The sequence below is a fragment of the Streptomyces sp. NBC_00385 genome, from assembly GCF_035917155.1.
GTDB classification, from domain to species: domain Bacteria; phylum Actinomycetota; class Actinomycetes; order Streptomycetales; family Streptomycetaceae; genus Streptomyces; species Streptomyces poriferorum.
This window is the reverse complement of the sequence record NZ_CP107951.1, coordinates 5343840-5401510: the sequence shown is the minus strand read 5'-3', so window position 1 is coordinate 5401510 and position 57671 is coordinate 5343840. Positions and strand designations below refer to the sequence as shown.

Here is a 57671-nt window from a genome sequence, read left to right as displayed (position 1 = left end):
GTGCTCGGCCTTCACGGCCTGTTCGGCCTTCTCCAGGGCGGCGGGCAGCGCCGCCGCCCACTCCTCGACGTGCTCGACCGGGTCGAGTCCGCGCTGACGCAGATCCGCCTCGGCCAGGTCGTCGGGGTTGCCGCCCAGCTTGATGTCCGTACCGCGGCCCGCCATGTTCGTCGCGACCGTGACGGCGCCCTTGCGACCGGCCTGCGCGATGATCGGCGCTTCCCGGTCGTGCTGCTTGGCGTTGAGGACCTCGTGCTGGACACCGCGCTTGGAGAGCTGCTGCGAGAGGTACTCGGACTTCTCGACCGAGGTGGTGCCGACCAGGATCGGCTGGCCCTTCTCGTGCTTCTCGGCGATGTCGTCGACGACGGCGGCGAACTTCGCGACCTCGGTGCGGTAGATCAGGTCCGACTGGTCGGCCCGGACCATCGGCCGGTTGGTCGGGATCGGCACCACGCCGAGCTTGTAGATCTGGTGGAACTCGGCGGCCTCGGTCATCGCCGTACCGGTCATGCCCGAGAGCTTGCCGTAGAGGCGGAAGAAGTTCTGCAGGGTGATCGTGGCGAGGGTCTGGTTCTCGTCCTTGATGTCCACCCCTTCCTTCGCCTCGATCGCCTGGTGCATGCCCTCGTTGTAGCGGCGGCCGGCGAGGATACGGCCGGTGTGCTCGTCGACGATCATGACTTCGCCGTCGATGACGACGTAGTCCTTGTCCTTCTTGAAGAGTTCCTTGGCCTTGATCGCGTTGTTGAGGTACCCGACGAGGGGGGTGTTCACCGACTCGTAGAGGTTCTCGATGCCGAGCCAGTCCTCGACCTTCGCGACACCGGGCTCGTGGATCGCGACGGTCCGCTTCTTCTCGTCGACCTCGTAGTCGCCGGTCTCCTCGATGCCCTTGAGCGGGTTGCCCGCTTCGCCCTTGGTCAGACGCGTGACCAGCTTGGCGAAGTCGCCGTACCACTTGGTGGCCTGGTCGGCGGGGCCGGAGATGATCAGCGGCGTACGGGCCTCGTCGACCAGGATCGAGTCGACCTCGTCGACGATCGCGAAGTTGTGACCGCGCTGGACGAGCTCGTCCTGCGCCCAGGCCATGTTGTCGCGGAGGTAGTCGAAACCGAACTCGTTGTTCGTTCCGTACGTGATGTCGCAGCCGTACTGCTCGCGGCGCTGGGCCGGAGTCATGTTGGCGATGATGCAGCCGACGCTCAGTCCGAGGAACTTGTGGACCCGGCCCATCATCTCCGAGTCACGCTCGGCCAGATAGTCGTTGACCGTGATCAGGTGCACGCCCTTGCCCGAGAGTGCGTTGAGATACGCGGGCAGGGTGCCGACGAGGGTCTTGCCCTCGCCGGTCTTCATCTCGGCCACGTAACCGAGGTGCAGGGCTGCGCCGCCCATCATCTGGACGTCGTAGTGGCGCTGTCCGAGGACCCGCTTGGCGGCCTCACGGACGGTCGCGAATGCCTCGGGGAGCAGGTCGTCCAGGCTCTCGCCGTCCGCGTACCGTTCCTTGTACTCGTCGGTGAGCGCCCGCAGCTCGGCGTCGGAGAGGTTGACGAAGTCCTCTTCGATGGAGCTGACCTGGTCCGCGATGCGGTGCAGTTTGCGCAGGATCTTGCCTTCGCCTGCACGCATGAGCTTGTTGAAGACGGACACTGAGGCTGGTCTCCTTGCCGGTCGGGCCTGGCACTGGGTCGTGTTATGGACTCTGGCGCGGGCACGGCAGGTGGGCCCCACCGCAACGGCCATCGTAAGCGAGGACCCCGCCGCGCCGGGAGGGCTGCCACCGCGTTGACCCCGCAGTGCCCTTCCGAATCAACGGCCGAAGGGTGCCGAAGGTGCCGGGAAGACCGAAAAGTACTCGCCACACGACGGTTCCCTCACCAGAATCCGTACATGGAGCCGATCACTCTCACCACCGACCGCCTGCTGCTGCGCCCCTTCGTGCCGGGCGACGCGGACGCGCTGCACACGGCCTGCCAGGACCCCGACATCCAGCGCTGGACGGTCGTCCCCTCGCCGTACGGCCGCGCGGACGCGGAGCTCTTCGCCCGGCAGCTCTCACCGGGCGGCTGGCAGGACGACTCCATGTACAACTTCGCCGTGGTGGTGCGCGACGGCGGCGCCCTGGCCGGTGCGCTCGGCATCAACCGGCGTACCGGGCCGGGGACGTACGAGGTCGGCTTCTGGACCGCCAGGGAGCACCGCGGCCTCGGTTACACGACGGAGGCGGTCCTCTGCGCCGCCCGCTGGACCTTCACCGCGCTCGGCGGGGACCGGCTGGAGTGGCGGGCCGAGACCGGCAACCTTCCCTCGCGAGCGGTCGCGCTGCGTGCCGGCTTCCACATGGAGGGCGGCCAGCGCTCCGGGCTGATCAACAAGGGCGTGCGCCGCGACACGTGGGTCGGCGCCCTGCTCCCGTCCGACCTCGGGCTGCCCGGCACCGACGCGTATCTGCCGGCCGACGCCGTCGGACGGGCATGAGGGGCGCCGGCCCCGTCCGGGATGTCAGTGCCGCCCTCTAGGGTGCGTGGCATGACGTCTGTGCAGCCTCCCGCAGCCGAACTCTCCGCCGACCAGGCCCGCCGGATCGCGCTGCGCGCCCAGGGCTTCCTCGGCGCCCCGGACCGAGGGGCCGGGGTGCCCGGGGTCCTGCGCCACCTGGGCGCCGTACAGCTCGACACGATCTCGGTGCTCGCGCGTTCGCACGAGCTGATTCCGTACGCGCGCCTGGGCATGATCGGCCGCCAGTCGGTCGAGGAGGCGTACTGGTCGGGCGGTCGCGCCTTCGAGTACTGGTCGCACGCGGCCTGCATCCTGCCGGTCGAGGAGTGGCCGCATTTCGCCTTCCGCCGCCGCGCCTACCGTTCCCGCCCGCAGTGGCATCACGATCTGCCCGACGGCGCCTACGAGACCGTCATCAAGCAGCTGCGCACCGAGGGTCCGCTGACCGCGACGGAACTGGGCGGCGCGAAGAACGGCGGGGAGTGGTGGGACTGGTCCGCCTCAAAGGTGGCCGTCGAGCGGGCTCTCATGTACGGCGAGGTCGTGTGCACCCAGCGGCGCGGCTGGAAGCGGGTCTACGACCTCGCGGAGCGCGCCCTTCCCGCCGCCGTGCTGCACGACGATCTGGACGACGCGGAGTGCCTGCGCCGGCTGGTGGCGCTCGCGGGGCGGTCACTGGGTGTCGGCACCCGCATGGACATCGCCGACTACCACCGGATCAAGGGCGAGCAGTTCGATGCCGTGGTGGCGGACTCCGGGCTGGTGCCGGTGACGGTCCAGGGCTGGGCGAAACCGGCCTGGGCGGATCCGGAGGCCCTGGCGGCCGAGCCGCGCGGGCGCCACCGCACGACGCTGCTTTCGCCGTTCGACTCACTGGTCTGGGAGCGCGCGCGGACCGAGCGGATCTTCGGCTTCACCCACCGCCTGGAGGCGTACGTACCCAAGCCCAAGCGGATCCACGGCTACTTCGCGATGCCGCTCCTGGCGGGCGGCAGGCTGCAGGGCCGGGTAGACCCGGCTCGCGAGGGCACGACGCTGGTGGCCCGGCAGGTGTCCCTGGCGGGCGCCAAGGCCGTGGCGCCGATGGCTCAGGCGCTGGTGGAAGCCGCCTCCTGGGTCGGGTGCACGGAAGTCCGGCTGGAACGGGTGGACGCACCGGAGCTGCGCGCGCCGCTCACCAGGGAAATCGCCCGCGCCCTGGCGTGAGCGCCCGCATTTCCGAGGCTTTACCCCCGCCCGGTCACCTGATCTCCAGGATCTTCTCCCTCATGGCGTAGACCACGGCTTCCATCCGGGAGTGCAGCTGGAGCTTCTCCAGAATGTTGCGGACGTGGTTCTTCACCGTGTTCTCGGAAATGAAGAGTTCCTTCGCGATATCGCGATTGTTCATGCCCGTAGCAACCAGTTTGAGAACTTCGAGCTCACGCTCGGTGAGCCTGGGCGCCGGAACCAGCCGGCGCTCGTCGGTCCGCTGGATCATCGACTTGAACTCGGTGAGCAGTTTGGACGCCATGGACGGGCTGATCTGTGACTGTCCGTCGGCGACGGCGCGAATCGCGGTGGCGACCTCGTCCGTGGAGATCTCCTTGAGGAGATAGCCGGTGGCACCCGCCTTGATCGCGTCGTAGAGGTCCGCTTCCTCGTCGCTGATCGTCAGCATGATGATCTTCGCACTGGGGGCCACCTCCTTGATGGAGGTGCAGGCCTCGATGCCGCCCCGCTTGGGCATGCGGACGTCCATCAGGACGATGTCGGGCAGCAGGTCGGCCGCCTTGTCGACCGCCTCCGCCCCGTCTCCCGCCTCGCCGACGACCTGGATGTCCTCCTCCTGGGCGAGGACGATCTCCAGGCCTCTGCGGAACAGGGCATGGTCGTCGACCACAAGGACTCGGATCGGCTCCTTGCGGGAACCGCTGTCGTCGTCCGTACCGGCACGGTCACCGCCGGCATCATCGGCATCATTCGCATCGCGCACGGGCCCGAAGGTGTCCGCCATCGTTCCTCCCCCTGAAGGCCACGGCCTGAAGTTCGCAAACTGTCCGCCAACGGCAGTTCACAGAGCACCGATTGGCTTGGGCCGCCATGATTTCATGCCTGGACGTCGGAGCGGTGATCCCGTGGTCGCACGAGGGTGCCCCTGGGGGCGCACAGGCGCTCCAGGGGCACCACAAAGTGGTGGCGTCAGCCGCCGAGCGCGCCGCCCGCGCCGCCCGCCTCGTCGGCGGCCAGCGGGTCGGTCCTCAAGTGGATGACACCGTAGTCGTAGGCATGCCGCCGGTAGACGACACTGGGTTCCTTCGTCTCGGAGTCGACGAACAGATAGAAGTCGTGACCGACCAGTTCCATCTCGTAGAGCGCCTGGTCGAGCGACATGGGTGCCGCGACGTGCGTCTTCTCGCGCATCACCAGCGGTCCTTCGCCCTGTACCTCGAGCGAGCCGATCCTGGTGGTGGGTACGGGCTGTGCCGTCTCGTCGGCGACCAGTTCGCCGTCGCCGTTGAACGACGCCGCGTCCGGCACCATTTCACCGACCTCAGCAGCGGGGATGCGACCCGTGCCGCGGCGGCTGTAGCGCTTGTCGTGCTGCTTGCGCAGCCGCGCCTCCAGCTTGCCTGTGGCCAGGTCCAGCGCTGCGTACGGGTCGCCTGCGGCCGCTTCTGCCCGGATGACCGGCCCACGCGAGCGGAGCGTGATCTCCACCCGGTCGGAGCGGTCTGCCTGACGAGGATTCGGCTCCTTGGACACCTCCACGTCGAGGCTGATCACCTTGCCGTCGAACTTCTGGATCTTGTCCAGCTTCAGCTTCTCGGCCACGTGCTTGCGGAACCGCTCGGGCACCTCGGTCTTGCGGCCCTTGACGACGATGTCCACGCAGAACTCCGTTCCCGGATCGCTCCGCTCAGTGGCGGAGCATCTCCCTTTTGCACCAGGCCCCGGTGATGACCGGAGCCGCGGACTCGGTGACTTCCACCTCCTCCTCCCCCGTCGGCAAGGTCTCCACCCCACCGAATTCCCGGTTTCCGAACGCCGGTGGGTCGCCTGCCCGAAACCTGGTGGTGCATTCGTCGAGGCCTGGCATTCACCATTCCTCACAACCGAACATAGCCTGCCAGGACGGATGTCGGCACCCGCTACTCGCACGTACCTCCGTTCAGGTCTTTTTACCCACTCACTACCTGCAACGATGCAAGTTCAGTTCCAGTTCCGGTTTATTTCGAAGGCGGACGGAGAAGCTGCGACAACCGCCGCGTGACGCACTCCGGAACCGGCGCTCCCCCACCCGCCGGCCTCGTCGATCGCCCGGGCCGCTTCGGCCAGGGAGGCACCTGTCGTCAACAGGTCGTCCACCAGCACCACCCGTCCGGCGGCAAGCAGCCGCCCACCGCCGGCCACGACAGCCAGCGCGCCCGCCAGGTTCTCCCGGCGCTCACGCGCGCCGAGCCCGGACTGATCGGCCACCGGACGCCGCTGCCGCAGCACACCGGCCACCCGGGCCGACGTGCCCGCACGGCGCAGTTCCGCGGCGGCCGCCAGAGCGATCCGACGGGCCGGATCGTGCCCACGCGCGGCGACGGCCCGGCGCGCCGACGGTACGGGCACCAGCAGCAGGGGGCTCCCGTCGGACGACGACCCCGCCCCGGCCCTCACGGCACCCGCCAGCGCCCTTCCGGCGGCTCCGGCGAGGCCGAGTGCGCCCCGCTCCTTGTGGGCCAGCAGCACCGCGCGTACCGCGTTCCCGTAACCGGCGGCCGCGTGTACGAGGGGCAGACCGAGGGGCTCCGGATCAGGTCTCACCCGGCGGGGCGCCCCGCCGTACAGCTGCGCGGCACACTCCTCGCACAGCTCCGTCCGTGGACTGCCGCAGCCGCCGCAGTCCACCGGCAGGACCAGTCCCGCGATCTCACGCCACCACCCGCGCATGGCTCCACTGTGCCCGCGCCGAGGCGGCCCGACCACCCCTGTGGACAACGGCCGGGCACCGCGGAACACCCGGCTGCGGAGGTCAGCCCGGGTAGACCAGCGCCGAACCTTCCTTCAGCACCGTCTGCCAGTTGTCGCCGGGCAGCAGTTTCACTATTCCGTCGCCGACCGTGTCCGCCATCAGCGGAAGCTGTTCGTCGTCCGCCGCCGCGATGGCCCGCACCTGGTTGACACCGGGCAGCACGCCCGAGGAGGGCGTCGAACCGTCCGCCTGCACGTAGCGGACCTGCTGCACCCCTCCCTCCTCCTTGCCGACCACCACGAGGCGGCTGCCGCCCGACCACGACATCGCGGTCACGTCGGCCAGCTGCGGTGCTGCGTGCCTCAGGTCCACCACGGATACCTGCTCCTTGCCCTGCGGGCCCTGCCGCTCGATCCGGCCGATCTGCAGCGTCGTCCGGTCGCCCAGGGTCATCATCAGTGCGATGCGTACCCCGTCCGAGGACAGGCGCAGTGCCGTGATCCGGCTGCCGTCCAGGATCGGCACGGTGACCTCCTCCGGCTTGCCCGTGCCGTCGGCCAGGCGCAGCAGCCGGGGGTTGTCCGGGTCGCGGTCGGCGACCCAGAGGTCGCCCCGGCTGTCCCAGCTGGGCGCGGTGAGCCGGTCCCCGGCCTTCGTGGCCCTGCTGGTCACCACCGGTGCCCCGAGTTCCCCGCCCGTGGCGAGGGGGGCCACGTAGAGCGCGTCCTTGTTCGGCGAGAGCGCAGCCGCCGACTGCTCGTCCCGGGCCACTCCGACCGCGCTCACCCGCAGGGAACCGCTGCCGAACGGACCGGCCACCGGCTCCGGCTCGCCACTGCCCCGGGTGCTTCCCGGGATGCGCTCCACATGCCCCTTGGCATCGACGAAGTACTGGCTGTCGGAACCGCCCGACGAACCGTCGGGGGCGTACTCCTCGGCCTGGTCCGCTCCCAGCACGCACAGCGCCGACCCGTCGGACCGCTGCAGCTCGACCTGCTCGACCCGTGCGGATGTCAGGTCCCGGAGAGTGAAGAGCACCTGCGAGGCCATCATCCGGCAGGAGCGCTGCCCGACTCCGTCCGCCTTCTTGTTGAGGGGGACCTTCAGCACGTTGCGGTCGTCGGGGGTCAGCGACGTGACGCCCTTGCGCAGTCCGGTACCCGCGGGGAAGCGGGACGCGACCACCGGCCGCAGCCAGTCGGTCGGCCCTCTGAGGAGGCTGCGAACGGCCTGCGTCACCGTGTCCATACCGGTGGCGGGATCGGTCCGGTTACGGATGTAGACGGGGTCGGCGACCAGCGTGGACTGTGCCTCGGTCCGCCCGGTGGCGAAGTAGAACTTGTTGACGGAACGGTAGAGGCGCTTGAAGTCGGACTGCCCGAGAACCAGGCCGTCCGGCACTCTGTCGATGCGCCATTCGCTGCCGTCCGCCCCCTTCTGCCGCACCAGGTTGAGCGTCTGGGAGTAGTCGGTCGGCGCGACCGGCTGGTAGGCGTTCTGGCCGTCGACCGTCGCCACCTCCTCACCGGTCAGGGTGTAGGTGACCTCGTCGGTACTGCGGTCGCTGTCGTGGACCGGCCGGTCGCTCCGGTTCGGCGCGTTGGCCAGCACCGTGGTGAGCGCGCCCGGCTTCCAGTCGCTCGACGCCTTCTTCGTGAGGTACTGGCGGGTCGTCCTGAAATCGGAGTCGTCACTGGTCATCGACTCCAGGAAGCCGTCGACCACCTCGTTCGGAGTGGCTCCGTCACGCGGCGCGACCGCGTACACCTGCACCTGGGAGTCACCGGGCTGCGAGGCGTCCACCGCCTTGACGTCCCCGGTGACGGGCATCGAGCCGCACGCGGACAACAGCACGGCGCCGCATCCGAGCAGCACGGTCGCCCCCACCGCACGTCCACGGCCGCCCTGACGACGGTCAGTGCCCACGAGTCGTGTCCTCCCGCCCCGGATCCTGCCCCGGAGAGTCGTTGTGACGGTCCGGCCGTTCCCCGGCGGGACGCGGCACCACACGTGCGCCGTTGCCCGGGAGGGCCGCCGGATGCACCGAGGCCGGTGTGGTCCGGGCAGGCATGGGCGCCCGGGCCGGTACGGGCAGCGCTGCCCGGTCCGTGCCGACGGGCTGCGAAGGCACCGCCACCAGCCGGTGCTCGCTGCTCCCGGCAGGAGCGGACGCGGCCCGCTCCCGGTTCTCACGGTTGCGCCGCGAGTCCTCGGGCTCCAGCGGTATCGGCGATCCGCGCAGCGGTTCGTCCGCCGTACGCGGCAGCGTCAGCCGGAACTGCGAGCCGCCGCCCGGCTCGCCCCAGGCCTGCAGCCAGCCGCCGTGCAGCCGTGCGTCCTCGACGGCGATGGACAGCCCGAGGCCGGTGCCACCGGTCGTCCTGGCACGGGCCGGGTCGGCCCGCCAGAAACGGTTGAACACCCGGGTCGCCTCTCCGGGCTTCAGCCCCACGCCGTAGTCCCGGACGGCCACGGCGACCGCTCCGCCGGCCACACCCATCCGCACCACGACATCGCGGCCTTCGCCGTGCTCGACGGCGTTGACCACCAGATTGCGCAGGACCCTCTCGACCCGACGCGCATCGGCCTCGGCGATCACGGGCTGCTCGTCGCCGACCACCCGGATCCGGCTGCCCTTGCGCTCGGCCAGCGGTTCGGCCCCACCGATCACCCGCCGCACGACCTGCCGCAGATCTATCGGCTCGGCCTCCAGCGCCGCCGCACCGGCGTCGAAACGGCTGATCTCCAGCAGATCGGAGAGCAGCGACTCGAACCGGTCGAGCTGGTCCCCGAGGAGCTCCGCGGAACGCGCGGTGACCGGGTCGAAGTCGACCCGTGCCTCGTGAATGACGTCCGCGGCCATGCGCACGGTCGTCAGCGGCGTCCGAAGCTCGTGCGAGACGTCGGAGACGAAGCGCCGCTGCATCCGGGAGAGCTCCTCCAACTGCTGGATCTTCAGCTGGAGATTCTGCGCCATCTTGTTGAAGGCTTCACCGAGCCGGGCGATGTCGTCCTCGCCGGTGACCTTCATCCGCTCCTGGAGCCGGCCGGCCGAGAGCCGTTCGGCGATCCCCGCGGCCATGCGTACGGGGGTGACGACCTGGCGCACCACGAACCACGCGATGGCCCCGAGCAACACGACCACGAACAGGCCCGCGGTCGCCAGTGTGCCCTTGATCAGGGTCAGGGACTTCTCCTCCTGCGTCAGCGGGAAGACGTAGTACAGCTGGTACGGATTGCGGTCGATGTCATAGAGCCGCTTGCCCACGATGAGACCGGGCTGCGGATCCTGCCCGTTCGAGTACTTGATCTGGGCGTACGTCTGGAAGGCTCCGGGTCCCTTGTTCACGGACTCGCGCAGTTTCTGCGGAATGCTCTCGGCCTCGACGCTGCCCGAGCCGCGCGGCGCGCGGGACCCCTCGTCGGCGCTGAGCGCCACCACGTTGAAGGCGTACTTCCCACCACTGGCGAGCTGGTCGACGAGCTCGGTCCGCCAGGAGTTGTTGGCCGTCGTGCCGTCTGCGGTGTCACCGCCCTGAGAGGGGGGGACCGGTGCGTTCGCCTTCTCCTGGGCGGCGACGAACCCTCCGGCGGCCTGTGTCTGGGCTGCTTTGCCCTTCGCGTCCAGCAGGCCGTTGCGCACCTGGCCGATCACGACGAGACCGAGCAGCAGCACCACACCGAGCGACATCAGCAGCGTGCCGGCGACGACCCGCAACTGGAGGTTGCGCCGCCACAGCCGTACGGCAGGCAGCAGCGGACGCCTCACCCAGCGCATCAGCAGCCGCGGCACCGGCCCGCCGGGCGCCCGGTCCTGGAACAACCGGCCGCCCTGCAGGAAGCGCCCCACCGGAGATGACATGTGCCCTGAACCGGCAGCCCGCTCCGCACGGACTCCCGGCTCCCCGGGCTTCGGAGCAGTGCTACCCAGGGACATATCAGCTCGGTCCGGCCTTGTAACCGACGCCTCGGACGGTCACGACGATCTCCGGCCGCTCCGGGTCCTTCTCGACCTTGGAGCGAAGTCGCTGCACGTGGACATTCACCAGACGGGTGTCAGCGGCGTGACGGTATCCCCAGACCTGCTCGAGGAGTACCTCACGGGTGAAGACCTGCCACGGCTTGCGGGCGAGCGCGACCAGCAGGTCGAACTCCAGCGGGGTCAGGGCGATGGACTGCCCCTCCCGCTTCACCGAATGCCCGGCCACATCTATGACCAGGTCCCCGATGGTCAGCTGTTCCGGTGCCGGTTCCTCGGACCTCCGCAAACGTGCCCTGATCCGGGCAACCAACTCCTTAGGTTTGAACGGCTTGACGATGTAGTCGTCGGCCCCGGACTCCAGGCCCACCACCACGTCAACCGTGTCGCTCTTGGCAGTGAGCATGACGATCGGCACACCGGACTCGGCCCTGATCAACCTGCAGACCTCGATGCCGTCCCTACCGGGCAGCATGAGATCCAGCAGAACCAGGTCCGGCTTTGCCTCACGAAATGCAGCAAGTGCCTTGTCGCCGTCCGCTACGAACGACGGCTCGAACCCCTCACCACGCAGCACAATCCCGAGCATCTCGGCCAGTGCGGTGTCGTCGTCGACGACAAGGACGCGTCCCTTCATAAACGACATCATCCCATTAGCTAATCGTTACCTGCGATGATCTGGCACACAGCTCTGCCAGTTCGACCCCTGTGACCGGGGAGATTACGCCCTCCTCCGTGACGATCGCCGTGACCAGCTCCGGCGGCGTGATGTCGAAGGCGGGGTTGTACGCCGGGGTTCCCACCGGGGCCACGGGCACTCCGCCCGCACCCCTCCCGTCACCCCCCAGCCGCGATGGTGTGACCTCGGTCACTTCCCGGGCCGGTCGCTGCTCCACGGTGATGGCCGCACCGTCCGCGGTGTGCAGATCCACGGTCGTGGTCGGTGCCACCACGATGAACGGTACGTGGTGATACTTCGCGAGAACCGCCAGCGGATAGCTCCCGACCTTGTTGGCCACCGACCCGTCGGCAGCGATGCGGTCCGCCCCGATGAGCACGGCATCCACTTCGCCCGCGGCAAACAACGACCCCGCGGCGTTGTCCGTGAGCAGGGTGTACGGCATACCGTTGCGTGCGGCCTCGTACGCGGTGAGCCGGGCGCCCTGCAGCAGCGGACGGGTCTCGTCCACCCACAGCCGCCTGAGCCGCCCCGCCCGGTGCGCACCTAGCGCCACCGCGAAGGCCGTTCCCTCGCCCCCGGAGACAAGCGCCCCGGTGTTGCAGTGGGTCAGCAGCCGATGGCCGCCGCCGGGCAGCAGCTCGTTCAGCAGGGCGAGCCCGAACCGGGCCATGTGCCCGCTGGCCACGGCGTCCTCCCGGTGCAGCGCCCGGGCCTCGTCCAGCGCCACCGCCGCCGCCCGCTCCGGACCGGCCCCCTTGTCGACGGCCGCCCAGTACGCCCCGGAGGCACGCCGTACCCCGTACCCGAGGTTCACCGCGGTGGGCCGCGCCTGCTCCAGCAGACCCGCGGCCTCCGCCACGTCATAGCCCCGCGCGGCGGCGAGAGCCACCCCGTAGGCCCCTGCGATGCCCAGCAGAGGGGCCCCGCGTACCGCCAGCGTCCGGATCGCCTCCACCAGCGCGGGGACGTCGGTACAGGCAAGCTCCGCCTCCTCGGCCGGCAGCCTCGTCTGGTCGAGAAGCACCAGGACAGGGCCTTCCGGAGGCTCGTCCCAGCGAAGTACGGGAAGCGCGGCGGGCTCGCTGCCCACCGGCGATTGCGCGTCCTGATCAGCCATCCGTCCAGTCTGCCCCGTGGGACGCCCGCGCAGGAAGGAACGAAGGAGATCCAGCGCCAGGCCCGGACGGGTGCCACGCGTGGCACGATGGCTGCCAACCTGACGCCCCGATGCGCGGACAGGACCGTGAAGGAGCGAGAATGAACGACACTCCGGGCTGGGCCTCGCCCGGATCTGCCCCCTCCGACGACCAGGAGGCAGGCGTCCCCCGGCCTTCCGAGCCCGTCGACGGCAGCGGACCTGCGGGGAACTGGTCTTCCACGCAGCCGCCCGCAGGGCAGTGGTCCGCGCCGGGCAGTCCCACCACCGGCCCCGGCACACCGCCCCCCTACCCGGGCTGGGGCGTTCCCCCGCAGGGACACGGCTGGGGGCGGCAGCCCGCTGCTGCCAAACCCGGCGTCATCCCCCTGCGGCCCCTGGGCGTCGGTGAGATCCTGGACGGTGCCGTCTCCACCATGCGCGCGCACTGGCGCACGGTCCTCGGCATCACGCTCACCGTCTCCGTGATCGCCCAGGCCGGCATCCTGCTGGTGCAGCGGTACCTTCTGCCGGAACCCCCGTCGATCGACCGGAACGCCACCGGATCGGAGGCCCTGCGCCAGGCCACCGACTCGCTCCGCTCCAGCCTGCTCAACACCGCCCCGCCTCTGCTCATCTCGATGCTCGCCACGATCTTCACCACCGCAGTGCTGACCGTGGTGATCAGCCGCTCGGTGCTGGGCCGCCCCGTCACGCTCTCCGACGCCTGGACCGAGGCCCGGCCCCGGCTGCTCCCGCTCCTGGGCCTGACCCTCCTGCTGGCCCTCATGGCCGCGGTCATCATGACCGCGGGAATCCTCCCGGGTTTCCTGATCGGCGACACGGCAGGGGTCGGCCTCGCCTTCATCGGACTGCTCGCGGCCGGCGGTGTGTTCCTCTGGCTCATGGTCCGCTTCTGCCTCGCCTCCCCGGCGCTGATGCTGGAACGGCAGTCGATCACCGCATCGCTGCGTCGCTCCGCCAAACTGGTCCGCGGCGCCTGGTGGCGGACCTTCGGCATCCTCGCGCTCACCTGGCTGCTGACGCTCATCGTGACGCTCGTGATCGGCATGCCGTTCGGCCTCATCGCGATGGCGGTGGACGACGGCGGTCTGAGCTCCTTCCTCACCGACGGAGCCACCAGTTTCGGCTGGCCGTTCCTGATCGTCTCCGCGATCGGCGACGTGGTCATCGCGACGATCACCTATCCTCTGTCCGCCGGTGTCATGGCCCTTCTCTACGTGGACCAGCGCATCCGGCGAGAAGCGCTCGACCTCGACCTCGCCAGGGCAGCCGGCCTGCCCGGCTACGACAACAGGAGCTGACACCGTGTCGGGGGCGGGTGGCACAGCGGCAGCAGAGCTACTGATCCGCGCGAGCGGCGACATACCCGTGGACACTCCACGGGTGCCCGCCCGCGAAGCCGCGCGGCACGAACTGTCCAAGCCGATGTACCACGAGAACGATCCGAACCCGCTCCAGCGTGCTCTGGAACATCTCTGGGACTGGATCGGTGACCTCCTTTCGACCGCCTCGGGCGCTGCCCCGGGCGGACCTGTGGGGCTGGTCGTACTCGTACTGATCGTGATCGCCCTGATCGCCGGGCTCCTATGGCGTCTGGGCGCGCCGCAGCGCACCTCGCGTGGGGCAGCGGACGCCCTCTTCGAGAGCGGCCTCCGCGGCGCACCGGAACACCGCGCCGCCGCCGAGGCCCACGCCGCTGCCGGCCACTGGAGCCAGGCGGTCCAGGAGCGGATGCGCGCCATCGTCCGCTCGCTGGAGGAACGCGCTCTGCTCGACGCCCGCCCCGGACGCACCGCCGACGAGGCCGCCGCGGAGGCGGGCCGCGCACTTCCCGCACACGCCACACGGCTCCGGGCGGCAGCCCGGACCTTCGACGACGTGACATACGGCGGGCGATCGGCCGACCAGCAGACGTACCTGACCGTGCTCACCCTCGATCTCGACATCGAGTCCGCGACACCGCACCTCTCCGGCACCCTCCTGGAGGCTGCCGAATGACCGCGACGGCCGCTCCCTCCACCTCCGCCTCCCTCACGCCGCGTCAGGTCTGGATCCGCGCTCGCGGGCTCCTGCTTGCCCTTCTCGTGCTCGTCGCCGCAGGTATCGCCCTGGCAGCCACCCGCTCCGGAGACCAGCACGGCCGGCTCGACCCCCGCTCCGCAGACGGATACGGCAGCAGGGCCGTCGCCGAACTCCTCAAAGACCGAGGCATATCCGTCCGCGTCGTCACCACGCTTCGGGACGCCACGGCCGCAGCCGGCTCCGACACCACTCTGCTGGTCGCCGCCCCCAATCTGCTGACGCCGTCTCAGCAGGACGCGCTCCGTGCGGAAACCGCCGATACGGGCGGCCGGACCGTCCTCCTCGCTGCCGGTCCGCCCTCCGTGGGCGCACTGGCACCCGGTGTCCGCGCGCGGTCCACCGTGCCGGTTTCCACACGTGCCCCACAGTGCTCGCTGGCCGCCGCACGCCATGCCGGCGAGGCCGAGACAGGGGGATTCCGCTACACGTCGAGCGGTGTCGGCGCCCGCGCCTGCTACCCGGCCGCCGGCCTTCCCTCCCTGCTGATCCTGGAACAGCCCGCCTCGGGCGACACCGTCCTGCTCGGATCCCCCGACCTCCTCTACAACGACCGTCTGGACAACGAGGGCAATGCCTCGCTGGCCCTTCAACTCCTCGGCTCGCGCCCCCATCTGGTCTGGTACCTCCCCTCGCTCGGTGATCCCTCGGCCGCGGGCAGCAACGGAGACAACGACAGCGGCACGGACGGCGACGGCGCGGAGGACGAAAGCAGCTTCATCGACCTGATGCCGTCAGGCTGGCTCTGGGGAACCCTCCAACTCGCCCTCGCAGCCGTACTCGCCGCGATCTGGCGGGCACGGCGCCTGGGCCCCGTGGTCGCCGAGCGGCTGCCCGTGGCCATCCGCGCCTCCGAGTCCACCGAGGGCCGTGCCCGCCTCCAGCGCAAGGCCAAGGCCCGCGACCGGGCTGCCGCCGCCCTGCGCCACGCCGCCCGTACCCGCCTCGCCCCCCTGGTCGGCGTCTCCCCGCGCGACGCACACGCCCCCGCGACGCTCCTCCCCGCCGTGTCCGTACGCCGCGGTGCCGATGGCACCCGCCTCCACGAACTGCTCTTCGGCTCGGTCCCTTCGGACGACGCCGCTCTCGTCCTTCTGGCAGAACAACTCGACACCCTCGAAAGGGAGGTCCGTACCTCATGAGCGCCCCGCCCCCCATTCCCGCCGGGACAACCGGGACCGTCAGCGGCGACGCCGCGGCCCGCGCCTCCCTGGAAGCGCTGCGCTCCGAGATCGCGAAGGCCGTGGTCGGCCAGGACCCGGCGGTCACCGGTCTCGTGGTCGCGCTGCTGTGCCGCGGCCATGTCCTGCTGGAAGGTGTCCCCGGCGTGGCCAAGACCCTCCTGGTCCGGGCCCTCGCAGCGTCGCTCCAACTCGACACCAAACGCGTCCAGTTCACCCCCGACCTGATGCCGAGTGACGTCACGGGCTCACTCGTCTACGACGCCCGCACCGCCGAGTTCTCCTTCCAGCCGGGACCGGTGTTCACGAACCTTCTGCTCGCCGACGAGATCAACCGGACGCCTCCCAAGACCCAGTCCTCCCTTTTGGAAGCGATGGAGGAACGCCAGGTCACCGTCGACGGCACTCCTCGCCCCCTGCCGGACCCGTTCCTCGTGGCGGCAACGCAGAACCCCGTGGAGTACGAGGGCACCTATCCCCTCCCCGAAGCCCAGTTGGACCGGTTTCTCCTCAAGCTGACGGTCCCACTGCCGTCCCGCGACGACGAGATCAACGTCCTGACCCGCCATGCCGACGGCTTCAACCCCCGCGACCTGCACGCAGCCGGCATACGACCGGTCGCCGGGCCCGCCGACCTGGAGGCCGCACGCATCGCTGTCGCCAGGACCACCGTCTCCCCCGAAATCGCCGGCTATGTCGTGGATATCTGTCGTGCCACGCGTGAATCCCCCTCGCTCTCCCTGGGTGTCTCACCCCGGGGCGCCACCGCTCTGCTCTCCACTGCCCGTGCCTGGGCCTGGCTGACCGGCCGCGACTACGTCACCCCCGACGACGTGAAAGCCCTCGCACTCCCCACGCTCCGGCACCGCATTCAGTTGCGGCCCGAGGCGGAGATGGAGGGAGTCACCCCGGACTCCGTCATCACCGCGGTTCTCGCCCATGTCCCCGTACCCCGTTGAGGCGGTGAATGGTGGCCCTTACCGGACGCACCTCTCTGCTCGCCGCCCTTGGGTCACTCCCTGTAGGCATACTGGCCCCGAGCTGGACGGGTATGCTCGCGGTCAACGCCCCGCTTCTTCTAGCAATTCTGTGCGACTACGCCCTGGCAGCACCAGTCCGCCAGCTCCATTTCACTCGATCCGGTGATACAACCGTTCGACTCGGTGACAGCGCCGAAGTGCTACTCACCGTAGTCAATCCTTCCCGTCGTCGCCTGCGGGCACACCTCCGCGACGCATGGCCTCCCAGCAGTTGGTTCCCGGGCACGGACCAGGCAGCGTCTCGCCACAGACTGGATGTCCCGCCCGGTGAACGCCGCCGTGTCACCACGGTGCTGCGCCCCACCCGTCGCGGTGACCGCCGGGCGGAACAGATCACCGTCCGCTCCTACGGCCCGCTGGGACTCGCGGCCCGCCAGGGCAGCCATCACGCCCCGTGGAAGGTACGCGTCCTGCCACCCTTCACGAGCCGCAAGCACCTGCCGTCCCGCCTGGCCAGGCTGCGCGAGCTGGACGGCCGTACAAGTGTCCTCACCCGGGGCGAGGGCACGGAGTTCGACAGTCTGCGCGCCTACGTCCCCGGTGACGACACCCGCTCGATCGACTGGCGGGCCACCGCGCGCCAGTCGGCGGTCGCCGTACGGACCTGGCGCCCCGAGCGCGACCGTCACATCCTCATCGTCCTCGACACCGGCCGTACGTCGGCGGGCCGGGTCGGTGATGTGCCCCGCCTCGACGCGTCGATGGACGCGGCTCTCCTTCTCACCGCCCTGGCGACCCGAGCCGGCGATCGCGTGGACCTTCTCGCCCACGACCGCCGTGTGCGCGCCCAGGTCCGGGGCCGGGGCGCCGGCGACGTCCTGTCGGCCATGGTCGACGCCCTGGCCCCGCTGGAGCCGGAACTCGTGGAAACCGACGCCCGGGGTCTGAGCGCCGCCGCGCTGACGCATGCCCCTCGGCGCTCCCTCATCGTGCTGCTGACCAGCCTTGACGCAGCCCCTGTCGAGGAAGGGCTGCTGCCCGTGCTGCCCCGTCTTACTCAGCGCCATACCGTGCTGCTGGCAGCCGTGCGGGACCCTCACATCGAGGAGATGGCGGCAGCGAGGGGAACAGTGGACGCGATCTACGACGCTGCCGCGGGAGCCCAGGCGCAGGCAGAACGGCGTCGGACTGCGGACCGGCTCCAGCGTCACGGCGTGGTCGTCGTGGACGCCACCCCGGACAGCCTCGCGCCGTCCCTCGCGGACGCCTACCTGGCCCTCAAGGCCGCCGGCCGGCTGTAAGGCCCGTCCCCTCCCCCCGCCCCGGGCCCCGAGCGGGGGCAGGGGCAGGGGACGAATTGCGAGGAGAGTCAGCCTCGGATCCCTGCCGTATCCGGCTCGTGGTGTGACTCGCGGTCGGACCAGGGAAGCAGGAACGGCGTGAACAGCATGAGAAGACCGGCGATGGCGATCGCGGCGCGAGGACCGGTGACGGCGGCCAGCAGACCCCATAGCCCGGTCATGGCCGCGACCGTCAGCTTGCTGGTGACCGACCACGCCGACAGGGTGCGGACGATCCGGTCCGTCGCCGTCTGCTCGAGCCGATAGGTGGCGAACACCGGGTTGAACACACCCATACAGGTGATCAGCCCGAACTCGACCACGATGACGAGCACGAGTCCGCCCGCACCGGGCCGGACGAAGGCCAGCCCGAGCGACCAGCACGCGCGCAGCGCCCCGGCGGCGAGCAGGGCCCTCTGGCGTCCGACCCGTGCGACGAGCCCGCGGGCCAGCCGTGAGCCGATGATCCCGCCGACACAGGGCAGGCCGAACGCAAGGCCGTACTGCCAGGGGGCGAACCCGAGGTCCCCGAGCATGAGGACGGCGAGCAGCGGCGAGGTTGCCATGATCAGACCGCTGACCAGGACCGTGTTGAAGAACAGAGGACGCAGGGCCGGGTGGCTCAGGATGTGCCGCCACCCTTCGAGCAGGTCGCGGGGCCGGAGCCGCGACCTGGGCATACCCGTTCGCGCGGGGTACGGCTCGCTGCCACCGATGGCACGGATGCCTGCGGCTGAGAGCAGATAGCTGACCGCATCGGCCACCACCGTCGTCACCGGTCCGAAGAATCCGATCGCCGCCGTGCCGGCCGGCGGTCCGAGCACCGTGACGGTCCAAGCCGTGGACTCGAACCGTCCGTTCGCGACGAGCAGGTCCTCAGGCCGCACGAGCGTCTTCAGATACGCGCCGCTGGCCGCGGTGAACGCGATATCCGCCGCGCCGACGACAACGGACACGAGCAGAAGCTGCGCGAAGCCGAGCAGACCGAGCGCATACGCGGCAGGTACGCTCATCAGCGCTGCGAACCGGGTCAGGTCCATCGCGACCATCACCGGCCGCTTGCGCCGGAACTCCAGCCACGGCCCCAGCGGCACGGCTACGGCGGCTCCCACAGCAAGCCCTGCCGCGGCCAGTACGGACACCTGGGTCGGCCCAGCGTGGAGTGCGAGGATCGCGATCAGAGCGAACGCGTCGAACGCCAGCCGGGTGCCGAACCCACTGACGGCATACGCCGCCCACAGCCACCCGAACTGCCGCCCCAACGGTCTCCTGCCCACCATGCTCAGCCACCCTTGATGTCCTACCGAACAAACAGACATTGCCCGGGGAGAGCTAATCGAGCAGGACAACAGCAGGTCAAACAACAGAGTTGGCGCCACTGCACAACGATCCGTTGTGAATTACCGTGGATCTCCATGGATCTCGAAGCCGTACGCACCTTCGCAGCCGTCGCCGACACGGGCCAGTTCCAGGAAGCCGCCGCTGAGCTCTCGATCACCCAGCAGGCCGTCTCCAGACGCATCTCCGTGCTGGAGAAAAGCCTCGGGGTGCGGCTGTTCACCCGCACGCCACGGGGCGCCGAGCTCACCATCGACGGGCAGGCACTTCTGCCTCACGCCCGTGAGCTGTTGCGCGTCGCGGAGCGCGCGGTCGCGTCCGTGCACGCCGGCCGTCGCCCGCTGCGTGTCGACGTGCTCGCGTCGCGCGGCGCGCAGGCGGGCCTGATGCGCGGATTCCACCGCGCTCACCCCGAAATCGAGCTCGACGTGTTGATGCTGTTCGAGATCGACACGGCCGTCGCCGCTATCCGGTCCGGTGCGATCGATGCGTCGTTCCGCGCCGTCACGGCGCCCGGCCGGCCACTTCCCAAGGACATCGAATCCGCCCGAGTGCTCGATGAGCCGTTGCAACTCCTCACAGGCCCTGCCCACGCACTGGCGGGCGCCAGGTCCGTGACCCTCGCGCAGCTCGCCGGGCACCGGATCTGGATGCCCGGCATCGTCCCCGGTACCGAGTGGGGCGCTTACTACGACGACCTCGTCGCCGAATTCGGCCTCACCATCGAGGCGACCGGCCCCAACTTCGGTTCCGACGCCCTTCTGGACACCATCGCCGACACTCCGGCCCTGGCCACCTTCATGGGCGAGCACACCCGCCTGATCTGGCCCGCCGGCCATGGACTGCGGCGCATCCCGGTGACCGACCCCACTCCTGTCTACCCGCACTCACTGATCTGGCGTCGCGACAACCCACACCCCGCCCTCATCGCTCTCCGCGACTATCTCGGATCCACACGGCCTCACCAGGCCGACGGCGAGACGTGGAAGCCCGCATGGACCGAGGACTCCGACGTGCCGCGAACCTGATGCGATCATTCCTGGCCGGGAACGCAGAAAAGCCCCGTGCCACAAGGGCACGGGGCTTAACTATCAAAAGGAGTTCGGCGGCGTCCTACTCTCCCACAGGGTCCCCCCTGCAGTACCATCGGCGCTGAAAGGCTTAGCTTCCGGGTTCGGAATGTAACCGGGCGTTTCCCTAACGCAATGACCACCGAAACACTATGAAATTAACCAACACCGGAACAAAACACGGCCGTTCGTTATTTCAGAACTAACACAGTGGACGCGAGCAACTGAGGACAAGCCCTCGGCCTATTAGTACCAGTCAGCTCCACCCGTTACCGGGCTTCCACATCTGGCCTATCAACCCAGTCGTCTACTGGGAGCCTTAACCCTTCAAGAGGGTGGGAATACTCATCTCGAAGCAGGCTTCCCGCTTAGATGCTTTCAGCGGTTATCCTTTCCGAACGTAGCCAACCAGCCATGCCCTTGGCAGGACAACTGGCACACCAGAGGTTCGTCCGTCCCGGTCCTCTCGTACTAGGGACAGCCCTTCTCAATATTCCTACGCGCACAGCGGATAGGGACCGAACTGTCTCACGACGTTCTAAACCCAGCTCGCGTACCGCTTTAATGGGCGAACAGCCCAACCCTTGGGACCGACTCCAGCCCCAGGATGCGACGAGCCGACATCGAGGTGCCAAACCATCCCGTCGATATGGACTCTTGGGGAAGATCAGCCTGTTATCCCCGGGGTACCTTTTATCCGTTGAGCGACAGCGCTTCCACAAGCCACTGCCGGATCACTAGTCCCGACTTTCGTCCCTGCTCGACCCGTCGGTCTCACAGTCAAGCTCCCTTGTGCACTTACACTCAACACCTGATTGCCAACCAGGCTGAGGGAACCTTTGGGCGCCTCCGTTACTCTTTAGGAGGCAACCGCCCCAGTTAAACTACCCATCAGACACTGTCCCTGATCCGGATCACGGACCCAGGTTAGACATCCAGCACGACCAGAGTGGTATTTCAACGACGACTCCACAACCACTGGCGTGGCCGCTTCAAAGTCTCCCACCTATCCTACACAAGCCGAACCGAACACCAATATCAAACTATAGTAAAGGTCCCGGGGTCTTTCCGTCCTGCTGCGCGAAACGAGCATCTTTACTCGTAGTGCAATTTCACCGGGCCTATGGTTGAGACAGTCGAGAAGTCGTTACGCCATTCGTGCAGGTCGGAACTTACCCGACAAGGAATTTCGCTACCTTAGGATGGTTATAGTTACCACCGCCGTTTACTGGCGCTTAAGTTCTCAGCTTCGCCGACCCGAAAGTCAGCTAACCGGTCCCCTTAACGTTCCAGCACCGGGCAGGCGTCAGTCCGTATACATCGCCTTACGGCTTCGCACGGACCTGTGTTTTTAGTAAACAGTCGCTTCTCGCTGGTCTCTGCGGCCACCCCCAGCTCAGGAAGCAAGTTCCCTCACCAGTGATGGCCCCCTTCTCCCGAAGTTACGGGGGCATTTTGCCGAGTTCCTTAACCATAGTTCACCCGAACGCCTCGGTATTCTCTACCTGACCACCTGAGTCGGTTTAGGGTACGGGCCGCCATGAAACTCGCTAGAGGCTTTTCTCGACAGCATAGGATCATCCACTTCACCACAATCGGCTCGGCATCAGGTCTCAGCCTTAATGTGTGACGGATTTACCTACCACACGGCCTACACCCTTACCCCGGGACTACCACCGCCCGGGCTGGACTACCTTCCTGCGTCACCCCATCGCTTACCTAGTACAAGTCTGGTTCGTCGGCTCCACCACTACCCTCAACTCCGAAGAGATCGGGCCGGCTTCACGGACTTAGCATCGCCTGATTCAGTATTGGGCGTTTCAAAGCGGGTACCGGAATATCAACCGGTTGTCCATCGACTACGCCTGTCGGCCTCGCCTTAGGTCCCGACTTACCCTGGGCAGATCAGCTTGACCCAGGAACCCTTAGTCAATCGGCGCACACGTTTCTCACGTGTGTATCGCTACTCATGCCTGCATTCTCACTCGTGAACCGTCCACAACTCGCTTCCGCGGCTGCTTCACCCGGCACACGACGCTCCCCTACCCATCCCAGCCCCCGTTGGGGGTACATGCTGGAATGACACGACTTCGGCGGTACGCTTGAGCCCCGCTACATTGTCGGCGCGGAATCACTTGACCAGTGAGCTATTACGCACTCTTTCAAGGGTGGCTGCTTCTAAGCCAACCTCCTGGTTGTCTCTGCGACTCCACATCCTTTCCCACTTAGCGTACGCTTAGGGGCCTTAGTCGATGCTCTGGGCTGTTTCCCTCTCGACCATGGAGCTTATCCCCCACAGTCTCACTGCCGTGCTCTCACTTACCGGCATTCGGAGTTTGGCTAAGGTCAGTAACCCGGTAGGGCCCATCGCCTATCCAGTGCTCTACCTCCGGCAAGAAACACACGACGCTGCACCTAAATGCATTTCGGGGAGAACCAGCTATCACGGAGTTTGATTGGCCTTTCACCCCTAACCACAGGTCATCCCCCAGGTTTTCAACCCTGGTGGGTTCGGTCCTCCACGAAGTCTTACCTCCGCTTCAACCTGCCCATGGCTAGATCACTCCGCTTCGGGTCTTGAGCGCGCTACTAAATCGCCCTATTCGGACTCGCTTTCGCTACGGCTTCCCCACACGGGTTAACCTCGCAACACACCGCAAACTCGCAGGCTCATTCTTCAAAAGGCACGCAGTCACGACTGCATGTGCAAGCACATACAGCGACGCTCCCACGGCTTGTAGGCACACGGTTTCAGGTACTATTTCACTCCGCTCCCGCGGTACTTTTCACCATTCCCTCACGGTACTATCCGCTATCGGTCACCAGGGAATATTTAGGCTTAACGGGTGGTCCCGCCAGATTCACACGGGATTTCTCGGGCCCCGTGCTACTTGGGTGTCTCTTAAACGAGCCGTTAATGTTTCAGCTACGGGGGTCTTACCCTCTACGCCGGACCTTTCGCATGTCCTTCGCCTACATCAACGGTTTCTGACTCGTCTCACGGCCGGCAGACCATGAAAAAGAGATCCCACAACCCCGCATGCGCAACCCCTGCCGGGTATCACACGCATACGGTTTGGCCTGATCCAGTTTCGCTCGCCACTACTCCCGGAATCACGGTTGTTTTCTCTTCCTGAGGGTACTGAGATGTTTCACTTCCCCTCGTTCCCTCCACACTGCCTATGTGTTCAGCAGCGGGTGACAGCCCATGACGACTGCCGGGTTTCCCCATTCGGAAACCCCCGGATCAAAGCTTGGTTGACAGCTCCCCGGGGACTATCGTGGCCTCCCACGTCCTTCATCGGTTCCTGGTGCCAAGGCATCCACCGTGCGCCCTTAAAAACTTGGCCACAGATGCTCGCGTCCACTGTGCAGTTCTCAAACAACGACCAGCCACCCATCACCCCGCTCCGAAGAACGAGTTCACTGGGGCCGGCAACCGAAGGACAGACTCAAATGAGCCCGTACCTTCAGATACCCAACAGCGTGCCCGACCCGATCAACCCGTTCCCGTTTTCCACGCCGAAGCAGTACTAACGAAACCGTGCTCATCGTGCCGAATAGTCAACGTTCCACCCTTGAGCAACCACCGTCGAACATTTGCCGACGAAATGGTCTCTGGATTCCTTGCGGAATCTAGATGCTCCTTAGAAAGGAGGTGATCCAGCCGCACCTTCCGGTACGGCTACCTTGTTACGACTTCGTCCCAATCGCCAGTCCCACCTTCGACAGCTCCCTCCCACAAGGGGTTGGGCCACCGGCTTCGGGTGTTACCGACTTTCGTGACGTGACGGGCGGTGTGTACAAGGCCCGGGAACGTATTCACCGCAGCAATGCTGATCTGCGATTACTAGCAACTCCGACTTCATGGGGTCGAGTTGCAGACCCCAATCCGAACTGAGACCGGCTTTTTGAGATTCGCTCCGCCTCGCGGCATCGCAGCTCATTGTACCGGCCATTGTAGCACGTGTGCAGCCCAAGACATAAGGGGCATGATGACTTGACGTCGTCCCCACCTTCCTCCGAGTTGACCCCGGCAGTCTCCTGTGAGTCCCCATCACCCCGAAGGGCATGCTGGCAACACAGAACAAGGGTTGCGCTCGTTGCGGGACTTAACCCAACATCTCACGACACGAGCTGACGACAGCCATGCACCACCTGTCACCCGACCACAAGGGGGGCCGTATCTCTACGGCTTTCCGGGCGATGTCAAGCCTTGGTAAGGTTCTTCGCGTTGCGTCGAATTAAGCCACATGCTCCGCTGCTTGTGCGGGCCCCCGTCAATTCCTTTGAGTTTTAGCCTTGCGGCCGTACTCCCCAGGCGGGGAACTTAATGCGTTAGCTGCGGCACCGACGACGTGGAATGTCGCCAACACCTAGTTCCCAACGTTTACGGCGTGGACTACCAGGGTATCTAATCCTGTTCGCTCCCCACGCTTTCGCTCCTCAGCGTCAGTAATGGCCCAGAGATCCGCCTTCGCCACCGGTGTTCCTCCTGATATCTGCGCATTTCACCGCTACACCAGGAATTCCGATCTCCCCTACCACACTCTAGCCTGCCCGTATCGACTGCAGACCCGGGGTTAAGCCCCGGGCTTTCACAACCGACGCAACAAGCCGCCTACGAGCTCTTTACGCCCAATAATTCCGGACAACGCTTGCGCCCTACGTATTACCGCGGCTGCTGGCACGTAGTTAGCCGGCGCTTCTTCTGCAGGTACCGTCACTTTCGCTTCTTCCCTGCTGAAAGAGGTTTACAACCCGAAGGCCGTCATCCCTCACGCGGCGTCGCTGCATCAGGCTTTCGCCCATTGTGCAATATTCCCCACTGCTGCCTCCCGTAGGAGTCTGGGCCGTGTCTCAGTCCCAGTGTGGCCGGTCGCCCTCTCAGGCCGACTACCCGTCGTCGCCTTGGTAGGCCATTACCCCACCAACTAGCTGATAGGCCGCGGGCTCATCCTTCACCGCCGGAGCTTTTAACCTTCCCCCATGAGAGAGAAAGTATTATCCGGTATTAGACCCCGTTTCCAGGGCTTGTCCCAGAGTGAAGGGCAGATTGCCCACGTGTTACTCACCCGTTCGCCACTAATCCACCCCGAAAGGCTTCATCGTTCGACTTGCATGTGTTAAGCACGCCGCCAGCGTTCGTCCTGAGCCAGGATCAAACTCTCCGTGAATGTTTTCCCGTAATCGGGTAGACACCACGAGAGCGGAACAACCGAGTCGGAATAGGACCGGTCGTTCGCTATGTCCTCGCTGTGTGCATTGCCTACCAAGCCGGTAAAGGCCTGACAGGACTTTCAAAGGAACCTCGAACCTGCCGAAACAGGTCGGGTTATCAACATATCTGGCGTTGACTTTTGGCACGCTGTTGAGTTCTCAAGGAACGGACGCTTCCTTCGTACTCACCCTTTCGGGTTTTCCTCCGGGCGCTTCCCTTCGGTCTTGCGTTTCCGACTCTATCAGACTCTTTCGTGTCCGATTCCCGGTCGAAGCGGGTTTTACATTTTCGCTTTCCAGTTCTTCGCTTTCGCGCTTTCCCTTTCCAGCGGTTTCAACCTTACCAGAACCCGTGCGTACCGTTTCCGGTCCGAATTTGAATTCCAGTGGCCGTTGAAGTGGCCTTGCCTTTCGGCTGATTCGACTTTATCAGAAGCAATAACGCCGAACTAATCGGCTTCATGTTCTGGAGAGTGGGAATCAAATGGCTCCGCGGAAATTACATTTCCGTCGAGAGCGAGGTAAACCTAACCGTTGAGCCCGAACTTTTCCAGTTCGAGGCAACCGTTCTAATCTACCTCCCCCAATCCGCCGTGTCAACGGTTCTTTTGGGGCTTGAGGAGACTAGCAGGTCAGCGGGGCCGCTCGCACATCAGGCGGCCACCGGCAGCTCGGCGCTCCGTTCGCCTGCCGCGATGTCGCCTGCGTCGCCCGCTCGGGCCGCCCGGCCGCCCAGGATGTAGACGTAGGCGAGGAAGCCCAGCTCAGCGGCGATGCCGATGGCGATGCGTGCCCAGGTCGGAAGGCCTGAAGGAGTGACGAAGCCTTCGATGACGCCCGAGACGAAGAGGACGAGGGCAAGTCCGATCGCCATGCCGAGGGCGGCCCGGCCCTGTTGTGCCAGGGCTGTACGCCGGGTGTGCGGGCCGGGATCGATGACCGTCCAGCCCAGGCGGAGGCCGGTGCCGGCCGCGACGAAGACCGCCGTGAGTTCCAGCAGCCCGTGGGGAAGGATCAGGCCGAGGAAGGTGTCCAGCCGGCCCGCCGAGGACATCAGGCCGATACCCACCGCAAGGTTGAGCACGTTGACGAAGAGGACCCAGATCACCGGGACGCAGAGGAACGCGCCGAGCACCAGGCACATGGCGGCGGCCTGGGCGTTGTTCGTCCAGACCTGGGCGGCGAAGGAGGCCGCCGGGTGGCTGGAGTAGTACGTCTCGTACTCGCCTCCCGGACTGGTCAGGCGGCGGAGGTCCTCCGGGGCGGCGATGGCCGCCTGGACCTCCGGGTGGGTGCCGATCCACCAGCCCATCAGTGCGGCGAGGAGCGCTGAGAGGACGGCGGTGGGTATCCACCAGTGCCTGGAGCGGTAGACCGCCGCGGGAAATCCTGCCGTCAGGAAGTGGACGGCATCGCGCCAGGAGGCACGCCGGGCGCCGGTCACCGTGGAGCGGGCCCGGGCCACCAGCTGCGTCAGGCGCGCGGTGAGCAGGGGGTCGGGCGCGCTGGACTGGATCAGGGACAGATGGGTGGCCGTGCGCTGGTAGAGGTCGACGAGTTCATCGGCCTCCGCTCCCGTGAGTTTGCGCCCGCGGTGCAGGAGGTGGTCCAGGCGGTCCCACTCGATGCGGTGGCTGTGGACGAAGACGTCGAGGTCCATGGTCGGCTGCTGCTCCTGGCATGGGTGTGTACGGGTCCGTACAACTGCGGCGCGTTGCGGGTCAGCTTGGCAGACTGTGGCCCCGAGGGGCAGGGATGGTCGGCGGAAGGGTGGGCGGCAATGAGTGAGCTGGTGACCGGGGACGCGGTCGTGCTGGGGTTGCGGCCGGCGAAACTGCCGAGCCGGGCACTGGCTCTCGTCATCGATCTGGTGGCAGTGGGGACGGTGTTCGTCCTGGTGTCGATCGGGTTGGCCATCGCGACGGTCGCACTCGACGAAGCGGCGGTGGCGGCGGTGGGCGTCGCCACCTTTCTGCTTGTGCTGGTGGGGGTACCCATCGCGGTGGAGACACTCAGCCATGGCCGTTCGCTGGGGAAGCTCGCGTGCGGGCTTCGGGTGGTGCGGGACGACGGCGGGCCCATCCGGTTCCGGCATGCGCTGGTCCGCGGGGCGATGGGCGTGGTGGAGATCCTCGCGACGCTCGGTGCGGTCGCCGCCATCGCCTCGCTCGTTTCGGCGCGTGGGCGGCGGCTCGGAGACGTCTTCGCAGGAACGCTCGTCGTACGGGAGCGGGTGCCGGCGGGCAGGGCCGCAGCCGTTCCGCCGCCGCCTCCCTGGCTCGTCGGGCGGTTCGCCGGCCTGGACCTGTCGGCGGTTCCGGACGACCTGTGGCTTGCCGTGCGGCAGTATCTGACGCGGATGCACCAACTGGACGCCGCCGTGGGGCGCGCCATGTCGGAGCGGCTGGCCGGGGAGCTCGCTGCCAGGACCGGGGTACCGGCCCCGGCGGGGGTGCCTGCCGCCGCGTTCCTGGCCGCCGTGGTGAACGAACGTCAGACGCGTGATGCACGCCGGGCGTTCGCGGCAGCACCTGCCGCCGCGGCGCCTCCGCCCCACCTCGCTCCTCTGCCCCACCCTGCCGGCCTTCCTCTGCCCCACCCCGTTCCGCTGCCGCAGTACGCTCCCCCGGCTCATCCCGTTCCGGCACCCCACCCCGCTCCCGCGCAGGCCGCCCCCGTCCGGCCCGTCGGGCGGGACGGTGCGGCAGAGGATCCCGGGGCGGACGCGGTGCGGCCGTCCACGGGCGGCTTCGCTCCGCCCGCCTAAGGGCTGTCCCGCAATTCCTGGTGGATCAGCGCGCGGCGTCAGATGCGGTGCATCGCAAGGCGGAGAGGCGCCCGCATACTGGATGTATTCGGGCGTTTCGACAACGGAGGGGGTCCCCCCGTGCCCTTGAGGCTACGGGGGAGAGGTGCCGTAGCTGTCGTCGTGCGCCCGCCAGGAATTGCGGGACAGCCCTTAGGTGTATCGCCCTGTCCGGTGTCTTTGATCCGGTCGGCAGGCACTACCGGTCCGAGGGCGGGGACTCCAGCTCTTCGAGCTCGATGCCCGGGGCCGAGAGGACGACGTCACCGGCGATGTGAACGGTGTGCTGCTCACCGGTGTCCAGGGCGCTGACCTGGTACGCGTCCACAGTCAGCGGCCCGTTGTCAGTGGGGTGCGCTTCACTGTTCACCAGGGCCCAGGACTGGTCGACGGTACGGGGGGCGAGGACCGGGTCCGTGAAGGTGACGACGCGGACCCGGGTGGCAGGAGAAGTGGGGGTGAGACGCAGCAGCCGTGCGGTGGCGACGAGGAATGCGGCGGACGTGCCGCTGAAGGCGTGGGCGCGGACATTGCCTTCGGTGGCATGGGTGCCGCTCGGGTCGGTGCGCACCCAGGTGACGCCTTCGAGGGCGGCGCCGCGGACCTGCCAGCTCGCGGCGTGGAGTTCGAGACGAATGGGGCGGCCGAGCTCGTCGAGGGTGAGGTCGACGGATCCGAGGTGATCGCCGGACGGGGCGGTCGTCTGGGAGACGTAGCGCCAGCCCGAGGGGCCGGGTGCGCAGTGGAAGTGTTCTTCGCCGAGGGGGGTGTGGTCGTGGAGATCGTGGAGCGAATATCGGCCGCGTGGCATGGGGTCCTTCGGGTTCCTCGGGCTGTGCGGGTGCGGTACGGCGCAGGCCCCCGGCACGGGGGTGCGGGGGCCTGCGTTCGTAACTGCTGCTGAGTCACCGGGTCTGCGGACGCGCGCGCGTCCGCAGACGATGCGGGGTCTGCCGGTGGCCGGTCTTCACCGACCGGTGGTGAGGGGCCAGGTCACCGGCAGGCCGTCGCAGGTGGTGACGGTGTCAGTAGCGGTAGTGGTCGGACTTGTACGGACCCTCGACCTCGACGCCGATGTACGCGGCCTGCTCGGGGCGGAGCGTCGTGAGCTTCACGCCGAGCGCGGCGAGGTGGAGACGGGCGACCTTCTCGTCGAGGTGCTTGGGCAGCACGTAGACGTCGGTCGGGTACTCCTCGGGCTTGGTGAACAGCTCGATCTGGGCCAAGGTCTGGTCCGCGAACGAGTTGGACATCACGAACGACGGGTGGCCGGTCGCGTTGCCCAGGTTCAGCAGGCGGCCCTCGGACAGCACGATGAGGACCTTGCCGTCGGCGAACGTCCAGGTGTGGACCTGCGGCTTGACCTCGTCCTTGACGATGCCGTCGATCTTCGCCAGGCCGGCCATGTCGATCTCGTTGTCGAAGTGGCCGATGTTCCCGACGATGGCCTGGTGCTTCATCCGGGCCATGTCGGCGGCCATGATGATGTCCTTGTTGCCCGTCGTGGTGACGAAGATGTCGGCCTGCTCGACGACGTCGTCGAGGGTGGCGACCTGGTAGCCGTCCATCGCCGCCTGCAGCGCGCAGATCGGGTCGATCTCCGTGATGATCACTCGGGCGCCCTGGCCCCGCAGGGACTCCGCGCAGCCCTTGCCCACGTCGCCGTAGCCGCAGACGACGGCGGTCTTGCCGCCGATCAGGACGTCGGTGGCGCGGTTGATGCCGTCGATCAGCGAGTGGCGGCAGCCGTACTTGTTGTCGAACTTCGACTTGGTGACCGCGTCGTTGACGTTGATCGCCGGGAACAGGAGGGTGCCGTCACGGTGCATCTCGTACAGCCGGTGCACACCGGTCGTGGTCTCCTCCGTGACACCACGGATCTCGGAGGCCAGCTGGGTCCACTTCTGCGGCGACTCGCCCAGCGTGCGGTTCAGCAGGGTGAGGATGTACGCGTACTCCTCGCTGTCCGCGGTGGACGGGTCCGGAGCGGCGCCGGCCTTCTCGAACTCCACGCCCTTGTGGACGAGGAGCGTGGCGTCGCCACCGTCGTCGAGGATCATGTTCGGACCACCGGTGGGGGTGTTCGGCCAGGTCAGCGCCTGCTCCGTGCACCACCAGTACTCCTCCAGCGACTCGCCCTTCCAGGCGAAGACCGGGACGCCTGCGGGGGCGTCCGGGGTGCCGTTGGGGCCCACCGCGATCGCCGCGGCGGCGTGGTCCTGCGTGGAGAAGATGTTGCAGGAGGCCCAGCGGACCTCGGCGCCGAGGGCGACCAGGGTCTCGATCAGCACGGCCGTCTGCACGGTCATGTGCAGCGAACCGGTGATGCGGGCGCCGGCCAGCGGCTGCGCGGCGGCGTACTCCTTGCGGATCGACATCAGGCCGGGCATCTCGTGCTCGGCGAGGGTGATCTCCTTGCGGCCGAAGGCTGCGAGGGAGAGGTCGGCGACCTTGAAGTCCTGTCGATTGGCGACCGTCGTCATAACGGGCTGCTCCTCGTGATGGGTCGAGGGTGGGTAGGGCGGCTCTGCGGCACGCCGTGGGCACACGAATGCCCGGGCGGTTCCGCAGCGCAGTCCGTCGGAGGCCCTCTCTCCCTCGGCCGGTCCGGCGTACGGACCGATCGACCGCCATCAGCAGCGACGTCTGACACTGCCGACGAATCTACACCGAACGGCCCAGCCGCTCCCAGTCCACCGGGTCCGGAAGCGGCCTCATCGGCGTATCGAAGGCGGTCAGTGACCGGATTCAGTCGGGTCGGCCGGGGTGTCGGGGGCATCGCCGGGGTTGTCGTCGGCCGTCGGGCCGGCCGGGGTCGCGCCGGATTTCCCGCCCAGTGCCTTGGCCGGGTTGACGCCGGCCGCGGCCGCCGCCGCGTTGTAGATGTCCGGCTCCAGGTAGATGACGCGCGCGATCGGCACGGCCTCGCGGATGCGGGACTCCGCGGCGTTGATGGCGTTGGCGACCTCGGCGGCGGTGTCGTCGTGCTGAACCGCGATCTTGGCGGCGACCAGCAGTTCCTCGGGGCCGAGGTGGAGCGTACGCATGTGGATGACGCCCGTGACGGTGTGGCCGTCGACGACCGCGGCCTTGATCTTGTCGACCTGGTCGGTTCCGGCGGCCTCACCGAGCAGCAGGGACTTGGTCTCGGCCGCCAGGACGATCGCGATGACGATCAGCAGGATGCCGATGCACAGCGTGCCGATGCCGTCCCACACACCGTTGCCGGTGCCGAGGGCCAGGCCGACACCGGCGAGCGCGAGGACGAGGCCGATGAGCGCGCCGAGGTCCTCGAGCAGGACGACGGGCAGTTCCGGGGCCTTCGCGCGGCGGACGAACTGGGTCCAGGAGAGCGAGCCGCGGGTCTCGTTGGACTCCCTGATCGCCGTACGGAAGGAGAAGCCCTCGGCGATGATCGCGAAGACCAGGACGCCGACCGGCCAGTACCAGGCCTCGATCTCGTGCGGGTGCTTGATCTTCTCGTAGCCCTCGTACACCGCGAACATGCCACCGACCGAGAACAGGACGATGGAGACGAGGAAGGCGTAGATGTAGCGCTCGCGCCCGTATCCGAAGGGGTGCTGGGGGGTGGCCTCGCGCTGGGCCTTCTTGCCGCCGAGCAGCAGCAGTCCCTGATTGCCCGAGTCGGCGAGCGAGTGGACGCTCTCCGCGAGCATCGACGACGAGCCACTGAACAGGAACGCCACGAATTTGGCCACTGCGATCGCGAGGTTGGCGGCGAGCGCCGCCACGATCGCCTTGGTTCCGCCTGACGCACTCATGGGTGCCTGGTGTCCCTTCGTCGGTGCTGCGGCTCCGGCGGCCGCGGTACGGCCGGACATTGTTGCAGTCGCTGGTGCGGACGGTACGTCAGGCCACCACAGTGGCACGGAACACTGTGCCCGTACCGGACACTTCGGCCTTCTCCCCGGCCGGTACGAAGACCGATTCGCCCGGCCCGAGGCCGAGCTCGCCGGCCTTCGGCGTGCCCGCCGTGCAGAGCAGGATCTGGGGTGTGGCCGCGGTGAGGTCCACGGGGGCCGCGCCCGGTGAGAGGTCGAAGCGGGAGAGCCTGAACTCGTCGACCGGCGTCTCGTACAGCTCCTCGCCGGACGGGGAGGCCTCGGGCCGCAGGATCCCCGGTTCGGTGGCCTCGAAGCGGACGATGCGCAGGAGTTCGGGTACGTCGATGTGCTTGGGCGTCAGCCCGCAGCGCAGCACGTTGTCCGAGTTGGCCATGATCTCGACGCCGAGGCCTTCGAGGTAGGCGTGCGGAACACCGGCGCCGAGGTACAGCGCCTCTCCGGGCTGGAGTCGTACGTAGTTCAGCAGCATGGCCGCGAGGACGCCGGCGTCACCGGGGAAGTGGTGGGCGATGCGGGCGTACGGGGCGTAGGCACCGCCGATCCGTTCGGCGGCGGCGGCCGTGGCCGCGACCGTCTCCGCCAACTGCGCCGGGTCCGCGGTGAGGATGGCGGTGAGGACCTCGCGCAGGGCGGCCTCTTCCGGGTGGGCGCGCAGCAGATCGGCGTACGGCTTGAGGGAGTCGACGCCCAGGCCCTCCATCGCCTCGGCCGCCTCGACGGGCCGGCGGAAGCCGCACAGGCCGTCGAAGGGGGTGAGGGCGCAGATCAGTTCGGGCTTGTGGTTGGCGTCCTTGTACGTGCGGTGCGGGGCGTCGATCGGAACGGACCGGCGCTCCTCGTCCGCGTAACCCTCCTGTGCCTGGGCGAGGTCGGGGTGGACCTGGAGGGAGAGCGGGGCTCCGGCGGCGAGCAGCTTGAGGAGGAAGGGAAGGCGGGGGCCGAACTTGTCGACGGCGGGCTGACCGAGCTCTCCGGCCGGGTCGGCGGCGATGACGTCGGTGAGCGCATGTTCGGCGGGGGGCGACGACGGGGCGGCCGGTGCTTCGGACTGGGAGCCGGCGCGGGTTATCCGGGACGGGGCTCCGGGATGGGCGCCCATCCACATCTCCGCCTGCGGCTCGCCGGTGGGGGCGACCCCCCGCAGGGCCGGAATGAGTGTGGTGGAGCCCCAGGCGTACGGGCGGACGGTGTTGGAGAGCCGGTCCATGGAATTCGTCCTCGTGTGGGATGCGTGCTGTGTGGAATGCGCGGTCATGCGGTCTGTGTGGGAGCCCGGCCGTACGTGGGGGCGTCGTGGGGCGGCGCAGCCCGGGGGCCGGGTGTCACATGGTTCAGCCGCGTCCCGAGGCGAGGGCCACGTAGACGGCGGCGAAGTCGGTGACCGCGAGGAGCTCGGCGAGGGCTTCGAGCCTGCTGCCCTCCTCCGGTTCCAGTTCGCTGATCGCGGTGTCGTGGCCCAGGGCGAGCTCGCGGGCCGCGGGGGCCGCGCTCAGACCGCCGGTGGGCCGGTCGCGGAGCAGGACGACCCGGGCGTGGAGGGGTTCGGACTCCTCGACCCGGTCGCGGAAGAAGTCGTCGGGGTCGGCCCCGGCCGCGAAGGCCCCGGCCAGCAGGCCTCCATGGGCGGGGAGCGCCTCGGGGAGTTCGGCCGCCAGGGCCGGCCGGCCGGAGAGCTCGGCCAGGACCGCGGCGAAGCGGCGTCCGACCGGGCCCGCGGCGTCGCCCTCCGTCCAGATGAGGGGCAGGCTGTCCGCGAGTTCGGCTGCCAGGGTCTTGGCCGGGTTGCTGTACGTGGCGATCGCCGGTCCGCAGCGCTCCGCCGTACGGTCCAGGCGGTCCGCGACGCCCTGCAGCGCATCGGCGGGCGCGGTGACCAGGCCGACGCGGTCGAGCAGGGCGAGCAGCGGGGTGAACAGGGCCCACAGGGTGCCGGGGCCCGCGGCCGAGGTCTCGGCGTCGTACTCGCCGTGCGGGGCGGAGGCCATCGGCACGACCAGGCCGTGCACGCCGTCGACCGCTTCGCGCAGGGGTGACTGCCGGGGCGCCACGGCCACGACGGTGCAGCCGCGGCGGTACGCCTGCTCGGCGAGGAGGGCGAGGCCCGGTTCGGAGCCGTCCGCCGTGACGACGAGGAGCAGGTCGACGGAGCCGGCCCAGCCGGGCAGCGTCCATCGCATCGCGCCCGCGGCGGGTGCGACGCCGGTCGGGTGGATACGTGTGACCGGGGCGGAGGCGCCGGCCAGGGCGCCGATCAGGTCGGCGACGCCGGATGCGGCGGTGCCGGAGCCCGCGACCAGGACGGCGCGCGGACGGCCCTCCGGGTTCAGCCCGGTGATCCCGGCCTCCGTCGCGTGCCGGGCGGCGGTACGGACCCGGGCCCCGGCCTCGGCGGCGCCGCGGAGCAGACCGCGGCGGTCGGCTCGGGCCAGGGCTTCCGGGGCGTCGAGCAACGACTCGTCGAGCATGGGGACGGTCCTCCGATCACGTGCCGATCACCGTGCGGGGTGTGGGGCCCTGTTACGCGGGGCGGCGGGCCTCGTCGACGAGGAGGACGGGGATGCCGTCCCGTACGGGGTAGGCCAGGCCGCAGTCCGCGCCGGTGCAGATCAGTTCGGGGCTGTCGGCCGCCGACCGGTCGTCGAGGGGGGAGTGGCAGGCCGGGCAGGCCAGGATCTCCAGGAGGCCGGCTTCGAGCGGCATGGGTGGGTGTCCCTTCGGGCGAGCGAGCGAGCGGGTGGGGCGGGCGGGCGTGGAGTGCGGTGCGGTGCGGTGCAGCGCAGGGGGTGGTGCGTGTTTCCGGGTGTTCAGTTGATCTTGTTCGTGCCTCGTGGAACGGGCGAGGTCAGCCTACCGCCGGGGTGACGGGGGCGCGGCCCGGCCGGGCCGGGGTGGGCGGTGGGTTCGGAGGGGGTGGGCGGTGGGGGTGGGCGGTGGGGGTGGGCGGTGGGGGTGGGCGGTGGGGGTGGGCGGTGGGGGTGGGGTGCGCCTGCGGCGGGCCTTGTCCCCTCCCCGCCCCTTCCCGTAACCGTGGCTCCGCCCCGGACCCCGCTCCTCAAACGCCGGAGGGGCTGGAGAGTACGCGGGGAGAGGCTGGAGGGTACGCGGGACGGGCCGGGGAGTACGCGCAGAGGCGCTGGACGGCGCGCAGAGAGGAACGGGAGAGCACGCGCGGAGACGCTGGAAGGCGCGCGGGACGGGCCGGGGAGTACGCGCAGAGGCGCTGGACGGCGCGCAGAGAGGAACGGGAGAGCACGCGCGGAGACGCTGGAAGGCGCGCGGGACGGGCCGGGGAGTACGCGCGGAGGCGCTGGAGGGCACGCGGGACGGGCCGGAAGGTTAGGGGGACGGTTTGCGGATGAGGGTCAGGACCTCGTCGCGTACCGCCGTCATCGTCTCCTCGTCGCCCGCCTCTACGTTCAGGCGCAGCAACGGCTCCGTGTTCGAGGGGCGGAGGTTGAACCACCAGTCCGGGGACGTGACCGTGAGGCCGTCCAGGTCGTCGGTGGTCACGTTCTCGCGGGTGGCGAAGGCGGTCCGGACGTCTTCCGTGCGGGCCTGCTGGTCGTCGACCGTGGAGTTGATCTCGCCCGAGCCGGTGTAGCGGTCGTACTGGGCCACCAGCGCCGAGAGGGGCTCCTCCTGGCCGCCGAGGGCGGCCAGGACGTGGAGGGCGGCGAGCATGCCCGTGTCGGCGTTCCAGAAGTCGCGGAAGTAGTAGTGCGCCGAGTGCTCGCCGCCGAAGATCGCGCCGTGTGCGGCCATCTCCGCCTTGATGAAGGAGTGGCCGACCCGGGTGCGGACCGGGGTGCCGCCGTGTTCGCGTACGACCTCCGGGACGGAGAGGGAGGAGATCAGGTTGTGGATGACCGTGCCCCGGCCGCCGTTGCGGGCCAGTTCCCGGGCCGCGACCAGGGCGGTGATCGCCGAGGGGGAGACGCCCGCGCCGCGCTCGTCCACGACGAAGCAGCGGTCCGCGTCGCCGTCGAAGGCCAGGCCGAGGTCGGCGCCCTCGGCCACCACCCGGGCCTGGAGGTCGACGATGTTCGCGGGGTCGAGCGGGTTGGCCTCGTGGTTCGGGAACGTGCCGTCCAGCTCGAAGTACATCGGAACGAGTTCGAGCCGCAGGCCTGCGAAGACCGTCGGGACCGTGTGGCCGCCCATGCCGTTGCCCGCGTCCACGACCACCTTGAGGGGGCGGATCCCGGCCAGGTCGACGAGGGAGAGCAGGTGGGCCGCGTAGTCGGTGAGCGTCTCGCGTGCGGTGACCGTGCCGGGGGTGGCGGCCGGCTCCGGTGCGCCGGTCCCGGACCACTTCTCGACCAGGGTGCGAATCTCGGCGAGACCGGTGTCCTGGCCCACGGGGGCCGCGCCGGCCCGGCACATCTTGATGCCGTTGTACCGCGCCGGGTTGTGGGAGGCCGTGAACATCGCGCCCGGCAGGTCCAGTGCCCCCGACGCGTAGTACAGCTGGTCGGTCGAGCAGAGCCCGATCATGGTGACGTCGGCTCCGCGGGCGGCCGCGCCCCGGGCGAAGGCTCCTGACAGGGCGGGGGACGTGGGGCGCATGTCATGGCCGATGACGATCGCGTCCGCGGCGGTCACCTCGACGAACGCCGCCCCGAACAGCTCGGCCAGCGCCTCGTCCCACTGATCGGGCACGACTCCGCGCACGTCGTAGGCCTTCACGAGCTGCGACAGATCTGCGGTCACGGGCCGGTCCTCCTGAGGTTTCTTCGGACCGCCAAACTACCCGGCGGCCCGGAACGCCTCACGCTCCGGGCGGCAGCCGCTCAGGAGTCGGGGGAGCGCAGCACCCGCAGGTGGCCTCTGCGGCCGACCTCCATCGGGTCGGCGGTGCGCGGGCCGCCGCCCCTGGTGCCGTCGGTGCGGTCCTGGGGACGCGCGGCCTCCCGTACGGCGTTGGCCAGCGCTTCGAGGTCGTCGCCGCTGGGGCGGGCGGGCGCGGAGGGGTCGGAGAGCCGGACGACCTCCCAGCCACGGGGCGCGGTCAGGCGCTCACTGTGCTCGGCACAGAGGTCGTAGCAATGGGGCTCGGCGTAGGTGGCGAGCGGGCCGAGGACCGCAGTCGAGTCGGCATAGACGTACGTCAGTGTCGCGACGGCAGGGCGGCCGCACGCGGTGCGCGAACAGCGACGTACAGGGCTCACGATGTTGGACGGTACCGCACTCTTGAGCGGGCTGCGACGACTCTCCCCCGGCTCACCCCACCGTGTCGCCCTGTGAGCTCGGGCACAGGCTCTTCCCGGGCAACTCCCCTGACCTGCACGGGAGGAAAGGGGCCCAGGTCATGACGGCAACGATTCCGGTCACCACTCGGCGCAAAACCTGTCATTCAGCAGGGAATCGACGATCACGAGCGGGGCCTGAAACGGGTTGCCCCATGGCTGAATCGGTCAGGAACGATCAGGCCGGTTCCTGCCCGGTCAGCCTCGGGCCCCTCGTCCGCCGGAGGGTTACGCTGCGTCAGTGATGGACAGTCCCGTACCTCCCCACCCGTCCGAGCCCCGGCCTCGGCGCCGAGACCGACACGGCCGCGGCATGCGCGGCCCCGTCGCCCCTCCCCAGGTGCCGCTGTCGGCCAGCAGGGCGGACAGTTTCCGCGATCTGGTGCAGGACTCGGTGGAGCGGCTGGAGCGACGCTGGCCGCAGCTGGCCGAGGTCGACTTCGTGGTCCTCGACGTGCCGGGGACGTCGGAGGAGACCGTGCCGCTGGGGAACGCGTTGTCCGCGGAGAAGGAGCGGCCGGCGCAGATCGTCATCTACCGGCGCCCCGTCGAGATCCGCACCAAGAATCGTGACGAGCGTGCGCTGCTGGTGCACGAGGTCGTGGTCGAGCAGGTCGCGGAGCTGCTCGGGCTCTCGCCCGAGTCGGTCGATCCCCGGTACGGGCAGGAGTAGGCGGCCGCACAAGCGGGGGGCGGGCCGGTTTCCGGCCCGCCCCCCGCTTCGTTCGTCGATGCCCCTCAGTCGTCCAGGACCGACAGGTCCTGCTCGGCGGCCGGCACCTCGACCGTCCCGCGGTCGTCGGGCAGCGTCTGCACCGTGAACATCGGGATGCCGTCCATCGGGACCGTCAGCGTGCGGGCGGCGTGGACCGGGCCGCCCGACTGCGTCTCGACGGTCAGCGCGTACGTGCCCTTGAGCCCCGCAGGTACGGGCGGGATGACCGCGAGGGTCGTACCGGCGGCGACCTTGTACGTCTTGCTGACCGGGGTGCCGCCCTTGCTGCCCGCGGACGCCGTGACCTTCACGGTGCCGGCGGCGCCGGGGGCGGTGAGCGAGAGGACGGATCCCTTCGCCCGGTTGTCGGCGGCGGTCGCCTGCGCGCCCACCGGACCCGTCGCCGGGATGTAGCCGACCTCCTGCTTGTCGCCCTTGCCACGGACCACCCGCAGGGCGGCCACCACCGGGGTTGCCTTGCCCTCCTGGGGGGTCAGGAGCAGGGAGCCCGGCTCGCCCCGGGTCAGGGCCTTCAGGTCGACGCCGGCGGTCATCTGCGACTTGACGTGGAGTTCCTCGTGACCGGCCGGTGAGATCGCGCCCGTCTTGCCGAGCAGTTTCACCGTGAGGTCGGCGTCGTCCTCTCCGGGGGCGAAGGCCACCAGCCGCACCGAGGTCGCGTCCGCCGGGATGCCGGGCAGGACGAGGGTGCCCGCCGGCTCGGTGGAGGCGGCGAGCCAGTCGCTGCCGCTCTTGTCGTCCGCGGTCCTGACGACCGCCCCGACGCGTCCGTTCCGGGTGGTGACATGGACGGTCACATCGTCCTCGGCCTTGTTGGTCAGCGTCGAGATGAGGACGCGGATACCGGACCGGGCGGGCACCGTGATGTCTTCGCCCACCTCGGACTTGAGCGGGCCTTCCGGACCGTACAGCTCGATGTCGGCGACGGCGGCGGTGTCGTCCGGGTTGGTGAGGTGGACGTAGTCCTCGCGGGACTTCGCCGTACTCGCGGCCGGGAACCAGAAGTCGGTGTCGGGCACGGTGCAGCCGACCCCGAGCAGTCCACGGGAGTCACCCGCCTCGACGGTGGTGGTCTGCTGGGCGGTCCAGCCGGGGGCCAGCCGGCCCGTGGCGGTGCCGACGAGGGCCGGGGCGTCCGCGCCGGACACCTCGGCGGTGGCCGGCTTGCCGGGCTCCTTGAGGAGGACGACCGGCTTGTCCGGGTCCGCTTTCCCGGTCTTCTTGTCCTTGTCCTTCGCGGTGTCCTTGGCCACGCCCTTGACGGCCGTGGACAGGAGTTCGGCCGTACCGGCCGGTCCCGCGGCGGCACCGCTCTTCGCCGCCGGGGTGAAGGAGGTGTACTCCGTCTCCGCGAGGTCGGACAGGCCGGGGGCCGGGCAGAGCAGGCTGGAGCGTTCGACGGGCAGCCGGGTGGCCGCCTTCGCCGTCGTCGTACCTCCACCGTCCGGCGCGGTGACCGCGGCGAATCCGGTGACGGCCGCGAGGGCGACGGCCCCGGCGATGAGGGACAGGCTGGTGGACTTCACTCGGACTCGCCTCGCGATGCGTTACGGGTCGGCCACGGGTTCTGGCCCGGGGCCGGGTTCCCGTCGGGGTTCTCGTCGGGGTTCTGCGGGTCGTACGCGCCCTGCTGTTCGCCGTAGGCGCCCTGGGTGCCGTACTGGCCCGTGCCGTACTGGCCGGCGTCGTACGGGGCGTTGCCGTACTGGCCGTCGGGGTCGTACTGACCGCTGTTGTCCTGCGGGAGGCCGCCGTACTGCCCCTGGGCGTACGGGGGGTACTCGCCCTGCTGCTGCGGATAGCCGTACGCGTCATAGCCTGCGGCGCCGTCGGGCTGCTGCTGCGGCACGGCCCCGTACTGGCCCTCCTGGTACTGGCCCTCCTGGTACTGGCCTTCCTGGTACTGGCCTTCCTGGTACTGCGGGTAGCCGGTGCCCTGGTACTGCTGGGCGTCCCAGTCCCCGTACTGCTGCTGCGGCACGGCCGCGTACTGGCCGGTGTCGCCTTCGGCCTGCTGGGGGACGAAGACGTCCTGGCCGGCCTCGGCGTCGGTGTCGAGCGGCTCCTGCCCGGTGGGCAGTCCGGTTTGCTGGGCGGGGAAGTGTTCCGCCCGCTCCCCCTCGGCCGCGGGCTCGCCGGCGTCGAAGCTCTCGCCGTCGTCGCCCTCGCCCTCCGCCAGCGCGGCCGCTCGCAGCCTGCGGGCCCGGCGCCCCTCACCGGCGACCGGCTCGGCGGGGACCGTTGCGTCCTCCTCGGGCAGGTCGTCGTCGATCTCCCGGCGGCGGCCCGGCAGGGCCAGGACCAGCAGGACCACGGTGAGCGCGGCCTGGATCCAGATCCACACGGAGTGCGTGAAGGGCGTCTCGTACGTGAGGTCGAGCCTGCCGCCCTCGGTGGGGAGTTCGAAGCCCTGCGCCCAGCCGTCGACGGTCTTGCGGGTCAGCGGCCGCCCGTCGAGCGTGGCCTGCCAGCCGGGGTCGGCGGCGTCGGCGATCCGCAGCACGCGGCCCGCACCGCCCGGCTCGATCTCGGTGTGCGCCTCGACGGGCTCGGAGCCCACCGGGAGCTGCTCGTCGGCGGCTGCCGCCGGAACGATCATGATCCGGGCGACCTGGCGGTCCACCTGCCAGAGCGCGCTGCCGTCCAGCTGGCTGAGGCGCCTGAGGCCGGGGGTCGCGTCGAGGACCCGGCTCATCTGCTTCGGCGCCCCGTCCCGGACGAGGACGTAACGGATCGCGAAGCCGCGGAGCTGGCTGCCCTGGTCGGCGCCGGAGCCCGCGACCAGGTTGGCGACGACCTTGTCGAGGTGGCTGTTGCCCTCGCCTGCCGCGGCCAGTTCGGCATCGCCAAGCCGCGCGCCGGAGCCGCGGACCAGGGTGTACGCGACGGAGCTGGGCGAGGTGCCGCCGAGGACCAGGGTGCGCGGCTGGTCCCGGGTGATGCTCTCCTCGGCGACGAACGCGGGCACCTGCACCGGGTCGCGGCGCTCCAGGGGCCCCGCGGCGCCGCCGATCATCCAGCCGGCGGCGGCCAGTACGGGGGCCACCCCGGCGGCCAGCGCGATCAGGACGGCGACCGGCTGGCGCCAGCCGAAGTTGAGCTCGGCGACGCGGATGCGGGCGCCGTCCGCGCCGACCAGCGCGGCCGCGATGAGCGCGGCGCCGTAGACGAGGGTGGCGGGTCCGGCCCAGCCGGAGCCGTTGGCGAGCCCGGCGAAGGCCAGGGCCACCAGGGCGACGGCCCAGGCGGTCCGGGCGGCGAACTGCCGCTCCCCGCGCAGCAGCGCGGCCAGGGCCGCGAGCACGATGCCGAGGAGCAGGACACCACCGGCCGCCTTGGGGCCGCCGGGACTGATCCCGAGGAGGTCCAGCGCGGAGGCCGAGCCCGAACCGGTCTCCAGTCCCGCTTCCTTCAGGAAGGACGAGGGGCTCGTCAGGAGCGAGAGCGACCAGGGCGCGAGAACCAGCAGCGGGGTGCCGACCGCCGCGAGGAAGCGGAGGCCGTAGGCCGCGATGTCGTTGCGGCGCAGTGCCAGCACACCGATGCCGAGGACCACGGCCAGCGGCCAGACGATGGGGGTGAACGCCATCGCGAGGGTGAGCAGCAGGGTGTACGCCCAGGTGGCGCGCCAGCTGCCGCGGCTGTCACCGCCGCCGCTCCGCATGCCGTGCGCGGAGACGGCAGCGCGGGCGATCAGCGGGAGCAGGACGGCGAGGACTGCGGTGCCCAGGCGGCCGGTCGCCAGGGCGCCGGTCGCGGCGGGCAGGAAGGCGTACGCGACGCTGGCCCAGGCCCGCAGCAGCCGGGAGGGAAGCAGCGGGCGGGAGACGAAGTACGCGGTGAGTCCGGCGAGCGGGACCGAGCAGACCAGCAGCAGGGTGAGCGCGAAGCCGGTGGAGCCGAGGAACAGCGCGGACAGGGCCGAGATGACGGCCAGGTAGGGCGGTGCGGTCTGGGTACCGCCGGTGCCTACGGTGTGCCACCCGTCCGCGTAGCGGCCCCACAGGTCGGAGACGTCGCCGGGTGCGGGCAGCAGGACGCCGCCGGCCAGGGCTCCGCCGCCCAGGAGGCTGCGGCAGGCGACGAGGGAGACGAGGAGCAGGAGGGCGAAGAGCACCGGGCCCGGCTTGCGCCCGACGCGCTTCAGCCTGGCGAACTGGTCGATCTCCAGGAAGTCGGCGTCGTCGCCGCCCGGGCCGGACTCGACGGCGCCGTGCCGCGAGCCGCCGGACTCGGTCTCCGCGCCGCCGCCGAAGTTCCCGGCGACCTGTTCGACGGTCGCGCGGACGGTGGCGCCGGGTGCGGGGAAGAGCCCGCGCAGTTCGGCCGGGTCGACGGCCCCCTTGCCGCGGTGGCGCCGGGCGGCGAGGATCCGGCCGGGGCGCAGCAGGGTGCCGAGGAGGCCGGTGACCTCGTCGAGCGCCTGGCCGGGCACCTTGCCGACGAGATAGGCGAGCGTACGCAGCAGCGTGCCGAGCACGAGTCTGAGCAGCACCCAGGGCAGCCGTTTGCCGGGGGCGTTGACGAGCATGGTGTAGACGGCGCCGGCCTTGTCGACGCGGTGCGGGCTGGAGACCGAGCGGCCGGCGCAGTCGATGGGGCGGCGTTCGCGGGCGGATGCCTCGGCGTGCCGCAGGACGGCGTCGGGGGCGACCAGCACCCGGTGTCCTGCCATGTGGGCGCGCCAGCACAGGTCGACGTCGTCGCGCATCAGGGGCAGTCTGCGGTCGAAGCCGCCGAGCTCCTCCCAGACGTCCCGGCGGATCAGCATGCCCGCGGTGGAGACGGACAGGACGGTACGGACCTGGTCGTGCTGGCCCTGGTCCTGCTCGCGCCGGTCGAGGCCGGTCCAGCGGCGGCCGCTGTTGGCGATCGAGACGCCGACTTCGAGGAGTTGCCGGCGGTCGTACCAGCCGCGGAGTTTGGGGCCGACGATCGCGGCGTGCCGGTCGTCGTCGACGACGCGCAGCATCTCGGCGAGGGCGTCGGGTTCGGGGGCGCAGTCGTCGTGGAGCAGCCAGAGCCACTGCACCGGTTCGCCGTGCGGCAGGTCCGGCAGGTCGTAGGCGTCGTCGCGCCAGGACCTGGTGACGGGGTCCCAGCCGCTCGGGCGCTTCAGGTACGGCAGGTCGTCCGGAGTCAGGACGCCGGCGGTGCGGCTCGCCTCGTCGACGGCCGTGCCGAAGCCCGTACGCCGCGCGAGGTGCAGGACGCGGTCGGCGCCGAGCGCCTCGGTGACCAGGCGCGCGGAGTCGTCGGCGCTGCCGGTGTCGGCGGCGACGACGTTCTGTACGGGGCGTTCCTGCCCGAGCAGCCCGGCGAGCACGTCGGGCAGCCAGCGTGCGCCGTCGTGGGAGACGAGCACGGCGGTGACGACGTGCCGGGGGAACTCTGGGGCGGCGGCGGCCGCGTACGGCGCCGTTGCTTGGCTGTGCACGGACATCGAGGTACGGGCCCTCCGGCCGGGTCCGGGGGACGTCCCCCGGGGGCTGCATCGGTGTACACGCGCGCCCTGTCGGGTCGTTGGCGCGTCTCGGACGGGGCCCCACACTAACGGTACGGATAACCGGGGTGGCGCGGAGCGGCTGAACGAGAGCGGCGGAGGGGCCGGGGGTACGGCAATGGCCCGCCGCCTGCGGGCAGGGTGCAGGCGGCGGGCCATGGGCGTCGTGGGTCCGGGGAGAGCCCGTCCCCGGGGTCCGGTTTCTCGCGGGCGGCCTTACGGGCCGGGGCGTTCGCGGAGGGGGCCGGGTCAGACCGCGGCCTTCTTGAGGCGCCGTCGCTCCCGCTCGGAAAGGCCGCCCCAGATGCCGAACCGCTCGTCCTTGGAAAGCGCGTACTCCAGGCATTCGGACCGGACTTCACAGGCGAGGCAGACCTTCTTGGCCTCGCGGGTGGATCCACCCTTCTCGGGGAAGAAGGACTCGGGATCGGTCTGGGCGCACAGTGCGCGCTCCTGCCAGCCGAGTTCCTCGTCCGCGTCCTCGACCAGCAGTTGCTGGAACAGCTCGGTCATGTGCGCCCCTCGTCTGTCTCTTGCGTCCCCGTGATGCGGCCGTTATCGAATCGGCCGAACGACACGAGTGAAATTACAAGTGTGTAGCTTCGGGCCAGTCAAGCTCAGATCTGCTATTGGGCCCGGTATTCACTCTGCGGAACCAAGCGTATGCGTAAAGTGTGCAAATCACCAAAAACCTGACATATGCCAGGGGTTTCGCCACACCCTCGCCCGCCACAGGGAAGAACTCCCGGAAGGGCGCACACGTTGCGATTCGATCACCGAAGCGATCAAGATCACAGTCGGGTCACAGGGGCTCGACCGCGTTTGCCGCGGCGGTTGTTGCGCCATGTCTCCGGCGCGGGGGGTGCATAAACCTTTCTCCGCATGGAGTAACCGGATGAGGTGAAACATTAGCCCCAAATCGGTCATTGGGTTGACAGTCGGCGATTCTCCGGTTCTCCTTGATGTCATGCCAGCGACCTCAGCCATGCGCACCACCCGCATCCGTGGGTTCCGCAGCGCTGTCCAGGCCCGCTGTTGCTGTTCCAGCTGTCTCAGCTGTTGAAGCCCCCGCGCTCCAGCTCGACACGGCTCTTCCCGGACCCCCGGACCCTCCCCCACGCGGCTTCCCGCCTCTGCGGTCACCCGGTCCCCCAGGTCCTGCGACACCCCTGCATCCGCACAGCACCACTTGCACCCCTGCCGAGGAACCACCGCACCCATGAACAGCGACAGCGACCTCCAGATCGCAGGCGACCTCCTTGAGGTCCAGCACCTCCTGCGCCCCGCTCGCGAGCACCCCTCCACCGTCGCGGAATTCGTCGGGCTCGCCCGCACCATCGCCGCCGACCGCTCCCAGTGGGCCCACCTCGTCCGGTACGACGCCACCACCCGCTGGTACCACCGGCTCCGCACCGGACCCGGCTACGAGATCTGGCTGCTCAGCTGGGTCCCCGGCCAGGGCAGCGGCCTGCACGACCACGGGCCGTCCTCCGGCGTACTCACCGTGCTGGAAGGCGAACTGACCGAGCGTACGGACCGGGGCCTGCGGACGCTGGACGCCGGCGCCCAGCGTGTCTTCGCCCCGGGCTACGCCCACGAGGTGGCCAACGACTCCCTCGAACCGGCCGTCAGCCTGCACGTCTACTACCCGGGCCTGACCGACATGCCGATGCACGCCACCCAGTGCGCGGCGGCCGTGGCCCTCTGAGCCGCCCGGCCTCCGAAGGGCCGCCTGCACCCAGCACGTCTCGCCTGACAGACTGTTTGCATGCGCATTGTGGTTCTGGCCGGCGGTATCGGTGGTGCTCGTTTCCTGCGTGGCCTCAAGGAGGCCGCGCCCGACGCGGACATCACGGTGATCGGCAACACCGGTGACGACATCCATCTGTTCGGCCTCAAGGTCTGCCCCGACCTCGACACCGTGATGTACACCCTCGGCGGTGGCATCAACGAGGAGCAGGGCTGGGGCCGTACCGACGAGACCTTCCACGTCAAGGAGGAACTCGCGGCGTACGGTGTCGGCCCCGAGTGGTTCGGGCTCGGCGACCGTGACTTCGCCACCCACATCGTCCGTACGCAGATGCTCGGCGCGGGCTATCCGCTGAGCGCCGTCACCGAGGCGCTGTGTGCGCGCTGGAAGCCGGGGGTCCGGCTGCTGCCGATGTCCGACGACCGGATCGAGACGCATGTGGCGGTCGACGTCGACGGCGAGAGCAGGGCCATTCACTTCCAGGAGTACTGGGTGAAGCTGCGCGCCTCCGTCCCCGCGCAGGCGATCGTGCCCGTCGGCGCCGAGCAGGCCAAGCCGGCACCGGGCGTCCTGGAGGCGATCTCCGGGGCCGACGTCATCCTCTTCCCGCCGTCAAACCCTGTGGTGTCCGTCGGGACCATCCTCGCCGTGCCCGGGATCCGGGAGGCCATCGCCGAGGCCGGGGTGCCGGTCGTCGGTCTCTCCCCCATCGTCGGTGACGCACCGGTGCGCGGGATGGCGGACAAGGTCCTGGCCGCGGTGGGCGTCGAGTCGACGGCAGCGGCGGTCGCCCAGCACTACGGTTCCGGGCTGCTCGACGGCTGGCTCGTCGACACCGTGGACGCGGGTGCGGTGGACGAGGTGGAGGCGGCGGGCATCCGCTGCCGCTCCGTCCCGCTGATGATGACCGATGTCGCCACGACCGCCGAGATGGCACGGCAGGCGCTGGCGCTCGCCGAAGAGGTACGGGCATGAGCGCGGCCGAGCCGGACGCCGCGCCCTCGTACCGCGTGTGGGCACTGCCCGGGATGCCCGAGGTGCGGGCCGGGGACGACCTCGCGAAGCTGATCGCCGCCACCGAGCCGGGTCTTGCCGACGGTGACGTGCTGCTCGTCACCTCGAAGATCGTCTCCAAGGCCGAGGGCCGGATCGTCGAGGCCACCGACCGGGAGGCGGCGATCGACGCCGAGACGGTACGGGTGGTGGCGCGGCGCGGCACGCTGCGCATCGTGGAGAACCGGCAGGGTCTGGTGATGGCCGCCGCCGGGGTCGACGCGTCGAACACCCCCGCCGGCACGGTCCTGCTGCTGCCCGAGGACCCGGACGCCTCGGCGCGGACGATCAGGCAGGGGCTGCGGGACACGCTCGGTGTCGACGTCGGCGTCGTCGTCACGGACACCTTCGGGCGACCGTGGCGCAACGGGCTGACCGATGTCGCGATCGGGGCGGCCGGAGTGCGGGTGCTCGACGATCTGCGGGGTGGCAGCGACGCGTACGGCAATCCGCTGAGCGCGACCGTCGTCGCCACCGCGGACGAGCTGGCCTCGGCCGGTGACCTGGTCAAGGGCAAGGCGGACGGGCTGCCCGTCGCGGTCGTGCGGGGGCTCGGCCATGTCATGGATCCGGCCGATGCCGAGGGGGCCCGCGCGATGGTGCGGGTCGCGGCCGACGACATGTTCCGGCTGGGGACGTCCGAGGCGGTGCGGGAGGCGGTGACCCAGCGGCGTACGGTCCGCGAGTTCACCGACGAACCGGTGGACCCGGGGGCGGTGCGGCGTGCGGTGGCCGCGGCCGTGACGGCGCCCGCGCCGCACCACACGACCCCGTGGCGGTTCGTGCTGCTGGAGTCGCCGGAGTCCCGGACCCGGCTGCTGGACGCGATGCGGGACGCGTGGATCGCGGACCTGCGGCGGGACGGCAAGAGCGAGGAGTCGATCGCGCGGCGGGTGAAGCGGGGCGATGTGCTGCGCAGGGCGCCGTATCTGGTGGTGCCGTGCATGGTGATGGACGGCTCCCACACGTACGGGGACGCGCGGCGGGACGGGGCGGAGCGCGAGATGTTCGTGGTCGCCGCGGGTGCCGGCATCCAGAACTTCCTGGTGGCCCTGGCGGGCGAGCGGCTGGGCTCGGCGTGGGTGTCCTCGACGATGTTCTGCCGGGAGGTCGTGCGGGAGGTGCTGTCGTTGCCCGCGTCGTGGGATCCGTTGGGGGCGGTGGCCGTGGGACGGGCCGCGGTGGCGCCTTCGGTTCGCGCGGGGCGCGACGCGGAGGGGTTCGTCGCGGTGCGGTGAGGCGGTGGCCGGGGCGGGGGTGGTTTCGGGGCGCTGCCCCGGACCCCGGTCCTCAATCGCCGGACGGGCTTGAGCTGGCCGCCCCGGTCCGCGAAAAGAGCCAGGCTGGAGAGGCCCCGGAACCGTGTCACAGCCGGGCGATGTTGCGCGGCTGCATGCGTGGGGCCCGGCGGGGCGGGGTGTTGTCCGAGAGCATGATCAGACGGGTGGCCCGGTGGCGTTGGCCCTCGTACGGGGCGAGGAGGGCCAGCATCTCCTCGTCGTCGGCGTTCCGGTTGCCGGCCAGTGCGTGGCCGACGATGCCGGGCAGGTGGAGGTCGCCGACCGTCACCGCGTCCGCCGCGCCGTTAGACCGCTGCAGGGTCTCGGCGGCCGTCCAGGGGCCGATGCCGGGGATCGCCTGGAGGCGGGTCATGGCCTCGGGCAGGTCCATGGCGGACGCCTCCTCCATGCGGCGGGCCACCCGCACCGCGCGCAGGATCGTCGCCGAGCGCTTGCTGTCCACGCCCGCGCGGTGCCACTCCCAGGACGGGATCAGCGACCAGGTGCGGGCGTCCGGCATGACGTAGAGGCCGTACTCCTGCGGGCCCGGCGCCGGTTCTCCGTACGTACGGACCAGCAGCCGCCAGGCGCGGTACGCCTCGTCCGTGGTGACCTTCTGCTCCAGCACCGACGGGATCAGGGACTCCAGCACCAAGCCGGTGCGCAGCAGTCGCAGGCCCGGGCGGCGGTGGTGGGTCAGGGCGAGCAGGCGGTGACGCGGGGTGAAGGCCGTCGGGTCGTCCGCCTCGCCGAGCAGGGTGGGGAGCTGTTCCAGCAGCCAGGACGCGCCCGGGCCCCAGGCCGCGGCCTGGATCCGGCCGTCGCGGGCCACGACGTGGAGCGTGCCGGGGCCCGCGGGGGTGCGGCTGGCCCGGCGGACGGAGCCGTCCGCGGACATCCGGAACGTGGGGTCGGCGGGGCCCCGGCGCAGCGGGCCGAGGACGAGCCGCAGGTCGAGCGGGCCCGCCGGGGTCCAGTCGCGCGTCAGTGGCGCCGGGACGGGCGTCGCCGCCGCCTGGTGCGGGACGGCCGCGCGCGGGGCGCTGCGGGGAGCGAATCGTCCTGCCACGGATGAGGTCCTCGGTAGTCGGGGGTGCCTGTCGAGGGTACGGCGGATTCCGGCCACTCGGGGAGTCCACGAGGCAGTGGCCGGTCCGGTCATTCGTCCGAGGAGAACCTCACCGAGGCGGCGGGGAGGTGTGCCCCGCACCAGATGCGGACGCCGTCGCGCAGTTCGTTGTCGGCGCCGACCTTGGCCCCGTCGCCGACGACCGCGCCCGCCAGCACGGTACGGCTGCCGATTCTGGCCCCCGCTCCGACCATGGAGTCCGTGATCACGGCGCCCGGTTCGACGACGGCGCCCGCGAGCACGGTGGAGCCGTCGATCCTGGCGCCCGCGCCGATGACGGCGTCGGCGCCGATGACCGTACCGCCGGAGAGTTTCGCGTCGGGGGCGACGGAGGCGGTCGGCAGGACGAGGCGGTCGCCGCACCGGCCGGGGACGGCCGGGGAGGGTGCGCGGCCGAGGACCAGGTCGGCGGAGCCGCGTATGAACGCCTGCGGAGTGCCGAGATCCAGCCAGTACGTGGAGTCGACCATGCCCTGGAGGTGGGCGCCGTCGGCGAGGAGTCCGGGGAAGGTCTCGCGTTCCACGGAGACCGGGCGGCCTGCCGGGATGGTGTCGATGACCGACCTGCGGAAGATGTACGCCCCCGCGTTGATCTGGTCGGTGACGATCTCCTCGGGTGTCTGCGGCTTCTCCAGGAACGCGGTGACCCGGCCGGTGTCGTCCGTCGGCACGAGGCCGAAGGCGCGCGGGTCGTCGACCCGGGTCAGGTGGAGGGAGACGTCCGCTCCGGAGTCGGTGTGCGTGGTGACCAGGGCGCGGATGTCGAGGCCGGTGAGGATGTCGCCGTTGAAGATGAGGACCGGTTCGTCCGGGCCCGAGGTGAGCCGCCGGGCGACGTTGCGGATGGCGCCGCCGGTGCCGAGCGGTTCACGTTCGGTGACGTACTCGATGTGCAGGCCGAGGGACGAACCGTCACCGAAGTACGGCTCGAAGACCTCCGCCAGGTACGACGTCGCGAGGACGATGTGCTCGACCCCGGCGGCCCGGGCACGCGCCAGCTGGTGCGTGAGGAAGGGGACGCCCGCTGCCGGAACCATGGGTTTCGGAGTGTGCACCGTGAGCGGGCGCAGCCGGGTTCCCTTGCCGCCGACCAGGAGGATCGCTTCTTTTGCCTCTGTCACAGCACTGTCTCTGCTTCCTGCTGGGGCCGGGCCGGCGAACAACCGCTTCTTTCGGCTGGCCAGTGTATGCAGACCAAAGGGGGGTCCTTCGGTCAGCAGCCCGCAGCAGGTCTCCGGCGCGTCCGGCGCCGGTTCACGGCTCCTTGCGCGTCAGCGGCCCTGCAGCTTGGCCGAACTGGTCCGGGCCGTGCCGAGCTTCTTGTAGAGACGCGCTCCAGGGCATTCGGTTGCGAATCCGTCCCGATGGCCGGAGATGACGTTGAGTTTGACCTTCTTGCCCTTCTTGTACTTGTTGCTGCCGCCCGAGGTCAGGGTGACCTTGCCCTTCGGGTTGGCTCCGAACAGGCCGAGCTTCCAGGCGGTGAGCTTGGAGACGGCGTTGACGGCGGCGGCCGGCGGGTTCGACTTGGTGAAGGTCCCGAGCACGGCGATGCCCATGGTGTTGGTGTTGAAGCCGAGCGTGTGCGCGCCCATGACGGCCTTCGTCACGCCTCCGGCGCGGCCCTCGTAGATGTTTCCGCACTTGTCGACGGCGAAGTTGTAGCCGATGTCGCGCCAGCCGCTGCTCTTGACGTGGTAGCGGTAAATGCCGCGCAGGACGGAGGGCGCCTGGGAGCACTTGTAGTTGTTGCCGGTGGCGCTGTGGTGGATGAAGGCGGCCTTGACGCTCTTCGTGTACGCGAAGCCGCTCTCGCGGAGCTTCTCGTCGGCGCCCCAGCCCTTACGGGTGACGATGCGCGGCCGGGGGCCGATGTACGGCTTGGCGGCGGGCACGAGGCCGGCGGCCTCCTCGGTCTCGGCCCTGCTCAGGGCGGGGAGCACGGCGGCTCCGAGCGAGGTGGCGCGGTCGGCGCCCGCCGCGCCGGTGGCGGGGAGTTCCTGCGGGTCCTTGCCGGGGTCGACGAGTTCCAGGTGCAGGCCGGCGGGCAGCGGTACGGGGGCCTCGGCGCTCTCGCCGGGTCCGGGGGTCTCGGGGCGTACCCGGACCTCGACGCCGTCGGAGTCGCCGACCCAGAGCGGGGCGGTGGAGCCGCGGGCGGCGCCCGAGTCGCGCTCGGCGGTCCCGGCGTCGGCGGAGTGCTCGGCGTTGTGCGTCTCCAGGTCCTGCCAGTCGGACCAGCGGTCGGTACCGGTGGCCCGGGTGCGGACCTGGGCGGTGCCGTGGAGTTCGGTGTCCACGTCGTCCCAGACGACGCCGACCAGGGAGAACGGCTGGACGTCACGCTCGGGCAGTCCTTGTTCGGCTGCCGCGGCGGCGGGTGCGCCGGTGGCCCTTACGGAGGGTGAGGCCAGCGGGTTCAGGGCCAGGGACTGCGTCGAACCGGGCACTTCGGCCGGTCCGGACGCCTCGGCGGGAACGGATCCCGCGGTGGCCGGGTGGGCGGGGGTGTCGGGGGCGGCGCCCGCGGGCGCGGCGAGCGGCAGTACGAGAGCTGCCGCGCAGGTGACACCAATGGAGGATGCAAGGAAGGCACGCATACAAATGATCCTGGGCACAAGCGCACCACTCCGGCGACCCGGACTTTTCCGGCCAATTGACGGCTCGTCTGCCGAACCGGTGTACGCGGCACCCGCCGTACCCGGCCCCTCCCGGCACCGCCGCGTACCCTTCTGCGAATGAACGCCAGCGACCGCACCCCTGCCGACCTGCTGCGTTCCGCGCTTGCCGCGGACCCGGCCCGCCCCATGGTCACTTTCTACGACGACGCCACCGGAGAGCGCGTCGAACTGTCGGTGGCCACCTTCGCCAATTGGGTGGCCAAGACGGCGAACCTGTTGCAGGGCGACCTCGCCGCCGAGCCCGGCGACCGGCTCGCGCTGCTGCTGCCCGCGCACTGGCAGTCCGCGGTCTGGCTGCTCGCCTGCGCCTCGGTCGGCGTGGTCGCCGATGTCCAGGGGGATCCCGCCGCCGCCGATCTCGTCGTCTCCGGGCCGGACAGCCTGGACGCCGCGCGGGCCTGCCGCGGTGAGCGGATCGCGCTGGCGCTGCGCCCGCTGGGCGGGAGGTTCCCGCAGGCTCCGGAGGGCTTCGCGGACTACGCCGTCGAGGTGCCGGGCCAGGGCGACCGGTTCGCCCCGTTCGCGCCCGTCGACCCCGATGCTCCGGCGCTGACCGTGGGCGGGGCCGGGTTCACCGGGGCGGAACTGGTCGCGCGGAGCCGCGCGGACGGTGCGGCGCTGGGCCTGGGCGCCGGATCGCGGCTGCTGTCGGGGCGTACGTACGACACCTGGGACGGTCTCAGCGCGGGGCTCTTCGCGCCGCTCGCCACCGGGGGTTCCGTGGTCCTGTGCCGGCATCTCGGGCAGCTGGGCGAGGACGGGCTGGCGCAGCGCGTCGAGAGCGAGCGGGTCACGCTGAGTGTGTGACGGCCGACGGGCGGATGGTCTCCGTCAACACCGCGGTATGACAAGCGGTCCGAGGGCCACCCGTCCGGCCCAGCGTGGGCCGAGCCCTCCCGTCGATGCGTCAACTCCGGTACATGATCTGCGGTACAGACCACTCAAGGCACAACCAAGCGTGAGGTTCAGCCGTCTACTTCTGCGACCGGCGGCCCTCCGCGCTGCCGAATGTGAAGGATGGACGCAGACGTGACCGAAAGCGCCGGCACGCCGGCCGACCCCGACGACTCGGCCACGGGCGGGGACCGGAAGCCCGACAACCCGGATGCGGGCGAGGAGCGGGCGCCGGACGGGTCGCCCGGTGCGCTGCCCGGCGGCAACGACGCCCCGGGCAGCGGCCCGAAGGACGGTCCGGGCGGTGAGACGCGCAGCGGATCCGGCAGCGGACCTTCGCACGGAGCGCCGTCGGAGGGCTCCGACGGATCCGGCCCGCCCGTCGACATCGTCGTCAAGCGCAAGCGTCACTGGGTGCGTTGGACCGCGCTCGGCGCCTCGTTCGTGGTGCTCGTCGCCGCGGGCGCCGGATGGTGGCTGTACAAGAAGCTGGACGGCAACATCCGGACGGACACCTCCGCGGCCGCCGAACTCAGGGCGTACGAGAAGGAGCGTCCCTCCACCGTCGTCCACAACGCGCAGAACATCCTGCTCATCGGCTCGGACAGCCGCGCCGGGGACAACCGCAAGTACGGACGTGACGACGGCGGCAGCCAGCGCTCGGACACCACGATCCTGTTGCACCTGGCCGCGAACCGGAAGAGCGCCACGGCCATGTCCATCCCGCGCGACCTGATGGTGAACATCCCGGAGTGCCACAAGTCGGACAAAACCGTCAGCAAGCCGCAGTTCGCGCAGTTCAACTGGGCCTTCGAGTCCGGCGGAACCGCCTGCACCATCCGCACGGTCGAGAAGATGACCGGCATCCGCATCGACCATCACATGGTCGTGGACTTCAGCGGCTTCAAGAACATGGTCAACGCGGTGGACGGGGTCGAGATCTGCCTCAAGGAGCCGATCGACGACAGCGCCGCCCACCTCAAGCTCGCGGCGGGCCGCCAGAAGCTCAACGGCGAGCAGGCGCTGGGGTACGTACGCGCCCGCAAGTCCATCGGCAACGGCAGCGACACCGAACGGATGGACCGCCAGCAGCAGTTCCTGGGCGCCCTGGTGAACAAGGTGCAGAGCAACGGGGTCCTGCTCAACCCCACCCGGCTCTACCCGGTGCTGGACGCGGCCACCAAGGCGCTGACGACGGACCCGGGCCTGGACAGCCTCAAGGACCTCTACGACCTGGTGCGCGGCATGCGCAACGTACCGACGGACAAGGTCCAGTTCCTGACCGTCCCGCGGCAGCCGTACTCCGCCAACCGAAACCGGGACGAACTGGTGCAGCCTGATGCGGACAAGCTCTTCAAGCAACTGCGCGACGACAAGCCCGTCGCCGTCGTGCCCGCAGATCAGCTGAAGGATGACGACGGAAAAAACACTGACGACACCGACGCCTCCGGTCCGACCCCCACACCCACCTACTCGGGGAACAATGCGGCAACGGACCTGTGTAAGCAGTAAAGCAATGACCAAGCGGACATCAACGTTCGGCGTGCAATGGGAAGAATGCCCGGTTGTAAGGGCCGTGGAATATGTCACGCCCGTCGCTCGGCGGCGAACGGGACGGATAGTGTGACGCGATCCGGTGCTTCCGGCCATCCGGCCGCGCACTTCCGGAGCGAAAGACTGAGCGCCTTATCGGGGGAGGCGCCTCGCGTGGCACCGACGGAGGACTCAAGCGACCGTGGATGCACAAGGCCGTGGGCGGGCGGAAGAAATCGATCCCGCAGACCAATGGGTTCTCAACCCGGACACCGGCGACTACGAACTGCGACTGAACAATTCCGGAGGGGATTCAGCCAGGGCGTCAGGAGTTTCGGCTCCGCGGGGTTCCGGGCGCAGAGGTGCTCCCCGTGAAGGCGGCGGCGAGAGTGCACGCCGCGGCCGTGAGGTGCCGCGGCAGGGTGGCCGACGTTCGTCCTCCGGCCCCCGTGGCCAGGAGGCTGCCGCTTCCACCGAGAACACCGCGGGCCGGCGCAAGCGCAAGGCCCCCAAGGCCCGCCGCAAGAAGGTGCTGCTCTGGACGGGCGGCGTGATGGCCTTCCTGCTCGTCGCCACCACCGCCGGCGGGTACTGGCTGTACCAGCACTTCAACGGCAACCTGAGCTCCGTGGACATCGGCGACCGCGGCAACAAGGACGTCGTCACCGCCAACGCGCCTCTCAACATATTGATCATCGGTACCGACAAACGGACCGGCGCGGGCAACGAGGGCTACGGCGACAAGGGCAGTGCCGGGCACGCGGACACGAACATCCTGTTCCACGTGTCCGAGGACCGCACCAACGCCACGGCCATGAGCATCCCCCGCGACCTCATGACCAACATTCCGGACTGCAAGGCGAAGCAGGAGGACGGTTCCGAGAAGACCATCCCGGGAACCCAGAACGTCCGGTTCAACACCAGCCTCGGCCAGGACGGCCGCGACCCGGGCTGCACGATGGACACCGTCAAGGAGCTCACCGGCCTGACCGTCGACCACTTCATGATGGTCGACTTCAACGCGGTGAAGACCCTGTCCACGGCGGTCGGCGGCGTCGACATCTGCCTGGCCCACGCGGTCAAGGACGACAAGTCGCACCTCGACCTGTCGGCGGGCCCGCACAACGTTCAGGGCGAGGAGGCGCTGGCGTTCGTACGGACCCGGCACGCCTACGCCAACGGGAGCGACCTCGACCGGATCAAGGGCCAGCAGCAGTTCCTCGGCTCGATGGTCCGGAAGATGAAGTCGAACGACACGCTGACGAGCCCGAAGAAGCTGTTCAAGCTGGCAGACGCGGCGACCAAGGCGCTGACGGTCGACTCGGCCATCGACTCGGTGCCGAAGCTCACCACGCTCGCCAAGGAACTCACCAAGATCGACACGAAGAACATCACCTTCGTCACGCTGCCGGTGATCGACAACCCGGCGGAGCCCACACCGATCACGGTGGTCGTGGACCCGGTGAAGGCGCCCCAGCTGCTGTCGATGATGCAGGAGGACACCTCGCTGACCGAGGTGGCCGCACAGAAGAAGGCCGCCAAGAGCAAGCAGGACGCGCTGCTCAAGGGGACGAAGGCGGCGGCGGCCGATGTGCGCGTCGACGTCTACAACGGCGGCGAGATCCCCGGCGGCGCCCAGCAGACCGTCACCTGGCTGCAGAACGACAAGGGCGTCCTGAAGTCCACGAACAAGGCCAACGCCCCGGCGAAGGCCGCAAAGACGACACTCGAGTACGCGCCGAACCAGGCAGATCAGGCCCGGGCGCTCGCCGAGATGATGGGCCTTCCTGCGACGGCGATGAAGCCGGGCGCCAAGGATGCCGTGGGACTGCAGGCGATGGTGCTGACACTGGGGGCGGACTTCAAGGGCGCGGGCACCCCCATCACCGGGCCGACGAAGATCGACATTCCGAAGGCCAGTGCCGACAAGGAAGTGTGCGCCAAGTGACACCAGGTCACCGCGCGATACAGCGAGTCTGAACAGCAGGGGGGTCCTGGTGGGACGAAGCAGCACGCCCGGGGAGGGGACGCGACCACGCGTCCGTCATGCCGGCCAACTCGGCTGGGACGACGATCTCTACGAGGACGGTGACGGGGACGGCGGCAAGGATGCCGCGAAACCCGAGACCGGTGAGAGCAGAGACGGCGGCGGCCGGCGAGCGGCGAGCCACGGCCGACGCCGCGGCCGGCCCCGCCGTGCCGCCAAGAAGAAGAAGCACCGCGTCCTGCGCTGGATAGCCTTCTCTCTCGCGTTCCTCATACTCGGCACCGGCGCGGCCGGTTATCTCTGGTACGAGCACCTGAACAGCAACCTCCGCAAGGGGGAACGCAGCGCGGGCAACAGCGCGGCGAAGAAGAAGGCGCCCAACGCCGCGGGCCAGACCCCGCTGAACATCCTGCTGATCGGCTCCGACAGCCGTAACAGCAAGGAGAACCTCAAGCTCGGCGGGTCCAAGAAGAGCGTCGGCGGGACCCCGCTCGCCGATGTGCAGATGCTGCTGCATGTGTCGGCCGACCGGAAGAACGCCTCGGTCGTCAGCATCCCGCGTGACACCCGGGTGGACATCCCGGCCTGCGAGAACCCCGACACCCACCAGAAGTACCCCGCCAGCAACGGCATCATCAACGAGACGCTCCGCGGCGGCCCCGGCTGCACGCTGGACACCTGGGAGCAGCTCACCAACGTCTACATCGACCACTGGATGATGGTCGACTTCGCCGGTGTGGTGGACATGGCCGACGCCGTGGGCGGCGCCTGGGTGTGTGTGAAGCAGGACGTCAACGACGTGCCCAAGCCGAACGTGCCCGGCGGCTCCCATCTGCGGCTGACGAAGGGCAGGCACAAGATCCAGGGCGAGACCGCCCTGAAGTGGCTGCGCACCCGGCATGCCTTCGAGAGCGACTTCGGCCGGTCCAAGGCCCAGCACATGTACCTGAACTCCGTGCTGCGCGAACTGAAGAGCCAGAACGCGTTCACGGACACCGGGCGCCTGATGAACCTCGCCGAGACCGCGACCAAGTCGCTCCAGGTCTCGGAGGAGATCGGCACGGTGAAGAAGCTGTTCGACCTCGGCATGCAGCTCAAGGACGTGCCGCTGGAGAAGATGAACATGCTGACGATGCCGCGGATCCCCGACCCGAAGAACCCTGATGCCCACGTGCTGCCGAAGCCCGGCGCCTCCGACAAGCTCTGGGCGCTGCTGCGCGACGACCAGTCGCTCGACCCCAAGGACCGTGCCAAGGCGGCGAAGAAGGTCGCGGCCGGCCCGAAGGCCGGCGCTCCCGCCTCGCTCGGTGTGACCGTCGTGAACGGCACCTCCGCCGACGGCCTGGCACCGACGGAGGGCCGGGCCGGGGACATCCGGGACCTGCTGAAGGCCAAGGGCTTCACCGAGGCGGACACCTCGACCGAGCCCGGAAAGGCGCTGACGACCGAGGTGACCTATCCGCACAGCGCCGGCGCCCAGGGCAAGGCGGACGCGCTGTCCGTCGCCAAGGCACTGGGGATGCCGGCCGGCACGGTGTCGGAGACGCCGGACGGGGCCGGGCTGACGCTCACGGTCGGCTCGGACTGGCGGTCCGGCTCCATGTTCCCGAAGGTCGTGGAGGACGACAGCGACCCGCTGGAGGGCACCGAGTCGGTCAACGGCGCCAAGACGGACGACTGCATGGACGTGTACTGGCCGTACCGCCAGATGTAGGGGACGCGCCGCACATA

41 protein-coding genes and 3 rRNA genes (1 of these 44 only partly in view) are annotated in these 57671 nt (G+C 69.5%); 17 read left to right on the top strand and 27 right to left on the bottom strand.

The window, feature by feature from the left end; genetic code table 11:
• Positions 1–1656, bottom strand: the 5' portion of a protein-coding gene (gene secA / locus OG959_RS24150; RefSeq protein ID WP_219571505.1) for a preprotein translocase subunit SecA. 1158 nt of this gene lie to the left of the window's left edge; only the first 1656 of its 2814 coding nucleotides appear in the window; its start codon is at positions 1654–1656; its stop codon lies beyond the left edge, outside the window.
• A 240-nt stretch (positions 1657–1896) separates the two neighbouring features.
• On the opposite strand from secA, the gene OG959_RS24145 reads away from it, so the two are divergent.
• Complete coding sequence (locus OG959_RS24145; protein ID WP_326661619.1) at positions 1897–2484, top strand: GNAT family N-acetyltransferase; 588 nt, start codon at positions 1897–1899, stop codon at positions 2482–2484.
• A gap of 51 nt (positions 2485–2535) precedes the next feature.
• Positions 2536–3711, top strand: coding sequence for a winged helix-turn-helix domain-containing protein (locus OG959_RS24140; protein WP_326661618.1), 1176 nt, complete (start codon positions 2536–2538; stop codon positions 3709–3711).
• Between the two features lie 34 nt (positions 3712–3745).
• On the opposite strand, the gene OG959_RS24135 is transcribed toward OG959_RS24140, so the two are convergent.
• From OG959_RS24135 to mtnA, 7 genes are all read right to left on the bottom strand, one after another.
• Positions 3746–4501 carry a response regulator transcription factor gene (locus OG959_RS24135; protein WP_326661616.1) on the bottom strand — a complete coding sequence of 252 codons (756 nt, stop codon included), beginning with the start codon at positions 4499–4501 and terminating at the stop codon, positions 3746–3748.
• A gap of 185 nt (positions 4502–4686) precedes the next feature.
• Positions 4687–5376, bottom strand: coding sequence for a ribosome hibernation-promoting factor, HPF/YfiA family (gene hpf, locus OG959_RS24130; protein ID WP_326661614.1), 690 nt, complete (start codon positions 5374–5376; stop codon positions 4687–4689).
• 321 nt (positions 5377–5697) lie between these two features.
• Positions 5698–6426 carry a ComF family protein gene (locus OG959_RS24125; protein ID WP_326661612.1) on the bottom strand — a complete coding sequence of 243 codons (729 nt, stop codon included), beginning with the start codon at positions 6424–6426 and terminating at the stop codon, positions 5698–5700.
• Between the two features lie 82 nt (positions 6427–6508).
• Positions 6509–8278: an LpqB family beta-propeller domain-containing protein gene (locus OG959_RS24120; protein WP_326666581.1), complete on the bottom strand. Its 1770-nt coding sequence runs from the start codon at positions 8276–8278 to the stop codon at positions 6509–6511.
• A gap of 85 nt (positions 8279–8363) precedes the next feature.
• On the bottom strand, positions 8364–10385 hold the full coding sequence (mtrB, locus tag OG959_RS24115; protein WP_326661610.1) for an MtrAB system histidine kinase MtrB: 2022 nt from the start codon (positions 10383–10385) through the stop codon (positions 8364–8366).
• Between the two features lies 1 nt (position 10386).
• Positions 10387–11076, bottom strand: a complete 690-nt coding sequence (mtrA, locus tag OG959_RS24110; protein WP_187282414.1) for a two-component system response regulator MtrA — start codon at positions 11074–11076, stop codon at positions 10387–10389.
• 4 nt (positions 11077–11080) lie between these two features.
• Positions 11081–12226: an S-methyl-5-thioribose-1-phosphate isomerase gene (gene mtnA / locus OG959_RS24105; protein WP_326661607.1), complete on the bottom strand. Its 1146-nt coding sequence runs from the start codon at positions 12224–12226 to the stop codon at positions 11081–11083.
• Positions 12227–12366: 140 nt separating this feature from the next.
• Here mtnA and OG959_RS24100 point away from each other — a divergent pair, with 140 nt between their 5' ends.
• From OG959_RS24100 to OG959_RS24080, 5 genes are read left to right on the top strand one after another with little or no spacing between them, the layout of a single operon-like run.
• Complete coding sequence (locus tag OG959_RS24100; RefSeq protein ID WP_326661605.1) at positions 12367–13569, top strand: glycerophosphoryl diester phosphodiesterase membrane domain-containing protein; 1203 nt, start codon at positions 12367–12369, stop codon at positions 13567–13569.
• Positions 13570–13573: 4 nt separating this feature from the next.
• Entirely contained in the window at positions 13574–14266 is a 693-nt protein-coding gene (locus OG959_RS24095) for a DUF4129 domain-containing protein (RefSeq protein WP_326661604.1), read from the top strand.
• The gene (locus tag OG959_RS24090; protein ID WP_326661603.1) at positions 14263–15489 is read left to right on the top strand and encodes a DUF4350 domain-containing protein; all 1227 of its coding nucleotides are present in this window, start codon (positions 14263–14265) and stop codon (positions 15487–15489) included. Before OG959_RS24095 ends, OG959_RS24090 begins: the two co-directional genes overlap by 4 nt.
• The gene (locus OG959_RS24085; protein ID WP_326661601.1) at positions 15486–16487 is read left to right on the top strand and encodes an AAA family ATPase; all 1002 of its coding nucleotides are present in this window, start codon (positions 15486–15488) and stop codon (positions 16485–16487) included. Before OG959_RS24090 ends, OG959_RS24085 begins: the two co-directional genes overlap by 4 nt.
• Before the next feature lie 11 nt (positions 16488–16498).
• Complete coding sequence (locus OG959_RS24080; protein ID WP_326666579.1) at positions 16499–17809, top strand: DUF58 domain-containing protein; 1311 nt, start codon at positions 16499–16501, stop codon at positions 17807–17809.
• A 68-nt stretch (positions 17810–17877) separates the two neighbouring features.
• Here the strand turns inward: OG959_RS24080 and OG959_RS24075 are convergent, their stop codons facing one another.
• On the bottom strand, positions 17878–19128 hold the full coding sequence (locus OG959_RS24075; RefSeq protein ID WP_326661599.1) for an MFS transporter: 1251 nt from the start codon (positions 19126–19128) through the stop codon (positions 17878–17880).
• A 135-nt stretch (positions 19129–19263) separates the two neighbouring features.
• On the opposite strand from OG959_RS24075, the gene OG959_RS24070 reads away from it, so the two are divergent.
• The gene (locus tag OG959_RS24070; RefSeq protein ID WP_326661598.1) at positions 19264–20214 is read left to right on the top strand and encodes a LysR family transcriptional regulator; all 951 of its coding nucleotides are present in this window, start codon (positions 19264–19266) and stop codon (positions 20212–20214) included.
• A 72-nt stretch (positions 20215–20286) separates the two neighbouring features.
• On the opposite strand, the gene rrf is transcribed toward OG959_RS24070, so the two are convergent.
• The 4 genes from rrf to OG959_RS24050 form a co-directional block, all read right to left on the bottom strand.
• A 5S ribosomal RNA gene (gene rrf, locus OG959_RS24065) occupies positions 20287–20403 on the bottom strand.
• A gap of 79 nt (positions 20404–20482) precedes the next feature.
• A 23S ribosomal RNA gene (locus tag OG959_RS24060) occupies positions 20483–23606 on the bottom strand.
• A 301-nt stretch (positions 23607–23907) separates the two neighbouring features.
• Positions 23908–25433, bottom strand: a 16S ribosomal RNA gene (locus OG959_RS24055).
• The 16S, 23S and 5S rRNA genes sit together here, the layout of an rRNA operon.
• A 695-nt stretch (positions 25434–26128) precedes the next feature.
• Entirely contained in the window at positions 26129–27136 is a 1008-nt protein-coding gene (locus OG959_RS24050; protein ID WP_326661597.1) for a stage II sporulation protein M, read from the bottom strand.
• Between the two features lie 120 nt (positions 27137–27256).
• Between OG959_RS24050 and OG959_RS24045 the strand changes: the two genes are divergently transcribed.
• On the top strand, positions 27257–28243 hold the full coding sequence (locus tag OG959_RS24045) for an RDD family protein (protein ID WP_326661595.1): 987 nt from the start codon (positions 27257–27259) through the stop codon (positions 28241–28243).
• 238 nt (positions 28244–28481) lie between these two features.
• Here OG959_RS24045 and OG959_RS24040 read toward each other — a convergent pair whose 3' ends face one another.
• The 8 genes from OG959_RS24040 to OG959_RS24005 form a co-directional block, all read right to left on the bottom strand.
• Positions 28482–29093 (bottom strand): hypothetical protein, encoded by a 612-nt coding sequence (locus tag OG959_RS24040; RefSeq protein WP_326661593.1) that lies wholly within the window; start codon positions 29091–29093, stop codon positions 28482–28484.
• Positions 29094–29307: 214 nt separating this feature from the next.
• Complete coding sequence (gene ahcY, locus OG959_RS24035; RefSeq protein WP_266779510.1) at positions 29308–30765, bottom strand: adenosylhomocysteinase; 1458 nt, start codon at positions 30763–30765, stop codon at positions 29308–29310.
• Positions 30766–31017: 252 nt separating this feature from the next.
• The gene (locus OG959_RS24030; RefSeq protein ID WP_326661589.1) at positions 31018–32064 is read right to left on the bottom strand and encodes a cation diffusion facilitator family transporter; all 1047 of its coding nucleotides are present in this window, start codon (positions 32062–32064) and stop codon (positions 31018–31020) included.
• Positions 32065–32152: 88 nt separating this feature from the next.
• Positions 32153–33355, bottom strand: a complete 1203-nt coding sequence (gene manA, locus OG959_RS24025) for a mannose-6-phosphate isomerase, class I (protein WP_326661587.1) — start codon at positions 33353–33355, stop codon at positions 32153–32155.
• 124 nt (positions 33356–33479) lie between these two features.
• A complete protein-coding gene (locus OG959_RS24020) occupies positions 33480–34613 on the bottom strand; it encodes an SIS domain-containing protein (RefSeq protein ID WP_326661585.1) in 1134 nt (377 codons plus the stop codon).
• A gap of 52 nt (positions 34614–34665) precedes the next feature.
• Positions 34666–34848: a Trm112 family protein gene (locus OG959_RS24015; RefSeq protein ID WP_219573344.1), complete on the bottom strand. Its 183-nt coding sequence runs from the start codon at positions 34846–34848 to the stop codon at positions 34666–34668.
• A gap of 636 nt (positions 34849–35484) precedes the next feature.
• Positions 35485–36858 carry a phosphomannomutase/phosphoglucomutase gene (locus OG959_RS24010; RefSeq protein ID WP_326661582.1) on the bottom strand — a complete coding sequence of 458 codons (1374 nt, stop codon included), beginning with the start codon at positions 36856–36858 and terminating at the stop codon, positions 35485–35487.
• Between the two features lie 80 nt (positions 36859–36938).
• Positions 36939–37316 (bottom strand): DUF3499 domain-containing protein, encoded by a 378-nt coding sequence (locus OG959_RS24005; RefSeq protein ID WP_326661581.1) that lies wholly within the window; start codon positions 37314–37316, stop codon positions 36939–36941.
• 322 nt (positions 37317–37638) lie between these two features.
• On the opposite strand from OG959_RS24005, the gene OG959_RS24000 reads away from it, so the two are divergent.
• On the top strand, positions 37639–38067 hold the full coding sequence (locus tag OG959_RS24000; RefSeq protein WP_326661580.1) for a metallopeptidase family protein: 429 nt from the start codon (positions 37639–37641) through the stop codon (positions 38065–38067).
• A 65-nt stretch (positions 38068–38132) separates the two neighbouring features.
• On the opposite strand, the gene OG959_RS23995 is transcribed toward OG959_RS24000, so the two are convergent.
• The 3 genes from OG959_RS23995 to OG959_RS23985 all read right to left on the bottom strand — a co-directional run bounded on the left by OG959_RS23995 (position 38133) and on the right by OG959_RS23985 (position 44146).
• Complete coding sequence (locus OG959_RS23995; protein ID WP_326661579.1) at positions 38133–39656, bottom strand: DUF5719 family protein; 1524 nt, start codon at positions 39654–39656, stop codon at positions 38133–38135.
• Positions 39653–43573: a glycosyltransferase gene (locus tag OG959_RS23990; protein WP_326661578.1), complete on the bottom strand. Its 3921-nt coding sequence runs from the start codon at positions 43571–43573 to the stop codon at positions 39653–39655. The genes OG959_RS23995 and OG959_RS23990 overlap by 4 nt, the downstream gene beginning before the upstream one ends.
• A 309-nt stretch (positions 43574–43882) precedes the next feature.
• Positions 43883–44146 (bottom strand): WhiB family transcriptional regulator, encoded by a 264-nt coding sequence (locus OG959_RS23985; protein WP_018103995.1) that lies wholly within the window; start codon positions 44144–44146, stop codon positions 43883–43885.
• Between the two features lie 706 nt (positions 44147–44852).
• Here OG959_RS23985 and OG959_RS23980 point away from each other — a divergent pair.
• From OG959_RS23980 to OG959_RS23970, 3 genes are read left to right on the top strand one after another with little or no spacing between them, the layout of a single operon-like run.
• On the top strand, positions 44853–45341 hold the full coding sequence (locus OG959_RS23980) for a cysteine dioxygenase (RefSeq protein ID WP_326661571.1): 489 nt from the start codon (positions 44853–44855) through the stop codon (positions 45339–45341).
• 60 nt (positions 45342–45401) lie between these two features.
• The gene (cofD, locus tag OG959_RS23975) at positions 45402–46358 is read left to right on the top strand and encodes a 2-phospho-L-lactate transferase (RefSeq protein WP_219573130.1); all 957 of its coding nucleotides are present in this window, start codon (positions 45402–45404) and stop codon (positions 46356–46358) included.
• Positions 46355–47674 carry a coenzyme F420-0:L-glutamate ligase gene (locus tag OG959_RS23970; protein ID WP_326661568.1) on the top strand — a complete coding sequence of 440 codons (1320 nt, stop codon included), beginning with the start codon at positions 46355–46357 and terminating at the stop codon, positions 47672–47674. Before cofD ends, OG959_RS23970 begins: the two co-directional genes overlap by 4 nt.
• A gap of 127 nt (positions 47675–47801) precedes the next feature.
• Here the strand turns inward: OG959_RS23970 and OG959_RS23965 are convergent, their stop codons facing one another.
• From OG959_RS23965 to OG959_RS23955, 3 genes are all read right to left on the bottom strand, one after another.
• Positions 47802–48785, bottom strand: coding sequence for a DNA-3-methyladenine glycosylase family protein (locus OG959_RS23965; RefSeq protein WP_326661566.1), 984 nt, complete (start codon positions 48783–48785; stop codon positions 47802–47804).
• A gap of 89 nt (positions 48786–48874) precedes the next feature.
• On the bottom strand, positions 48875–49966 hold the full coding sequence (locus OG959_RS23960; RefSeq protein ID WP_326661564.1) for an NDP-sugar synthase: 1092 nt from the start codon (positions 49964–49966) through the stop codon (positions 48875–48877).
• 150 nt (positions 49967–50116) lie between these two features.
• A complete protein-coding gene (locus tag OG959_RS23955) occupies positions 50117–51445 on the bottom strand; it encodes a peptidoglycan recognition protein family protein (RefSeq protein WP_326661562.1) in 1329 nt (442 codons plus the stop codon).
• A gap of 138 nt (positions 51446–51583) precedes the next feature.
• Here OG959_RS23955 and OG959_RS23950 point away from each other — a divergent pair, with 138 nt between their 5' ends.
• The 4 genes from OG959_RS23950 (at position 51584) to OG959_RS23935 (ending at position 57654) form a co-directional block, all read left to right on the top strand.
• Positions 51584–52333 carry a TIGR03089 family protein gene (locus tag OG959_RS23950; protein WP_219574611.1) on the top strand — a complete coding sequence of 250 codons (750 nt, stop codon included), beginning with the start codon at positions 51584–51586 and terminating at the stop codon, positions 52331–52333.
• A gap of 210 nt (positions 52334–52543) precedes the next feature.
• Complete coding sequence (locus OG959_RS23945; RefSeq protein WP_326661558.1) at positions 52544–53932, top strand: LCP family protein; 1389 nt, start codon at positions 52544–52546, stop codon at positions 53930–53932.
• A 430-nt stretch (positions 53933–54362) separates the two neighbouring features.
• Positions 54363–55901, top strand: a complete 1539-nt coding sequence (locus OG959_RS23940; protein ID WP_326661556.1) for an LCP family protein — start codon at positions 54363–54365, stop codon at positions 55899–55901.
• A 49-nt stretch (positions 55902–55950) separates the two neighbouring features.
• The gene (locus tag OG959_RS23935; protein WP_326661554.1) at positions 55951–57654 is read left to right on the top strand and encodes an LCP family protein; all 1704 of its coding nucleotides are present in this window, start codon (positions 55951–55953) and stop codon (positions 57652–57654) included.
• Positions 57655–57671: the final 17 nt, after the last annotated feature.

What these genes read in the sequence shown, in the direction of transcription:
- manA (WP_326661587.1), bottom strand. Translation starts at nt 33,355, where the DNA reads ATGGACCGGCTCTCCAACACCGTCCGCCCGTACGCCTGGGGCTCCACC.
- OG959_RS24030 (WP_326661589.1), bottom strand. Translation starts at nt 32,064, where the DNA reads ATGAGTGCGTCAGGCGGAACCAAGGCGATCGTGGCGGCGCTCGCCGCC.
- mtnA (WP_326661607.1), bottom strand. Translation starts at nt 12,226, where the DNA reads ATGGCTGATCAGGACGCGCAATCGCCGGTGGGCAGCGAGCCCGCCGCG.
- mtrB (WP_326661610.1), bottom strand. Translation starts at nt 10,385, where the DNA reads ATGTCCCTGGGTAGCACTGCTCCGAAGCCCGGGGAGCCGGGAGTCCGT.
- OG959_RS24045 (WP_326661595.1), top strand. Translation starts at nt 27,257, where the DNA reads ATGAGTGAGCTGGTGACCGGGGACGCGGTCGTGCTGGGGTTGCGGCCG.
- OG959_RS24040 (WP_326661593.1), bottom strand. Translation starts at nt 29,093, where the DNA reads ATGCCACGCGGCCGATATTCGCTCCACGATCTCCACGACCACACCCCC.
- OG959_RS24145 (WP_326661619.1), top strand. Translation starts at nt 1,897, where the DNA reads ATGGAGCCGATCACTCTCACCACCGACCGCCTGCTGCTGCGCCCCTTC.
- OG959_RS23955 (WP_326661562.1), bottom strand. Translation starts at nt 51,445, where the DNA reads ATGCGTGCCTTCCTTGCATCCTCCATTGGTGTCACCTGCGCGGCAGCT.
- OG959_RS23945 (WP_326661558.1), top strand. Translation starts at nt 52,544, where the DNA reads ATGGACGCAGACGTGACCGAAAGCGCCGGCACGCCGGCCGACCCCGAC.
- OG959_RS24140 (WP_326661618.1), top strand. Translation starts at nt 2,536, where the DNA reads ATGACGTCTGTGCAGCCTCCCGCAGCCGAACTCTCCGCCGACCAGGCC.
- OG959_RS24135 (WP_326661616.1), bottom strand. Translation starts at nt 4,501, where the DNA reads ATGGCGGACACCTTCGGGCCCGTGCGCGATGCGAATGATGCCGATGAT.
- OG959_RS24100 (WP_326661605.1), top strand. Translation starts at nt 12,367, where the DNA reads ATGAACGACACTCCGGGCTGGGCCTCGCCCGGATCTGCCCCCTCCGAC.
- OG959_RS24075 (WP_326661599.1), bottom strand. Translation starts at nt 19,128, where the DNA reads ATGGTGGGCAGGAGACCGTTGGGGCGGCAGTTCGGGTGGCTGTGGGCG.
- OG959_RS24020 (WP_326661585.1), bottom strand. Translation starts at nt 34,613, where the DNA reads ATGCTCGACGAGTCGTTGCTCGACGCCCCGGAAGCCCTGGCCCGAGCC.
- OG959_RS23985 (WP_018103995.1), bottom strand. Translation starts at nt 44,146, where the DNA reads ATGACCGAGCTGTTCCAGCAACTGCTGGTCGAGGACGCGGACGAGGAA.
- cofD (WP_219573130.1), top strand. Translation starts at nt 45,402, where the DNA reads ATGCGCATTGTGGTTCTGGCCGGCGGTATCGGTGGTGCTCGTTTCCTG.
- OG959_RS23950 (WP_219574611.1), top strand. Translation starts at nt 51,584, where the DNA reads ATGAACGCCAGCGACCGCACCCCTGCCGACCTGCTGCGTTCCGCGCTT.
- OG959_RS23980 (WP_326661571.1), top strand. Translation starts at nt 44,853, where the DNA reads ATGAACAGCGACAGCGACCTCCAGATCGCAGGCGACCTCCTTGAGGTC.
- ahcY (WP_266779510.1), bottom strand. Translation starts at nt 30,765, where the DNA reads ATGACGACGGTCGCCAATCGACAGGACTTCAAGGTCGCCGACCTCTCC.
- OG959_RS24070 (WP_326661598.1), top strand. Translation starts at nt 19,264, where the DNA reads ATGGATCTCGAAGCCGTACGCACCTTCGCAGCCGTCGCCGACACGGGC.
- OG959_RS24120 (WP_326666581.1), bottom strand. Translation starts at nt 8,278, where the DNA reads ATGCCCGTCACCGGGGACGTCAAGGCGGTGGACGCCTCGCAGCCCGGT.
- mtrA (WP_187282414.1), bottom strand. Translation starts at nt 11,076, where the DNA reads ATGATGTCGTTTATGAAGGGACGCGTCCTTGTCGTCGACGACGACACC.
- OG959_RS23990 (WP_326661578.1), bottom strand. Translation starts at nt 43,573, where the DNA reads ATGTCCGTGCACAGCCAAGCAACGGCGCCGTACGCGGCCGCCGCCGCC.
- OG959_RS24050 (WP_326661597.1), bottom strand. Translation starts at nt 27,136, where the DNA reads ATGGACCTCGACGTCTTCGTCCACAGCCACCGCATCGAGTGGGACCGC.
- OG959_RS24085 (WP_326661601.1), top strand. Translation starts at nt 15,486, where the DNA reads ATGAGCGCCCCGCCCCCCATTCCCGCCGGGACAACCGGGACCGTCAGC.
- OG959_RS24090 (WP_326661603.1), top strand. Translation starts at nt 14,263, where the DNA reads ATGACCGCGACGGCCGCTCCCTCCACCTCCGCCTCCCTCACGCCGCGT.
- OG959_RS23970 (WP_326661568.1), top strand. Translation starts at nt 46,355, where the DNA reads ATGAGCGCGGCCGAGCCGGACGCCGCGCCCTCGTACCGCGTGTGGGCA.
- OG959_RS24015 (WP_219573344.1), bottom strand. Translation starts at nt 34,848, where the DNA reads ATGCCGCTCGAAGCCGGCCTCCTGGAGATCCTGGCCTGCCCGGCCTGC.
- OG959_RS24000 (WP_326661580.1), top strand. Translation starts at nt 37,639, where the DNA reads ATGGACAGTCCCGTACCTCCCCACCCGTCCGAGCCCCGGCCTCGGCGC.
- OG959_RS24125 (WP_326661612.1), bottom strand. Translation starts at nt 6,426, where the DNA reads ATGCGCGGGTGGTGGCGTGAGATCGCGGGACTGGTCCTGCCGGTGGAC.